Origin of the sequence: Streptomyces sp. NPDC001744 (assembly GCF_042892575.1) — a bacterium.
In the GTDB taxonomy this organism is placed as follows: domain Bacteria; phylum Actinomycetota; class Actinomycetes; order Streptomycetales; family Streptomycetaceae; genus Streptomyces.
This window is the reverse complement of record NZ_JBIAUG010000022.1, coordinates 1-54,778: the sequence shown is the minus strand read 5'-3', so window position 1 is coordinate 54,778 and position 54,778 is coordinate 1. Positions and strand designations below refer to the sequence as shown.

Here is a 54,778-nt window from a genome sequence, read left to right as displayed (position 1 = left end):
AAGGCGCTCGTGGTGGCCGGGCTCATGGGGGCGGTCGGCTTCGAACTGCTCAAGCTGCTGCTCGGCGGGTACATGAGGGGGGTCGCGGCGAAGTCGATGTACGGGGCCTTCGGCGTCCCGGTCGCCCTGATGGTGTGGATCAACCTGACGGCGAAGCTGCTGCTGTTCTGCGCCGCCTGGACGGCCACGGGAACGCCCCGGAAGGACGGGGAGCCCGACCGGACCGACGACCCGGACCGAGCCGACCGACCCGACCGTTCCGGCCGACCCGGCCCTCCGGACCCGGACTCCCCGGACGGCGGGGGAGGCGTCCCGCTCGCGAAGTCCCCGGACGGGGAAGGGGACGCGCGCCCGCCGGGGCCTCCGGGACGGACGGGCGGCTCCCACCTGGCGCGGGCGCCGGGCCGGAGGCCCTCAGGCCCGGGGGGCGCCTTCCTCGCGACGCTCCTGGGCCGTTCGGGGCCCTCCGGCCCCCTGTGGTTCTGACCGGCCAGGGGACCTTCCGCCCCCCGCGGTCCCGGTCGGCCCGGGAGCCCTCCCGGCGTGGACCCGGCCGTTCCGGCGGTCCTCCGCCTACGAGGTCTTCCGGTCGTCCGGGGAGTCCCCGTCCGCCGGAACGCCCGCGTCCCCGGCGCGGCGGCGGAGCGCCCCCGACGCGGCCGACGGCCAGCGGCGGTTGACCAGGAAGACGCCGCTCGCCAGGAGGACGACGGCCCCGCCCGTCACGGCCAGCGCGATCCCGATCCCGCCGGATCCGCCGGCGATGGTCGCGTGGGCGGCCTCCGGCGCGGTGCCCTTGCCGGAGGCCGGATCCGACGCGGCGGAGGGACCGGTCGTCGCCGTGCGGACCGAGCGCGGCGGCACCAGCTCGCCCACCGGCTCCACCTTCCCAATCGCCGCGAAGCCCCAGTCGAACAGCCGGGCGGTCTCCCGGTAGACGGCGTGCTGCTCCTTCGAGGAGGGGTTCATCACGGTGACGAGCAGGACCTTGCCGTTCCGCTCCGCGACCCCGGTGAAGGTGGCGCCCGCGTGCGTGGTGTTGCCGTTCTTCACCCCCGCGACCCCCTGGTACGGGGGGACGCCGAAGTCGCCCGTGAGCAGCCGGTTGGTGTTCTGGATCTCGAAGGTCTCGCGCTTCTTCTCGCCCGGCTTCTGTATGCCGGGGAAGGCGGCGCGGGGCGTGGCGGCGTACTCGCGGAAGTCCGGCTTCGTCATGCCGTTGCGGGCGATGAGCGTGAGGTCGTACGCGGAGGAGACCTGGCCCGGGGCGTCGTAGCCGTCCGGGGTGACCACGTGGGTGTCGAGCGCCTGGAGCTCGACCGCGTGGTCGTTCATCTCCTTCACGGTCTGGGCGAGGCCCTTGTTCATGTTCGTCAGGACGTGCACGGCGTCGTTGCCGGAACGGAGGAAGACGCCGAGCCACAGGTCGTGGACGCTGTAGGTCTGCTTCTCCTTGACGCCGACCAGACTGGAACCCTCCCCGAGTCCCGTCAGGTCCTGGACGGTGACCAGGTGCTTCTCCTTCTTGTCGAACTTCGGGAGGAGGGTGTCGGCGAAGAGCATCTTGAGGGTGGACGCCGGGGCGAGCGGCCAGTGCGCGTTGTGTGCGGCCAGGACCTTCCCGCTCTCCGCGTCCGCGACGATCCAGGAGCGGGCCGACAGCTCCTTCGGCAGCACGGGGACGCCGGGTGCGAGCCGCACCTGCGTGCCCGGCATGCCGAGCAGGGCGCCGCCGACCCTGGACATGGAGGCGGGGGGCCTGGGCTGCTTGTCCTGGGAGTCCTTGCCGTCGGCGTGGGCCGCGGGCGCGGCGAGGACGAGCGGGAGGAACACGGCGGCGGCGGCGACCGCCCGGGCGGTCATCTTGGAAGCGGACACACTCGTGAAATTACAGGCACGGAACAGATATCCGAACCCGGGTGGTCCGTTCGATCCGCTCCGTCCACCCGGACGCGGGGCGCGCGGGGCCGGTGGTGATACTGGGGGTATGAAGCTCAGCCGTCGCGTCTCCTGGTTCCTGCTCGCGTTCGGGGTGTGGAGCTGGCTCATCTGGGTCACTTTCGTCAAGAACCTGTGGAAGGACGGGAGCGGTCTCGCCTTCGACGACGCGGGCGACCCGACGGCCTACTTCTGGGTGCATCTGATGCTCGCCGTCACGTCCTTTGTTCTGGGGACGGTCATCGGCGTCCTCGGGTTGCGCGGGGTGCGCGCCGCGCGCCGCGCGGACGTCTAGAAGAGACGTCGGGAAGAAGGGGTACCGGGACGTGATCGTCCTCCTGCTGGTCGTGGTCCTCGCGCTGCTCGGCGCCGTCCACGGATACGTGTGGCGGCGCCTGGTGCGCGACGTGACGTCCCCCGGCGGCCTGCCGCGCCGCCTGGGCACCGCCGCCGCCGTGGTCCTGCCGCTGCTCTCGCTCGCGGCCCTGGTCTCCTCCCGGGCGGGCGTGCCCTTCCGGCTCCAGCAGGTGTTCGCCTGGCCCGGCTTCCTGTGGCTCGCCGTGCTGCTGTACCTGGTCCTGGCCCTGGTGGCGGGCGAGGCCGTCCGCCCCGTCCTGCGCGCCTGGCTCGCCCGCCGCGCGAGCGCGACGGCCCCGGCCGCCCCCGTCCCCGTGCCGGCGCCGGTCGCCGCGGAACCGGCGGGAGTCCCCGCCGGGCCCGCCGCCGGAGCCCCCGCCGGGCCCGCGGCCCCCGCCGACGCCCCTCCGGAGCCCTCCGCCGGGCCTCCCGCCACCGCCCCGGCCACCGCGTCCGCCGACGTCTCCCGCCGTCTCTTCGTCTCGCGCGCCGTCGGCGGCGCGGCCGCCGCCGTCGCCCTCGGGACCGTGGGGTACGGCACGTACGGCGTCCTGCGCGGCCCCCGGGTCAAGCGGGTCACCGTGCCGCTCGCCAAGGTGCCGCGCGCCGCGCACGGCTACCGGATCGCCGTCGTCTCCGACGTCCACCTGGGGCCGATCCTGGGCCGCGCCCACACCCGGCGCATCGTGGACGCGGTCAACGCCACGCAGCCCGATCTGATCGCGGTCGTCGGCGACCTCGTGGACGGCACCGTGGCGGACCTCGGCTCCGCCGCCGAACCGCTCGCCCGGCTCCGCGCCCGCCACGGCTCCTTCTTCGTCACCGGCAACCACGAGTACTTCTCGGGCGCCGACGCCTGGGTCGACCACGTACGGGAACTCGGTCTGCGTCCGCTGCGCAACGAGCGCGTGGAGATCGCGGCCGGCTTCGACCTCGCGGGCGTGGACGACGTGGCGGGCGAGAAGGAGGGCGGGGGTCCCGACTTCGGGCGCGCCCTGGGCGACCGCGACCGGAACCGCGCCGCCGTCCTCCTCGCGCACCAGCCGATCGTGATCCACGACGCCGTGCGCCACGGCGTGGACCTCCAGCTCTCCGGCCACACCCACGGCGGCCAGCTCTGGCCCGGCGGCATGATCGCCGAACTCGCCAACCCGACCGTCGCGGGGCTCGAACGGTACGGCGACACCCAGCTGTACGTGTCGCGGGGCGCGGGCGCCTGGGGACCCCCCGTCCGGGTCGGCGCGCCCTCCGACATCACCCTCGTCGAAATCGCCTCGAAACAGGCATGATCCGGCATTGTCACTCACCGCACCGAGAGCGATACGTGCTGCTCATCGACTTAAAGTCTCATATCCCGGACATATACCTGTGATATGAAATTTTTCTCTTCCGCTTGCGAAAACGGTGTGATGGGATGACGCCATCGCGACGGTTTTCGGGGGATGTCGTCGCAACTGGGGTGGTACCAAAAAAAGGAAGCACGGCAATGCGGTCGACGGTCCGTCTGCGGATCCTCATCACTTGTGGAGTACTGGTGGCGGCCGGAGTGGGGGGCTGGCAACTCCTGCCCTCCAACGGCGTCAAGGCGGATCCGATCACCGTCGGCACCACCGACGAGGTCACTTCACTCGACCCGGCCGGCGCGTACGACGCCGGTTCCTGGGCCATGTACAGCAACATCTACCAGTCGTTGCTGACGTTCAAGCCGGGCTTCACCACGCCGGTTCCGGACGCCGCCGAGAGCTGCAGGTTCGTGGGCACCGCGCTCACCACGTACGAGTGCACGCTCCGCGACGACCTGACGTTCTCCAGCGGGCGCAAGATCACCGCCGAGGACGTCAAGTACTCCTTCGACCGGATGATGCGGATCAAGACGGACGTCGGTCCGCAGCCGCTGTTCCCGATGCTGAAGAGCGTCGACGCCGCGGGCCGCGTCGTCACCTTCCACCTGAGCGGCAAGGACGTCACCTTCCCGCTGAAGCTGGCCACCGGCGCCGGCTCGATCGTGGACCGCGAGCAGTACCCGGACAAGAAGCTGCGCGAGGGCGGCACGGCCGAGGGATCGGGGCCGTACGTCCTCAAGGAGTACAAGCCGGGCGAGTCCGCCCTCCTGGAGCCCAACCCGAGGTACAAGGGCGCCGTCACCAAGACCGGCCGGCCGGTCCTCGTGAAGTACTACGCCAAGTCCGAGGACCTCGCCAACGCCTGGAAGGCGAAGCAGGTCGCGGTGACGCACCGCGAGCTGCCGCCGGCCTTCCTCTCCACCCTGGAGAGCACGGACAGCGTCCGGGTCACCGAGGCGGAGAGCGCCGAGATCCGCAACATCAACTTCAACGTCCGGCCCGGCTCGCCCATGGCGGACAAGGCCGTGCGGCAGGCCGTCGCGGCGGTCATCGACCGCCCGGCGATCACCACCGGGGCCTACAAGGGCACGGTCGAGCCGCTGTACTCCCTCATCCCGCAGGGCTTCGTCGGCCACAGCACCGCGTTCTACGACCTCTACCCGGAGCCGAGCGCGAAGAAGGCGAAGCAGATCCTGAAGGACGCCGGGGTCAAGACGCCGGTGAAGTTCACCTTCGGCTTCCGCAAGGGCGACACCTACGCCACCGAGACCACCGAGATCAAGCGGCAGCTGGAGGAGACCGGCCTCTTCCAGATCGAGACCGTCGAGGTCAAGTGGGAGGACTTCCAGAAGCAGTACGCGAAGGGCACCTTCGACGTCTACACCGTCGGCTGGCTCCCCGACTTCCCCGACTCCGACAGCTTCACCGCGCCGCTCGTCGGCACCGACAACACCCTGCACAACGGGTACTCGAACAAGAAGATCGACACGCTGATCACCTCCACGCAGCAGTTCAGCGACCGCTCCCGGGCCACCACCGACTTCAGGACGATCCAGAGCGAGGTCGCGGCCGAGGTCCCGCTCGTGCCGCTGTGGCAGAAGAAGGACTACGTCCTCGCCACGGACGCGGTCGCCGGCTCCCAGTACCTGACGGACGGCACCGGCATCTGGCGCCTGTGGGAACTCAGCTGGATCTGAGGCCCGGCGCGGAGGGCTTCGGCGCGGGGGCGGGACCCGGAGGAATCCGGGTCCCGCCCCCGTCCGCGTTCCCGTCCCCTTCCGCCCTCCCGTCCCCGCCCCCGTTCACGGCCGCTTCGCGGTGGCCCGGCCGGGCCTGCCCGAGGCCGCCATGCCCGCCGCCGTCGGCATGAAGTCGGCCAGCAGCTCGTGCGTCTCCTTGACCAGCGGGCGCAGGACGCGGAAGCGGGAGAGCGAGATCGCGCGGGCGGTGACCGGTGCCAGCCGCTCCACGAGCCGCCGGCTGTTGGCGGCCCCCTCCGAGCGGTCGTACACCCAGAACAGCACCAGGCCCATCTGCTGGAGCCACAGCAACCGGGGCAGGGCCTCGGACAGTTCGGGGTCGACCTTCACCGAGGCGCCGGAGATGACGCGCCGGTGCACCTCGATCACCGCCTCGCGCGGGCCCTCCGACTCGGGCGAGAACGGGCTGAGCGGACTGTCCGGGTCGGCGGCGTTCTTGAAGAACTGGGCCGCGAACTCGTGGTACGGCTCCGCGATGTCGAGCCAGCTGAGGAGGACGCCCCGGATGCGGGCCGCGAGGTCCTTCTCGTCGCCCGCCAGGACGGTTTCGACGGCGGCCCGGTGCTCCTCGGCGATCCGGTCGTAGAAGCCCTGGACCAGGTGCTCCTTGGACGAGAAGTAGTAGTAGGCGTTGCCGACGGAGACCCCGGCCTCCTGGGCGACGGCCCGCATCGTCGTCTTGTCGTAGCCGCGCTCCCTGAACAGCCGGAGCGCGGTTTCGAGGATGAGCGTGCGGGTCTGCTCGCTCTTGGGGGCCTTCTTCTCTTCTTTCGCGTCCTTCACGGCGCCGAGCCTAACCGGGCGGACCGGGACGTCGGCGCCGTCCGGCCCCGCCGTCCCTGTCACCGGGTGAACCTCCGCACCCCCGGCACCAGCGCCGTCCCCAGGCAGCAGCCGCCCACCGCCACCGCGGCGGCGGTCAGCGGCACCCCGGGGCCCCAGGCGGAGGCGGCGAGCGGGGCCAGGGCGTAGCCGAGGGGCATCGCGCCCAGCGAGAGCAGCCAGTCGTACGAGGTGACGCGGGCCAGCGCGTGGGCGGGCACCGCGCGCTGGACGGCGGTCTCCCAGACGGGGGAGAGGAAGCCGAGCCCCGCCTGCGCGAACCCGTACGCCGCGATCGTCACCGGCGCGGGCGCGTCGGCGGCCAGCAGGGCCAGCGGCAGCGCGTACGTGGCGAGCCCGAGGTTGGCCGCCAGGACCGGGCGCCGGGGTCGGGCCCGGTCCGCGAGCAGCGCGCCGAGGAGGAAGCCGACGGCACCGGTCTGGAGGAGGGCGACCCAGGCGGCCGCCCCGCCGAGGCGCTGCACGGCCAGGGCGGGTCCGAGGGTCATCAGGACGGCGGCGGCGCCGTTCCAGGCGCTGTGGCCGATCAGGCTGGTCCAGTACCAGTCCCGGGAGCGGACCTCGCGCCACCCCTCCACGAGGTCGGCGCGCAGCGAGCGGCGGGGGAGCGGCACCCGCTTCGTCCGTACGGCGGTCAGGAGCAGGGCGGCGGCGCCGAAGGTGGCCGCGTCCAGGACGAACACCCAGCCCGCGCCCGCGGTCAGCACCAGCGTGCCCGCGAGCGCCGGACCCGCGAGGCGGGTGGCGCTCTGGGCGACGCCCATGGCCGCGTTGGCCCGGTGCAGCGCCTCCGCCGGCACGGTGCCCTTCACCAGGGGCGCCCCGGTCGGCACGGCGAAGGCGCCGGCGGCCCCGCCGAGGGCCTCCGCGACCGCCAGCACGGCCAGGCTCGGGGCGCCGCCGAGGAGCTGGACGCCGACGAGGAGCTGGGTGGCGCAGCGCACGAGGTCGGTGGTGAGCGCGACCGTCCGCGCGTCGAAGCGGTCGCCGACGACTCCGCCCACCGGCAGCAGGAGCAGTTTGGGGACCATGGCGCAGCCGAGCACCAGGGCGAGTGCCGAGGTGGAGCCGGTGGCCTCCAGGACGGCGAGGGCGAGGGCGGCGGGTATGGCGGCGTCGCCCAGGAGCGAGAGGGCCCGGCCGGTGAACAGGAGCCGGAAGGAGCGGGTGCGCAGGGGGTGGGGGACGGGGGCCGGGACGGCGGGCGCGGCGGACATGGCCCGAAGGGTATTTCCGTACCGAATGATTCGTCAACGAAATATTTGACGCCGAAGTACCTTGGGGGAGTGGCGCGCACCGCCCCGACGTACGATCTGACCATGGACCCGACCGAAGAGGCCGGCCCCGCGGACGCGGCCCCCGCCCCCTCCGGGCGGAGCGACTGGACCGACGCGCACGTGGCCCGCTGGCAGCCCGTCCTGCCTGGCCTCGACCCCGTGGTCGAGGGCGCCGTCACCCGGATGAAGAAGCTCTCCGTCCACCTGCGCCGGGTCAGGGAGCAGTCGCTCGTCGACTTCGACCTGGAGCGCCACGAGTTCGACACGCTCCACAAGCTGGCCGGCCGCGGCGGCAGCGCCGCCCCCTCCGAACTGGCGCAGGACCTCGACCTGGCCCCCGCCTCCGTCTCCGGGCGCCTCGACGCCCTGGAGCGGCGCGGCTTCGTCCGCCGCGTCCGGTCGACCGCCGACCGGCGCCGGGTCGTCGTCGAGCTCACCGGCCCCGGCCGCGAGACCTGGCTCGGCGCCATGGACGTCCTCGGCCACGAGGAGGAGCGGCTCCTCGGCGTCCTCGGCCCCGCCGAACGCGTCCTGCTCAACGACATGCTGCGGCGGATCATGGTCGCCGCGGAGGCGGGGGAGAACCCGGAGCCCCCGCCGGAGAACCCGGCGCCCCGGCACGGCTGACCCGCGCCGCCCGGGGTCGGGCCCAGGGCCGTCACCGGCCCCGGGGCGTCACACGCTCAGCGTGCGCGCGTAGTTGATCTGGCCCATCACCTGGTGGAAGGTGTCCGGGGTCGTCGCCGGGACCATCGTCACGTGGTGGCGTCCCCCGCTGGTCACCATGATCTGGACGAAGCCCGTCGTCTGCTTCTCCTTCATCAGGAGGAACAGCAGACCCACCAGGCAGAACAGCGCGAAGACGATCGCGAGCACGACAGCGACCGTCGGGATCTTCTCCTCGACCCGCGACATGTCCGTCGCGTTCCACACCGCGCCCTTCAGGGGCATCGTGCCGGCCGGCGTGATGATGTGGTCCCCCACGACGGTGATGTCACCGAGCGCGAGCAGCGGCACGGCCCCGGCCGCACCCGGCGGGAACGGCGCGAAGTGCGGCGGCACGGGCACGCCCCCGGCCAGGGTCGGCTGGTAGGACGGCCCGGTCTGCGGGTAGGACGGCCCGGTCTGCGGGTAGCCGTACCCCGGAACCGCGCCCTGCGGGTAGCCGTACCCCGGAGCCCCGGGCGCGCCCCCCTGCCCCGGCCCCCACGTGTACTCACCGTCCGCATAAGGGTTCGGCTCGCTCATCAGTCCCCGCTCTCCACGACGTCACCTGCGAAAGGAAAAGCCCGCTCCCGCACGCCGCAGCGTACAGAAGCGGGCATCCCACCGCGTCCGGGCTCAGAAACGACGCGTGATCAGCGCGCGCTTCACTTCCTGGATCGCCTTCGTGACCTCGATGCCGCGCGGGCAGGCGTCCGTGCAGTTGAACGTCGTGCGGCAGCGCCACACGCCGTCCTTGTCGTTCAGGATCTCCAGGCGCTGCTCGCCCGCCTCGTCGCGCGAGTCGAAGATGAAGCGGTGCGCGTTGACGATCGCGGCCGGACCGAAGTACTGGCCGTCGTTCCAGAAGACCGGGCAGGACGACGTGCACGCGGCGCACAGGATGCACTTGGTGGTGTCGTCGAAGCGCTCGCGGTCCTCGGCGGACTGCAGGCGCTCACGGGTCGGCTCGTTCCCCTTGGTGACCAGGAACGGCATGACGTCCCGGTACGCCTGGAAGAACGGCTCCATGTCCACGACCAGGTCCTTCAGGACCGTCAGGCCCTTGATGGCCTCGACCGTGATCGGCTTCTCGGGGTTGATGTCCTTGATCAGCGTCTTGCAGGCGAGCCTGTTCTTGCCGTTGATCCGCATCGCGTCCGAGCCGCAGATGCCGTGGGCGCACGAGCGGCGGAAGGTCAGGGTGCCGTCGATGTCCCACTTGATCTTGTGGAGGGCGTCGAGCACGCGCTCCTTGGGATCGATCTCGATCCGGAAGTCCTCCCAGACCGCCGCGTCCGAGATCTCGGGGTTGAAGCGGCGGATCCGCATCGTGACCGTGATGTACGGCGAGGCGGCGGAGTCCTTCTCCACCTTGTCCAGTACGGGGGTAGCCATCAGTACTTACGCTCCATCGGCTGGTAGCGGGTCTGGACGACCGGCTTGTAGTCGAGACGCACGGTCTCGGTGCCGTCCTCGCCGACCTCGCGGTACGCCATCGTGTGGCGCATGAAGTTGACGTCGTCGCGGTTGGGGTAGTCCTCGCGGTAGTGACCGCCGCGGGACTCCTTGCGCGCCAGGGCCGAGACGGCCATGACCTCGGCCAGGTCGAGCAGGTTGCCCAGCTCGATGGCCTCCAGGAGGTCGGTGTTGAAGCGCTTGCCCTTGTCCTGGACGGACACGTTCCGGTAGCGCTCGCGCAGCTCGGCGATCTTCTCGACGGCCGTCTTGATGGTCTGCTCCGTGCGGAACACCATCACGTTGGCGTCCATCGTCTCCTGGAGCTCGCGGCGCAGGTCGGCGACCCGCTCGTCGCCCGTGGAGTTGCGCAGCTTCTCGATCTGCCCGACGACGAACGCCTCGGGGTTCTCGGGGAGTTCGACGAAGTCGGCCGTGGCGGAGTACTCGGCCGCGGCGATGCCGGACCGCTTGCCGAAGACGTTGATGTCGAGCAGCGAGTTGGTGCCGAGGCGGTTGGCGCCGTGCACCGACACGCAGGCGACCTCGCCGGCCGCGTACAGGCCCGGGACGACGGTGGTGTTGTCCGACAGGACCTCGCCCTGGACGTTGGTCGGGATGCCGCCCATGGCGTAGTGCGCGGTGGGCTGGATCGGGATCGGGTCCGTGTACGGCTCGATGCCGAGGTACGTACGGGCGAACTCGGTGATGTCCGGCAGCTTGGCGTCGAGCTGCTCCGGCGGGAGGTGCGTCAGGTCCAGGTAGACGTGGTCGCCCTCGGGACCGCAGCCGCGGCCCTCGCGGATCTCCGTGTAGATGGAGCGGGAGACGACGTCACGGGACGCGAGGTCCTTCATGACCGGCGCGTACTTCTCCATGAAGCGCTCGCCGTCCTTGTTGCGCAGGATGCCGCCCTCGCCGCGGGCGCCCTCCGTGAGCAGGATGCCCATGCGCCAGATGCCCGTCGGGTGGAACTGGAAGAACTCCATGTCCTCCAGCGGGATGCCGCGGCGGTAGCAGGCGGCCTGGCCGTCACCGGTCAGGGTGTGCGCGTTGGAGGTCACCTTGAAGAACTTGCCGGTGCCGCCGGACGCGTAGATCACGGCCTTGGCCTGGAAGACGTGGATCTCGCCGGTGGCCAGCTCGTAGGCGACGACGCCCGCGGAGTGCTTGACCCCGTCGACCTCGGTGATCAGCTGGTCCAGGACGTAGAACTCGTTGAAGAACTCCACGCCCTCCTTGACGCAGTTCTGGTACAGCGTCTGGAGGATCATGTGGCCGGTGCGGTCCGCGGCGTAGCAGGACCGGCGGACCGGGGCCTCGCCGTGGTTGCGGGAGTGGCCGCCGAAGCGGCGCTGGTCGATGGTGCCGTCCGGGGTCCGGTTGAACGGCAGGCCCATCTTCTCCAGGTCGAGGACGGCGTCGATGGCCTCCTTCGCCAGGATCTCGGCGGCGTCCTGGTCGACCAGGTAGTCACCGCCCTTGACCGTGTCGAAGGTGTGCCACTCCCAGTTGTCCTCCTCCACGTTGGCCAGCGCGGCGGCCATGCCGCCCTGCGCGGCGCCCGTGTGGGAGCGGGTGGGGTAGAGCTTCGTGAGCACGGCGGTGCGGCTGCGCTTCGTCGCCTCGATGGCGGCGCGCATGCCGGCGCCGCCGGCGCCGACGATGACGGTGTCGTACTTGTGGATCTTCATGACGTGGTTTACCTCAGCCCCGTGCCTAGCGGATGTTCGGGTCGAAGGTGAAGATCACCAGCGTGCCCAGAAGGATGGTGAACACCGTGGCGGTGTACAGCAGGCCCTTGAGCCACAGGCGCGTGCCGGCCCGCTCCGCGTAGTCGTTGATGACCGTGCGGAGGCCGTTGGCGCCGTGCAGCATGGCGAGCCAGAGCATCAGCAGGTCCCAGACCTGCCAGAACGGGGACGCCCAGCGGCCGGCCACGAAGGCGAAGCCGATCTTGGAGACGCCGCCGTCCAGGAAGAGCTGGATCAGCAGGTGGCCGAGGACCAGGACGACGAGGACCACGCCGGAGAGGCGCATGAAGAGCCACGCGGCCATCTCGAAGTTGCCGCGGGTCGCGCGCGGGGTCCTGCCCGTGCGCTTGCGGGGGGCCTCGATGTACGGCGCGGGGTTGTCCACGTCGTAGGGGGCGCCGTCCTCGACGGGGCCGATCGCGGAAGTGGTGTCAGTCGACATGTCTGGCGTCAGCTCCCGAACAGTTCACGTGCGGCGTGCCCGAGCACGGGGTAGAGCGAGCCCGCCATCAGCACGACCCAGATGCCCACGACGGTCCAGAGCATCTGCTTCTGGTAGCGCGGGCCCTTGGACCAGAAGTCCACGGCGATGACCCGGAGGCCGTTCAGCGCGTGGAAGAGGATGGCGGCCACGAGGCCGTACTCCAGCAGAGCGACGATCGGCGTCTTGTAGGTCGCGACGACCTCGTCGTACGCCTCGGGGGAGACGCGGACGAGAGCGGTGTCAAGGACGTGTACGAACAGGAAGAAGAAGATGAGGACGCCGGTGACTCGGTGAGCCACCCAGCTCCACATTCCTTCCCGGCCGCGGTACAGCGTTCCAGCCGGCACGGAAAAACCCTCCGGGAGCGGGGATCAGGGTCGGCCGGCTTCTCTGTCGGTCTGACCCGGCCGGGTACGGTCCACCGGCCCCGGTCATCGTAGCGACGAGTCGTCGGTTCGCTCGCGCGGGGTCCATAGGTGTGATCAAACAGGCACGGACGGGCTATCGCGGGGCCCGAATCGTCGCGTTCCGGGCGTCCTCACGGCTCGGAGCGGCCGGAGGCGGTCCTTTCGGCCATCCGGAAGGCCAGCCGGGCGCGGGCGAGCCGGCGCAGTTCCTCGGCCGCGATCACCCGTTCCTCCTCCGGTTCGTTGCCGAGACGTGACCGGATGCCCGTCAGGACCCGGTCCAGCCGTTCCCCGGGACGCACTCCGTCGAGGCTGATCACGAACGCGTGTCCGAAACTGCTCTCGTACGCGGCGTGCGCGGCCCGCAGCGCGGTCCGGGCCGCGGGCGGGGCGCCGGGATGCGGCGGCGCCGGGCACTCGGCGGCCAGGGCCCCGTCGAGATCGGTGCGGGACAGGTCGTACCCGGCCTCGTCGGCGGCGGCGAGCAGCGCGTCCACGGTGGGGTACGGGCGGTGCGCCACCACCCGTTCGGCCCAGCGGAGGCTGCGGCAGCAGGAGAGCAGCAGCTCCATGGCCTCGGCGGGGGAGGCCGCGTTGAAACCGGCGAGGCCGTCCGGGCGGGACGGAAGGGTCCCCCGGGCGGATATGGCGGGCGTGTCCCCGGGCCCCGGTGTCCGGCAGGGGGCGTGGGTGTCGCTGGTCAGCGTGGGCTCCGGTGCTCCGGGATGAATGGGGTGGGCGTGACGCAACGTTACCGACGGGCGGGGGAAAGTGTCCGACGGATGCGCGATTTTCACCCGGAAGGGAGAGTTTCGGAACAGGCGATGGACGCCCGGGTCCCGAGGGTCCCGTCCTGGGCGGACGACGGACCACCGGCCCGGCCGCCTCCCCCTCGGGCGGCGCGCTCCCGGTCGTTCGCGCCATCCTCGGAGGGCGGGCTTCCGGTCGCTCCCCTCCCCGGCGGAGGATGGGCTTCCGGCAGCTTCTCCGTTCCGTCCCCCGAGGGGCCGGACCGCTCGCCCTACGGAAGGATTCCGATGACGCGGTACTCCATACGGGGGCCCCGGCGGGGCCCCGCCCTCCTGGCGGCCTCGGTGGCGCTGGTGGCCACCGCGGCCTGTTCCGGCGGCGGCCCGTCGGGCCCGTCCGGCTCCCCCTCGGCCGCCCCGCCCCCGGGCGCGGGCACCGGCGCCGCCCCCACGGGCGCGTCCCCCTCCCCGACGCCGACGCCCACCCCGACGCCCACCCCGACCCGTGCGTACCCCCTCTCCGCGGCGCCCCGCACGGTTCCGGCCGTCCGCGCCCACGAGGCCGCCCGGGGCCCCGGCTGGAAGCCCGCGGGCGCCGGCGGGGTCGTCGTCGCCGCGAACGGCGCGGGCCTCGCCGACGAGGGGAAGCTGCTGGCCGGGGAGCTGGGCATCCCCTACCGGGGCGCCGTCGCCGCCGGACCCGGGGACGTCGAGCTGGCCCTGGGCGGGAAGGGCGCCCCCGAGTCGTACACCCTGACCGTCCGGGACGGCCGGGTGCGGATCAGCGGCCCGGACGAGGCCGGGGTCTTCTACGGCACCCGCACCCTCAAGCAGTCGGTGAGGGCGACCGGCGCGATGCCCGAGGGGACCGTCACCGACCGGCCCGCCAAGCCGCAGCGCGGCCTCAACCTGGACATCGCCCGCAAGCACTTCACGGCCGCCTGGATCGAGGACCGGATCCGGGAGATGGGCGACCTCAAGCTCAACCAGCTCGGACTGCACTTCTCCGACGACCAGGGCTTCCGGATCGAGTCCGAGAGCCACCCCGAGGTGGTCTCCGCGCAGCACCTCACCAAGGCCGAGGTCCGCCGCATCCTGGCCCTCGCCGCCGAACGGCACGTCACCGTCGTCCCCGAGATCGACTCGCCGGGACACCTCGGCGCCGTCATCGACGCCCACCCCGGCCTCCAGCTCCGCAGCGCGGGCGGCCGGGCGCCGCGCGGCGCCGTGGACATCGCGGACCCGGAGTCGGCGAGGATCGTCGACGACCTGCTGCGCGAGTACTCCCGGCTCTTCCCCGGCGCGTACTGGCACCTCGGCGCCGACGAGTACGTGGCCCTCATGGCGAAGGACCCCGAGGCCACCTATCCGGAGCTGGCGCGGGCCGCGAAGGCGAGGTACGGGCCCTCCGCCCGCGTCCAGGACCTGGCCACCGGCTGGCTCAACGACCGCGCCGCCGTCGTCCGCCCCACCGGCAAGACCCTCAAGGCGTGGAACGACGGCTTCTTCACGGGCGGGGTCGTGGACGCGGCCCCGGACCTGGAGGTCGAGTACTGGACCGGCAAGGAGATCGGCGCCCGGCAGCCCGTCTCGTACCTGAGCCGGGGCCGGAAGATGGTCAACCTCAACGACGAGTACCTGTACTACGTCCTCGGCCAGCCGAACGACTTCACGTACCCCACCGGCCGCCGGATCTACGAGCAGTGGACCCCGCTCGTCGTGCGCGGCACGAGCCCCGTCCCGGCGAAGTACGACGCCCAGATCCTCGGCGCCCGGTTCGCCGTCTGGTGCGACCTGTCGAAGTCCCAGACCCCGGCGCAGGTGGCGAACGGCATCCGGCTGCCCCTGGCGGCGCTGTCCCAGAAGCTGTGGAACCCGTCCAAACCGACGATGAGCTGGGCCCGGTTCCAGGACCTGGCGACGAAGGTACGGGGCTGAGCTGGGCTTTTGGCATGGACGTACCGACTTCGCGTCGCGTACGTTCCCCCGGCGGCGGCCGTTCGGCCGCCCGGCGCCCCGGGGAGGGGCGCCGTCTCGTTCCTGCAGCACGCCAAGGCCACGGGCCTGGTTCCGGCCGCGCGGTAGGGGGCGCCCGGGGCGGGACCGCCGCCGGGGCCCGGGCCCGGACCAGGGTCCGGACCCGGGCCTCCGGCTAGGCTCCCGCCCCGGTCTCCGTCTCCGTCTCCGGCGCCTGGATCGCGAGCGACGCGACCGTCTCCGAGATCTCCCGCTCCGCCCTCTCCTTGTCGAGGCCGAGCCCGCTCAGGACGCCCTGGCCGTCCTCGTGCTCCAGGAGCGCGAGCAGGATGTGCTCGGTGCCGACGTAGGGGTGCCCGAGGCGCAGGGCCTCGCGGAACGCCAGCTCCAGGACCTTCTTCGCCGCCGCGTCGTACGGGACGAGGGCGGGCGGCTCCTCCACGGCCGGCGGCAGGGTCGCCGCGACGGCCTCGCGGACCCGCTCGGGGGACACCCCCCGCGAGGCGATCCAGTGCGCCGCGAGCCCCTCGGGCTCGGCGAGCAGGCCGAGCGCCAGGTGGGCGGGGGTGATCTCGGCGTTGCGGGCGGCCGTGGCCTCGTTCTGGGAGGCCATGACCACGTTCCGCGCCCGGGGGGTGAAGCGGCTGAACCCGGCGTTCGGGTCCGCCTTCTCCGCGTCGGGCTCCTTGGGCACGAACCGCTTCTGGGCCGCCTGGCGGGTCACGCCCATGCTGCGGCCGATGTCGGTCCAGGAGGCGCCGGAGCGCCGGGCCTGGTCCACGAAGTGGCCGATGAGGTGGTCGGCGATGTCTCCGAGGTGGTCCGCCGCGATGACGGCGTCGGAGAGCTGGTCCAGCGCGTCGGGGTGGACCTTCTTGATGGCCTCGATGAGTTCGTCGAGGCGGACGGGAATCTTCGGACGGACTGGATTCGTCATGACGCAACCGTAGGTTGACAGTAGAAGGGTGTCAACCGTTGGTTGTCAGTTGGTGGGGTGCGCGCCCCCCGGGGCCGACGAAACGGCCGGGAAGGGGGCGGAAAAGGGGGGAAAGGGGACGGGGAAGGGGCAGGGAAGGGCGAGGAAAGCAGGCGAAAGGGGCGAAAGAGAAGACGACCGGGGCCGCCACCCCCCACAGGAGAGGCCCCGGTCGTCGTCGACGGAGCCGCAGCACGGTTCCGTACTCCTTTCAGCGCCGGGGGAGGACTTTCTGTCACACCCGGTCCGGTCACCGGATGGTTGCGAGTCGCGCCTGGTTCCGGGGGCGCGTGGACGCGGCGCCGGGACACGACGTAGCGTGCGGGTGCGCCGGGGTCCGCGCGCCCGCGATCCGCGGGGCGGCCCCTGGGCGGCGTGACGGCGACGACCGGCCGTGACGACGCGACCGACGGACAGGGTTTGGGGAGTGCTGGGGGACGACGCGGAGCTGACGGCCGCGGTGCTCGCCGCACAGCAGGGGGACGAGGACGCCTTCCGCGCTGTGTACCGCGCCGTGCACCCCCGGCTGCTCGGCTACATACGCACACTGGTCGGCGACGGCGACGCCGAGGACGTGGCCTCCGAGGCGTGGCTCCAGATCACCCGCGACCTCGACCGCTTCGACGGCGACGCGGACCGCTTCCGGGGCTGGGCGGCCCGGATCGCCCGCAACCGCGCCCTCGACCACATCCGGACGCGCGGCCGGCGCCCCGTCGTCGGCGCCGACGAGACCGAACTCACCGACAGGCCGGCCGAGTCCGACACCGCGGACGAGGCGATCGAGGCCCTGGCCACCGGACACGCCATGGACCTGATCGCCAGGCTCCCGCAGGACCAGGCCGAGGCCGTCGTGCTGCGCGTGGTCGTCGGGCTGGACGCCAAGAGCGCCGCCGACACCCTGGGCAAGCGCCCCGGCGCCGTGCGCACCGCCGCGCACCGGGGCCTCAAGAAGCTCGCCGAACTCCTCGGGACCGACGGCGGGGGCGTGGCCCCGCTGGACGGCGTGCCTCCGCAGCGCGGCCGGAGGCCGGGGCCGATCGCCCCCGACGGTGTGACGCGAACACGGCCGCGTACGCAGAAGGACATGTGATGGCCGACGACCGGTACCAGTGGCTCGATCAGGAGGCCGCCGAGCGACTGCTCCGCGGCGACCCGGTCGAACCCGCCGCATCCGCCGGCGACTCCGGGCGGGCCCGGGCGGCCCGCCTCGCCGAAGCGCTCGACGCCGTCCGGACCCCCGCCGCCGGGACCGACCTGCCGGGAGAGGCGGCGGCGCTCGCCGCCTTCCGGGAGGCGTCGGCGGCCCGCGCCGCCGCCTCCGCCGGCCCGGGACGGGTACGGCTCGCCCGCCGCGTCTCCCCGCCCCGCCGCTGGGGCCGCTCCACCCGGTACGGCCTGGCCGCCGCGGTCGCCGCCGTCGCGGTCGGCGGGGTCGCCGTCGCGGCCGGCACCGGCGTCCTCCCCCTGACCGGCCCCTCGCCCGCCACCTCCGTCACGGCGCGGGACACCGCCGGGCCGCCCGCCTCCCCGGGACCCGGGACGCTCCGGGACCCCGGAACGTCCGAGGGCCGGCCGAGCGACGGCGACCGCACACCCGGCGCGTCCCCCTCCGCCGGTACGGACGCCGGTGCGGGCGCGGGCACGGGCGGCGACGGCACCGCGTCGTCCCGCCCCCCGGCACCGGACGGAACCGGCCCCGGCGACCCGAAGCGGAACGGCACCCGGGGGCCGGACGGCGGCGCGGCGGATCCGGACGGGGAGGACGGCCCCGGCCGTACGGGCGGCCAGGACGGCACCGGTGGCGCGGACGCCCGGGAGAAGGCCCTCAAGGCGTGCCGGGCCTACCGTTCGGGGAACCTCGACGGCAACGGCCGGCGGCAGCTCGCGGGCGCCCTGCGCAACGGCGAGACCCTGCGCCGCTACTGCGACCGGATTCTCGCCGGCCCCGTCGGGAACACCCCTCCGGACACGTCCCGGGGCGACACGGAGGACGACGCGCGGGACCGTCCCGAGGACGGTGCGGAGGACGGCGGCGGGCGCGGCGGCGACCAGGAGCCCCCGGCCTCCGGGAACGACGGCGGACGCGGGAACGGGAACGGGAGCAGTCGCGCCGACGCCCGGAACCCGGCGGGACCCTCCACCGGCCGGCCCGGAGCCTCCCCGGCCCCCGCGAGGGCCGGAGGGACGGGAACGCCGGTGGGGGCGGGAAAGCCCGGTGGGGCGGGAACGCCCACGGGAGCGGGAAAGCCCGCCGCACCGGGAACGCCCGCAGGGACCGGGAAGCCCGGGAAGCCCGGGAAGGCCGCCGCCCCGGCCCACGCGCCGGGGCCGGTGTAACACTTCCCGGCCCGGCGGCGCAGTAAGGGATGCCGACTGGTCATCGGCCGTGCGGCGAGCCGGGTTCCCCCCGTACCCGCGGCTCGTCGCACCCGGCGCGGGTGGGACACGTTCCCCCGGTCCCACCCGCGCCCCTTCCCCTCCGGCGCCGCTACCAGTGGACGACCACCTTGTCCCCGACCCTCACCTGGTCGAAGAGGGCCGCCAGCTTGGCCCGGTCCCGGACGTTGACGCAGCCGTGCGAGGCGCCGGCGTAGCCGCGGGCCGCGAAGTCCGCCGAGTAGTGCACGGCCTGGCCGCCGCTGAAGAACATCGCGTACGGCATGGGCGTGTGGTAGAGCGTCGACGTCCACTCGCGGGCCTTCCAGCCCACGCGGAACGTGCCCTCCCTGGTCGGGGTGTTCTCCGAGCCGAAGCGGACGTCCATGGACGAGACGACCTTGCCGTCGATCATCCAGGCGAGGGTCCGGCTCTCCTTGCTGACGCACAGCACCCGGCCGGTCAGACACGCCGGGGCCGGGGCGTCCAGGACGTTGGTGGTCGACGGCTTCAGCTCGTCGGCGGTGGGCTTCCGGCTCGCCGCGAGCAGCCGCTCCCAGGTCGTCCCGTCCACCGTGCCGGTGCGGGGCAGCCCCTGCTTCTTCTGGAAGCCCTTGACCGAGGCGGCCGTCATGGTCCCGTAGAAACCGGTGGGGGCGCGGTCGAAGACGCCGAGCTGCCGCAGCCGCGCCTGGAGTTCGCGCACCTTCTCGTTCTCGTCCCCGTCGTCCATCAGGACCCGGGCCCCCGGCTTGCCGTCGGCCGCCGGGGAGGAACCGGACGGGGCGGGAGACGGGGCGCGGGAGGAGGCGGCGCCGGGAGCGGCGGGCGCCGACGCCTTCGCCGGGGGACGCGCGGAGCCGCCTCCCGCGCCCCCGGCGCCCCCCGTACCGGCCGCCTGGGCCGTACAGCCCGCGGCGAGCGCCACCGAGACCCCTGCCAGTACCACTCTGCGCACGACACCCCTGCGCACGACGCCTCTGCGTATGACGGCCACGGACCGCTTCATCTCTGCCCCCCGGAAAATCCTTCTGTACGGAAGGGGATGCTTCCCGCACGCGTGCGGTTGCGCCCCGGGGCCGCGAACCGTCCGCCGCGCGGGAGGGGCGGCCGTGCCCCGGCGCCCGCTCCTCCACCCCGTGGAACACGGCGGCGGAGTGTCGCACCCGCGTGCGAGACTCCGCGCATGCTGGGTGTCACCGATCTGCCGACCTATCTCGCCGGCCTCGTCCTCATCATCCTCCTGCCGGGGCCGAACTCCCTGTACGTCCTGTCCGTCGCCGCCCGCAGGGGCGCCCGGACCGGGTACCGGGCCGCCGCCGGCGTCTTCACCGGCGACGCGGTCCTCATGACCCTGGCCGCCCTCGGCGCGGCCTCCCTGCTCCGGACCACCCCGGCGCTCTTCATGATCGTGAAGTACGCGGGCGCCGCGTACCTGGCCTGGATGGCGTACGGGATGCTGCGGGCGGCCCCGGCGATGTGGCGCTCGCGCGCGGAGGCGGTCCCGGAGGAGCCCGCGGGCGCCCCGGCGGCCCCCGCCGAGCGCCCGTACCGGCGCGCGCTGGTCATCAGCCTGCTCAACCCGAAGGCGATCCTCTTCCTGCTCTCCTTCTTCGTGCAGTTCGTGGACCCCTCCTACGCCCACCCGGCGCTCTCCTTCCTGCTCCTCGGCACCCTGCTCCAGCTCGGCAGCTTCCTCTACCTCACGGCCCTGATCCTCGGCGGCACCCGCCTCGCCGCCGCCTTCCGCCGCCGTCGCCGGCTCTCCGCCGGGGCGACCTCGGCGGCCGGCCTCCTCTTCCTCGGCTTCGCCGCGAAGCTCTCGCTCGCCGGCGCCGCTTGACCCTCACACCGTGTGAGGCCGTTCCGTAGGGGTCGTCATGTTCACCATCGGAGACTTCGCCCGGCACGGGCGGGTGTCGGTCCGGATGCTGCGTCACTACGACGCCGTCGGACTGCTGCGCCCGGCCCGGGTCGACCCGCACACGGGCTACCGCTTCTACGCGGCGGACCAGCTCGCCCGGCTCAACCGCGTCATCGCGCTCAAGGACCTCGGCTTCACCCTCGAACAGGTGGGGGCCGTCCTCGACGAGCGGATCGACGCGCACGAGCTGCGGGGCATGCTGCGCCTGCGCCGGACCGAGCTGGAAACGGCTCTGGCGGAGGCGCGGGCCCGGCTCGACCGGGTCGACGCGAGGCTCCGGGCCATCGAGAGCGAGGGACGCATGGCCACCCAGGAAGTCGTCGTCAAGAAGATCCCCGCCGTGCGGATCGCCGAACTGAGCGCGGTCGCCGCGAGCTTCGGCCCGCAGGACATCTCCCCCGTCATCGGGCCGCTGTACGAGGAGCTGTGCGGCCGGCTCGAGGGCGCGGGCCTCACCGGCTTCGGTCCGGGCATCGCGTACTACGAGGACGCGGGCCGGGGCGACGGGTCGGTCGTCGTCCACGCCGGCACGACCGTCCCCGGGGGCACGGCCGTGGAGGGCGTCCTCGTGCACGTGCTGCCCGGCGTCGAGGAGGCCGCGACCGTCGTCCACCACGGCGCGATGGACGACCTGCTGCCGACCGCGCAGACCCTGGCGACCTGGATCGACACCCACGGGTACGCCTCCGCCGGGTACGCCCGCGAGCTGTACCTGGAGTGCCCGGACGACCGGACGCGGTGGGTGACCGAACTCCAGGAGCCGGTCGTCCGCGCCTGACCGGCCGCGCCCGTCCCCCCCCGGCGGCCCCGGGACCCCCGCACGGGTCCCGGGGCCGCCGCCCCGCCCCTCCCGGCTACCGCTTCAGCGTCCTGCGCAGCCGCAGCGCGCGCCGGGCCAGGCGGCGGACCTTCGGGTGCCGGGGGAGGGGCAGGCCGCCCGGGAGGTTCAGGACGGTGAGGCGGCGCAGGCCGAAGTGGTGCCGGGTGCGCCCGGCGAGCGGCCCCGACAGGTGCCGCACCGCCGCCTCCCGCAGCTCCGGCCGGATCTTCGGCTGCATCGCGTACCCGACCGCCGCGACCAGGTCGTTCAGCTCCTCCGTGCCGATCCCGCCGCCTCCCTCCGGGCCGTCGTCGAACAGCGGCGGGACCACCGCGTCCACGACCGTCAGCGGGACGCGGTTGCTGTTCTGGAACGGGGCGAGCCGTTCCAGCAGGGCGCGCGTGCCGACCCGGGCGACCGGCAGCCCGTAGAACGTCCGGGCCGTGAGCAGCGCCGTCGAGAAGCAGCCGACGACGAGGGCGGGCCGCAGCTCGCGGTAGAGCACCTCCGCGAGGACGGGCCGGTCCTCCACCGTCAGCTCCGCGCCCAGTTCCTCCGCCGCCCGCACGAGCGCGCGCGACCAGGAGTCCGGGGCCGTCGGGTGCGGTTTGAAGACGAGCCGCCGGTGGCCCCGGGCGACCGCGCCCCGGACCATCCGCAGGTGCAGCTCCTCCTCCTCGGCGGCCGTCAGCAGGTTCAGCGCCGCCAGGTACTGGCCGAGGAGCAGCGCCGGGCCCCCGCCCTCCTCCGGGACCGTCCCGGGGGCGGGGGGCCCCGCCAGCTCCTCGACGCACCGGGTGAACGCCTCCGTCGGCACGGTCTCCGGCACCGCCCCGAACTCCCCGAGCAGCAGCGGCGCGAGTCCGGGGACGAGGTCCAGGTGGAGCAGCCGGGACACGCGCCCGCCGATGAGCGGGTCGATCCTGTTGCGGGTCGGCCCGTAGCTCATCAGGCCGTCCGCGTACACGGTGATCGACGCCTCGGGCAGCAGCTGCGCGACGGCGAGCGCGGGCGTCACCTGGATCGACTCCAGGGCCAGTTCGACCCGGTCGTCCCCGAGGTCCCAGAGCGTGCGCAGATGGCGCTGGAGGAGCGGCAGGTCGCTCGCGCGGGGGGTCCAGCCGCCCGGGTGGAGCGGGGAGATCACCTCGTTCCAGGAGAGGACGGAGTCGAAGCGGTCGCGCAGCCGCGCGAAGCCCTCGGCCTCGTCCGGGGCGGGCGTCGTCTCCGGCACGGGCGCGTTGTTGGTGACCAGGAGGAGGCGCCGGTCGGCGGAGCCGAAGCGGCCGCTGTCGATCGCGGCGGCGAGCGTCACCACCCCGTAGAGGGTGGAGGCGCAGAAGATCTGGGTGGTGCGGCGGGGGCTCACGCGGCCACCTCCGCCGAGGCGGGGGCCGCCGGTCCGGCCGGTCCCGACCCCGGTCCGGCCCCCGGTCCCGGTCCCGCCCCCGGTCCGGCCGGTCCGGCCGTTCCCGGTTCCGCCGGCGGTGGCGCCGGCCTGCGGCGGCGCAGCCGGCGCAGCATCGCCGCGCGGTCGCCGCCCATCGCCGTCAGGGCCTCGTCGAGGACGTCCTGCGGCATCCGCCGCAGCGCCCCCGCGCTCATCGCCCTCAGCCGGCGCGCCACCTCCGGCTCGAACCGCTCGACCGAGCCGTTGTGGTGGGCGATCACCGCGCAGTAGGTGCGCACGGCCTTCGGCAGGAGCCGGTCCGCCTCCGGGTCCCGCGCCGTCTCCTCGATCACCCGGTCGAAGGCGCGGACGAAGTCCAGCTGCCGGACGTCGCCGATCTGGGTGAGGGAGGTCGCCACCCCGCGCCGGTAGAAGACGCCGAGTTCGCCGACGGCCGCGAAGGACTCCGCCTCGCGGTGCAGCCTCCAGATCCACGGCCGGTCCTCGGCCGTCCGCAGACCGTGCGGGAAGTGCAGCAGCCCCCGTTCGAGGAGCCGCCGGTGGTAGATCCCGGCCCAGGCGTACGGGTAGTCGACCGAGGTCGTCCGGTGCGACGGCAGGATCGCGTCCCGGGGACGCAGCACCTCGCCGCGCCGGGGGACCGGCACCCGGCGGACCGTCCGGTCGCGGCCGGTGACGGAGACGTGGTCGGTGCGCAGGAAGTCGCAGCCCAGCCCCTCGGCCGCCGCCACGAGCCGACCGTAGTACCCCGGGGCGAGCCAGTCGTCCCCGTCGAGGAAGGCGACGTACTCGCCGCGGGCCGCGTCGAGGCCGGTGTTCCGGGCCGTGGCGAGGCCCTCGTTGCGCGCGTGCCGGATCAGGACGGCACCCGGGACCTCGCGCGCGGCCCGTTCGAGGAGCTCCGGGGTCCCGTCCGACGAGCAGTCGTCGACCAGCAGGAACTCGAAGTCCTCGCGGGCGTTGGCACGCAGGCTCGTGAGGGTGTCGGGAGCGTATGTCTGCACGTTGAAGAACGGCACGACGACGGAGAGCTTGACCACGCGGCCGACGCTAGGGGCCGCCCCGGCACGCCCCCCGACCGGCGGAGGGATGTCCGGTGAACACCGGACGTCGGACTGGTGAAACGCCTTGCCCGTACGGCCTGAACAAGCCCTGTACAAGCGGAAGTTGGCCCGCTTCAGCTCGCGGCGGCGCCCTGTTCACCGGCTGTTGCGGCCCAGTTGGGCCGCGCAGCGGAATGCCCTTCTAGCGTCCTCGGCGTGCCAGCAAGTACCAGAGAAGCGGTGCGGGTCGCCGTGCTCGCCGACTCCGACACCCGGTGGAAATGGGGCGCCCTCACCGCGCGCCGCATCACGACGGCGACCGCCGCGCCGACCGGTTTCGTCCTGCGCGGACGGGCCACTCCCACGGCCCGCCAGCTCGCCGAGACCGGGGCGTCCACGACCGCCCCGCGCGAGGTGACGGGCGTGGAGTTCCTGCGCGCGGTACGGGACGCGGAGGCGCGCGGCGAGGGGTACGACGTCCTCGTCCTCGCCCTCGTCGGCGGCACCGTCCGGGCGGTCCTCCAGGGCCTGGCCGACCTGCGCCCGAAACGGCGCCCGGTGATCGTCACCGGCTACGTCGGCGTGGTCTACGAGAAGCTGACCGACGGCCTCCTGCTGCGCCACGGCGCCGACGTCGTCCTGGCCAACTCCCGGCACGACGCCGACCGCTTCCGCGCCGTGTACGAGGGCGTGGGCGCCGGGGCCGACGCGGTGGTGGAGGCCGCGCTGCCCTTCCTCGGCGGCGCCCCGTACGCCCCCCTGGCCGGCCGCGACACCCTGGTCTTCGCCGCCCAGCCCTCCGTCCCCGCCACCCGCGCCGAACGCGCCTACGTCCTGCGGCGGCTGGTCGGCCACGCCCGCCTCCACCCGGACCGCGAGGTCCTCCTCAAGCTCCGCTCCAAGCCGGGCGAACACACCACGCACCTGGAGGAGTTCCCCTTCCAGAAGCTGGTCCGCGACGTCGCGCCTCCCCCCAACTTCCGCCTGCTGTACGGGCACATGGGCGAGGTCCTCGACCGCACCGACCTGCTGGTCACCGTCTCCTCGACGGCCGCCCTCGAAGCCCTCCACCGGCGCGTCCCCACCGCGGTCCTCACCGACCTGGGGGTCCGCGAGGCGCTCGGCAACCACCACTTCGTCGGCTCCGGCCTGCTCACCTCCTTCGACCGGCTCGACCGGGGGGCCGTCCCGGAGCCCGACGAGACCTGGCTCGCCCGCCAGGGCGTCGCGTCCGACAGTCCGTACGAGAAGGCGTTCGACGCGGCCCGCGACCGGGTCGCGGAACTCCTGGCGCTTCCCGCGCTGCCCCCGATCACCCCCTACTACACCGCGGAGACGGCCCCCGGCTACCTGCCCGGGATCCTCGCCCGCCACCGCCTGGACGTCACCGCGCCCGCGCCCCGCGAGAGCGGGCTGCGCCGGATCGTCCGGGAGGCCGCGCGGGGCGCGTACCGCCACGGCGTGCAGCGCGTCGCCCCCGTCGTCCGCCGCCTGGGAGAACTCTGATGACCTCGACCGCGCAGCCGCCCAACGCACCGGCCGCGGAGCCCGTCGCGGTCCCGGCGGCGGGCGCCGCCGGGACCGCCCCCACGGTGCTCGCCGTCGTCCCCGCCCGGGGCGGCTCCAAGGGCGTGCCCGCCAAGAACCTCGCCCCGGTGGCCGGGGTCCCCCTGGTCGGCCGCGCCGTCCGCGCCTGCCTCGGCGCCCGCTCCGTCACCCACGTCCTGGTCTCCACAGACGACGACGCCATCGCGGCGGCGGCCCGCGCCGCCGGTGCCGGGACCGTACGGCGCCCCGCCGGGATCGCGGGCGACACCGCCACCAGCGAGGCCGCCGTCCTGCACGCCCTGGACGCCTTCGAGGCCGCCCACGGCCGCCCGGCCGACGTGGTCCTCCTCGTCCAGTGCACGAGCCCCTTCCTCACCTCGGCCGAGATCGACGGGACCGCCGGCCGGGTCGTGTCGGGCGCCGCCGACACGGCCTTCACCGCCGCCCCGTCGCACGGCTTCCTCTGGCGCGAGACCGAGGGGGGCGCCGAGGGCGTCAACCACGACAAGGCGCACCGCCCCCGCCGCCAGGACCGGGAGCCCGAGTACCTGGAGACCGGCGCCGTCTACGCCATGGCCGTGCCCGGCTTCCGCACCCACCGGCACCGCTTCTTCGGCCGCACCGCGCTCGTCGCCACCGACCCCGCCCGGGTCCTGGAGATCGACGACCCCCACGACCTGGCCCGCGCCCGCGCCCTCGCGCCGCTCCTCGACCCGCCCGTCACCCCCGGCCTCGCCGACGTGGACGCGGTGGTCCTGGACTTCGACGGCACCCAGACCGACGACCGGGTGCACCTCGACGCCGAGGGCCGCGAGTTCGTCTCCGCGCACCGCGGCGACGGCCTCGGCATCGCCGCCCTGCGCCGCGCCGGCCTCCCCGTCCTCATCCTCTCCACCGAACAGAACGCCGTCGTCGCCGCCCGCGCCCGCAAGCTGAGGATCCCCGTCCTGCACGGCGTCGACCGCAAGGACCGCGCCCTCAAGGAGTGGTGCGAGACCGAGGGCATCGACCCGCAGCGCGTCCTCTACGCCGGCAACGACGTCAACGACCTGCCCTGCTTCCACCTCGTCGGCTGGCCCGTCGCGGTGAGCAGCGCCCACGACTCCGTACGGTCCGCCGCCCGCGCGGTCACCGTCACCCCGGGCGGCGCCGGAGCGATCCGCGAGATCGCCGCCTGGCTCCTCGGACCCGAGCTCGACACCCCCAACCCGCCCCACCCGTAAGGAACGATCATGAACACCCGTCTGCGCACCCTCGGCACCAAGACCGCCGGCCCGGGCCGCCCCGTCTACGTCTGCGGCGAGATCGGCATCAACCACAACGGCGACCTCGACAACGCCTTCAGGCTGATCGACGTGGCCGCCGAGGCCGGCTGCGACGCCGTCAAGTTCCAGAAGCGCACCCCGGAGATCTGCACCCCGCGCGACCAGTGGGACATCGAGCGGGACACCCCCTGGGGCCGCATGACCTACATCGACTACCGCCACCGCGTGGAGTTCGGCGAGGACGAGTACCGCGCCATCGACGCGCACTGCAGGGAGCGCGGCATCGACTGGTTCGCCTCCCCCTGGGACACCGAGGCCGTCGCCTTCCTGGAGAAGTTCGACGTCCCCGCCCACAAGGTCGCCTCCGCCTCCCTCACCGACGACGAGCTGCTGCGCGAGCTGCGCGCCACCGGCCGCACGGTCATCCTCTCCACCGGCATGTCCACCCCGAAGCAGATCCGGCACGCCGTCGAGGTCCTCGGCAGCGACAACATCCTGCTCTGCCACGCCACCTCGACCTACCCGGCCAGGGCCGAGGAACTGAACCTGCGCGTCATCCAGACGCTCCGGGAGGAGTACCCGAACGTCCCGATCGGCTACTCCGGCCACGAGACCGGCCTCCAGACCACGCTGGCCGCCGTCGCCCTCGGCGCCGCCTTCGTCGAGCGCCACATCACCCTCGACCGCGCCATGTGGGGCTCCGACCAGGCCGCCTCCGTCGAGCCCCAGGGCCTGACGCGCCTGGTCCGCGACATCCGCACCATCGAGACGGCCCTCGGAGACGGCGTCAAGAAGGTCTACGAGTCCGAGCTCGGCCCGATGAAGAAGCTCCGCCGGGTCCAGGACACCGTCGCCGCATGACCGGGCAGCTGGCGTTCGTCGAGAGCCCGGTCCAGCTTCTGAACGTCCTGGAGTGGGCGCACACGCGGAGCCCCGGGGGCTGCGCGGCCCCCCCGACCGGGGGACCGGCGGACGCCGCTTCCCCCCTCACGGTCGTCGTCCTCTCGCCGACCGACCCCATGTCGCGGGGCCAGTTGCGCCGGATGGCCCAGCTGGCCCGCGACGAGGGCCTCGCCGTCCACTGGCAGGAGGCCCGCGGCGGCCGGGGCGCCCTCGTCCGCACCCTGCGGCGGCTGGCCGGGCCGCTGCGCTCGGCGGAGCGGGTGATCATCGGGGACCCGTTCTCCCGGTACGTCCAGCTCCTCCTGACGCTCTTCGCCCCCCGGCACCTGACCGTGGTCGACGACGGCACCGCGACCATGGAGTTCGCCGCCCGGCTCGGCAGCGGCGAGCGCCTGGTCCGCTGGCACCGCGCCGGCGGCCTCGGCCCGCGCGAGCTGGTGCTCGCCCCCGTGACGGCGCTCGCCCGGCGGCGGCTCGCCCCGGCCGGGAGCCGTACCGTCGAGGTCTTCACCTCGCTGCCCGTGGAGGCCCCGGAGGGCGTCGCGGTCACCGGGAACGGTTACGCCTGGACCCGGTCCCGCTTCGGCCCGCCGCTGCTGACCGGCGGCGCGGACCTGGTGGGCACCTCGCTGGTGGAGACGGGCGTGGTCGACGCCGACCACTACGTCCGCGTGGTCGGCGGGCTCGCCCGCGCCCACGGCGCCACCCGCTACTTCGCCCACCGCAGGGAGGGTGCCGGGAAACTGCACCGGATCGCGGTGGAGACGGGGCTCCAGGTGGTCCGGCCCGAACTCCCCCTCGAACTGGTCGCCCGGCGGGGCCCGGTCGGGCGGACGATCGTCAGCTTCCCCTCCACCGTCGTGCACACCCTGCCCCTCGCCCTGGCCGGGACGGGCGTGCGGGTCGCCGTCTGCGAGGTCGCGCCCGCGTGGCTGCGGGCGACCGCGTCACCGCGCGCCCAGGGCTTCCTCTCCGGCGTGACGGGCACGGCGGCCCGCGAGGTGGACCGGCTGGAATACGGATGAGCGGCCGGCCCGGACCGGGGCGGGCGGCGGGAGGCACCCGAGGACCGGCGGTGACCGGCGCACCCCCGCGAGGACCGACGCGCACCGGCGCACGCCGGCGAGTACCGGCGCGCACCGCTCCGAAAGCGGGTGAGCTTACCCACAAGGAGGACCCCTCAAGCCCCGAAAACAAGGGATCTTTCCCCTAACGGGTTGAACTTTTCGTGATCAACGGGCAGTTGACCACCCCGAAGGCATACCCTTCAAAAGGTGAACCAGCCCAAGTCCCGTGAGCCAGGCTCCGCCACCCTGCCCGGAAAGCTGTCCGACTCCCTGCGCGCCGAACTGATCGCGTTCCGCAGAGACCTGCACATGCACCCCGAGCTGGGAAAGCAGGAGTTCCGTACGACCGCCGCGCTCAAGGCCCGCCTGGAGGCGGCCGGACTCGCGCCGCAGGTCCTCCCGGCCGGGACCGGACTCGTCTGCGACATCGGCACCCCGGACCCCGCCCGTCCCGTGCTGGCCCTCCGTGCCGACCTGGACGCGCTCCCCATCCCCGACGTCAAGACCGTCGCCTACCGCTCCACCGTGGCCAACCGCGCCCACGCCTGCGGACACGACGTCCACACCACCGCCGTCCTCGGTGCCGGTCTCGTCCTCGCCGACCTCGACCGGCAGGGGCTCCTCCCGAACGCCGTGCGGCTGATCTTCCAGCCCGCCGAGGAGGTCCTCCCCGGCGGCGCCGCCGACGCGGTCGAGGCGGGCGTCCTGAACGGCGTCGGCCGGATCATCGCCGTCCACTGCGACCCCAAGGTCGACGCGGGGAAGATCGGCCTCCGCGCCGGTCCCATCACCTCCGCCTGCGACCGGCTCGAAGTGACCCTCGACGGCCCCGGCGGCCACACCGCGCGGCCGCACCTCACCACCGACCTGGTCACCGCCGCCGCCCGCGTCGCCACCGACGTCCCCGCCGTCCTGGCCCGCCGCGTCGACGCCCGTTCGGGCCTCTCGGTCACCTGGGGCCGCATCGAGTCCGGCCACGCCCCCAACGTCATCCCGCAGCACGCCGAACTCTCCGGCACCGTCCGCTGCCTCGACCTGCCGGCCTGGCGCGACGCGCCCGACCTGGTGCACGCGGCCATCGACGAGATCGCCTCCCTGCACCGCGCCAAGTCGACCGTCACCTACGTCCGGGGCGTCCCCCCGGTGGTCAACGACGCGGACGTCGCCGAACTGCTCCGCGACGCCATGACCGCCCGGCGCGGCCTGCACGCGATCGAGGACACCGAGCAGAGCCTCGGCGGCGAGGACTTCTCCTGGTACCTGGAGCACGTCCCCGGCGCCATGGCGCGCCTCGGCGTCCGCACCCCCGGCGACACCCGGGTCCGCGACCTCCACGCCGGCGACTTCGACGTGGACGAGAGCTGCATCGAGACCGCCGTGGAGCTCTTCACGGCGGCGGCCCTGATCGACGGCCTGCCGCAGCCCTGACCCCGGAGGGGCGGCCGGACGGTCGAACAGCCGGCCGGACGGGCGGGCGGCCCGGACCCACGGGCCGCCGCCCGGCTCCGGCGGGACGGCCCCCGGCCCCGGGCCGCCCCGGTTCCGGCATCGTCCGGACGGTTCCCACCCGGACGCCTCCCGCCGGGTCCGCCCGGTTCACCCGTCCGGCCCGGCGCCCGCGTGTCGTGCGTACGCCCCCGTCCCGGCACCGCCGCCCGCCGGTATAACCGGCGGTACCGGCCCGAACGCCCTCGGTGGCCCGGCGCCGACCGGTTCGCGACGATCCGATAACGACTCATGAACGGGTCTTTAACTGACATCTACGCGCGTTACGATCGCCGCGAAACCAGCGCCGGAAGAGGCGCTTTCGGTCAGTCTTGAAGGGACCCTCCTCTTGCGCCGGATCACCAGGATCACGACCGTGGGCATCGCCTCCGCGGCGCTCGCTCTCTCCGCCACCGCGTGTGGCAAGTCCTCGTCGGGCTCCGGCTCCAGCTCCAGCTCGGACTCGAAGTCGGTCACCGCCGCCATCGCGTACGACATCGGCGGCCGCGGCGACCAGTCCTTCAACGACGCCGCCTACGCGGGCCTCCAGAAGGCCGAGAAGGAGCTGGGCGTCAAGGGCAAGGAGGCCGAGCCCTCGGCCGGTGAGGGCGACGCCGACAAGGTGCAGCGCCTCACCGCCCTCGCCCGCGGCGGCAACAACCCGGTCATCGGCGTCGGCTTCGCCTACGCCCCGGCCATCGAGAAGGTGGCCAAGGCGTACCCGAAGACCACCTTCGGCATCATCGACGACACCTCGGTGACCGGCCCGAACATCGCCAACCTCGTCTTCAACGAGGAGCAGGGCTCCTACCTGGCCGGCGTCGCCGCCGCCAAGGCGTCCAAGTCCGGCACGGTCGGCTTCATCGGCGGTGTCGAGGTCCCGCTGATCAAGAAGTTCGAGGCGGGCTTCGCGCAGGGCGTCAAGGACGCCAACCCCAAGGCGAAGGTGCTCGTCCAGTACCTGACCCAGCCGCCGAACTTCGACGGCTTCTCCAAGCCCGACCTCGGCAAGGCCGCCGCGCAGGGCCAGCTCGACAAGGGCGCCGACGTGATCTACGCCGCCGCCGGTCTCGCCGGTTCCGGCTCGATCGAGGCCGCCGCGACCGCGGGCAAGTGGGCCATCGGCGTCGACTCCGACCAGTACAGCCAGGCGGGTCTGGCCAAGTACAAGGACCACATCCTGACCTCGGTCACCAAGGACGTCTCGGACTCCGTCTTCAACCTGATCAAGTCGGTCAAGGACGGCAAGCCGCAGACCGGCGAGGTCCGCTACGGCCTCGCCCAGGACGGTGTCGGCCTGGCCGACTCCAACCCGGCGTACAAGCAGATGACCGACGTCACCGCCGCCGTGGCGAAGGCGAAGAAGGACATCGTCGACGGCAAGATCACGGTCAAGACCGCTCCGTAAGGAACCGCAGGTCAGCGACCGCAGGGCCCGGTCACGGTGGGACCTCCACCGGGGCCGGGCCCCGTTCCCGTACGGATTTTCATTCTCCGGCAGTGCTACGCGTGTAGATGTCTCCTCGGCACGATAGCTTCGCCCCGCCCTGCCCTCCCGCTCCCGCTCCTTCCGGCCAAGGAGAGTGCGTCATCAACGCGTCCAGCCCCCCCGCCGTAGAACTGCACGGCATCACCAAGCGATTCCCCGGCGTCGTCGCCAACAAGGACATCGCCATCACGGTCCGCAAGGGCACCGTGCACGCCCTCATCGGCGAGAACGGTGCCGGCAAGTCGACCCTCATGAAGATCCTCTACGGCATGCAGAAGCCGGACGAGGGCACCATCGCCGTCGACGGCGAGCAGGTCACCTTCTCCAGCCCCGGTGACGCCATCGCGCGCGGCATCGGCATGGTGCACCAGCACTTCATGCTCGCCGACAACCTCACCGTCCTGGAGAACGTCGTCCTCGGCGGCGAGAAGCTCCACGGCATCGGCGCCGGGGCCCGGAAGAAGATCCGGGAGATCTCCGACCAGTACGGCCTCGGGGTCCGCCCGGACGCCCTCGTCGAGGACCTCGGCGTCGCCGACCGGCAGCGCGTGGAGATCCTCAAGGTCCTCTACCGCGGCGCCCGCATCCTCATCCTCGACGAGCCGACCGCCGTGCTCGTCCCGCAGGAGGTCGACGCGCTCTTCGACAACCTGCGGGAGCTCAAGTCCGAGGGCCTGACCGTCATCTTCATCTCGCACAAGCTGGGCGAGGTCCTGAAGGTCGCCGATGACATCACCGTCATCCGCCGGGGCACCACGGTCGGCACCGCCGACCCGCGGACCGCCACCACCAAGCAGCTCGCCGAGCTGATGGTCGGCAGCGAGCTGCCCTCGCCGGAGACCCGCGAGTCGACCGTCACCGACGTGCCGATGCTCCGGGTGGAGGGCCTGACCCTGTCCGAGGCCGGCGCCACCGCCGCCGCGCCGCTCACCAGCGCCGCCCCGCCGGACCCCGCCGGTTCCGCCGCCGTGCACGAGGAGGCCGCCGGGGGCCGCAAGCTCCTCGACGACGTCTCCCTCACCATCCACAAGGGCGAGATCCTCGGCATCGCGGGCGTCGAGGGCAACGGGCAGACCGAGCTGATCGAGGCCCTGATGGGCATGTCCGTCCCCGACGCGGGTGTCATCACCCTCGACGGCGAGGACATCACCAAGGTCTCGGTGCGCAAGCGCCGCGAGGGCGGCATCGGCTACATCCCCGAGGACCGGCACCGCCACGGCCTGCTCCTGGAGTCCCCCCTCTGGGAGAACCGCATCCTCGGCCACGTCACCGAGGCCCCCAACTCCAAGCGCGGCGTCCTCGACCCCAAGGCCGCCCGCAAGGACACCGAGCGGATCGTCCGCGAGTACGACGTGCGCACCCCCGGCATCGACGTCACCGCGGCCTCCCTCTCCGGCGGCAACCAGCAGAAGCTGATCGTCGGCCGCGAGATGAGCCACCACCCCAAGTTCCTGATCGCCGCCCACCCCACCCGCGGCGTGGACGTCGGCGCGCAGGCGCAGATCTGGGACGCGATCCGGGACGCCCGCCGCGAGGGCCTGGCGGTGCTGCTGATCTCCGCCGACCTCGACGAGCTGATCGGCCTCTCCGACACCCTCAAGGTCATGTACCGCGGCAGGCTCGTCGCCGACGCGGACCCCGCCACCATCACGCCCGAGGAGCTGGGCTCCGCCATGACCGGCGCGGCCACCGGACGCCTCGAAGGCACTGAAGAGCACTCCGGAGACGGTGACGCCCGATGATGAAATTCGACAAGGACAAGCTGATCATCGGGGCCGCCGGCCCGGTGCTCGCGCTCGTCTCCGCGTTCGTGCTCACCGTCCTGGTGCTGCTCGCGACGGGCCTGGACCCGATCGAGCCGATCACGCTGATGATCGACAACGCCGCGTACTCCGACATCCAGGTGCTGATCGTCAACCAGGCCGGGATCTACTACCTGGCGGCCCTGGCCGTGGCCATCGGGTTCCGGATGAACCTGTTCAACATCGGCGTCGACGGCCAGTACCGGCTCGCCGCGATGGTGTCGGCCCTGGTCGGCGCCTCGATCGAGCTGCCCGGCCCGCTGCACATCCTGCTGATCGTGCTCGTCGCCATGCTCACCGGCGCCTTCTGGTCCGGCATCGCCGGCATCCTGAAGACCACCCGGGGCGTCTCCGAGGTCGTCTCGACGATCATGCTGAACGCCATCGCGACCTCCCTGGTCGCCTGGCTGATCCTGCCGAAGAACTTCGGCGTGCAGCCCGCGGGCTCCAACAACCTCACCACCGGCAGGATCGCGGAGTCCGGCTGGTTCCCCGGCATCGACATGGGCGAGGGCAACGGCGTCGTCTACGGCTTCACCTTCGTCGCCCTCGCCCTCGGCGTCGTCTACTGGTTCGTCCTCAACCGCACCCGGTTCGGCTTCGACCTGCGCGCCACCGGCGCCAGCGAGTCCGCCGCCCAGGCCAGCGGCGTCGACGCCAAGAAGATGGTCCTCACCTCGATGCTGCTCTCGGGCGCGCTGGCCGGCCTCTCCGGCATGCCGACGCTGCTCGGCGAGTCCCACACGTACAGCCTCGACTTCCCCACCGGTGTCGGCTTCACCGCCATCACCATCGCCCTGCTCGGCCGCAACCACCCGGTCGGCATCCTCTTCGCGGCCCTGCTCTTCGCGTTCCTCGACAAGGCGTCCTCGACGCTGGACACCGAGGGTTACCCGAAGGAGATCACCCAGATCATGCAGGGCATCATCGTGATCGCCGTGGTCGTCTCCTACGAGCTCGTCCGCCGTTACGGCCTCCGCCGCCAGCAGCAGAAGGTCGGCGAGGAACTCGCCGCCGGCGGCGCCCTCAAGACCGACAAGGAGGTCTCGGCATGAGCACCGCCACCGCCACCAAGCCGAGCGCCGCGCCCAAGGGCGGCGGGCGCCGCAAGCTCACCCTGCCGTGGATCCTGCTGATCGTCGCGGCCGGACTCGTCCTCTTCTCCCTGGTCCGGGTCGTCTCCGGGGCCGACGACCTCACCTCCGTGGGCCAGGTCTCCGGCGCGCTCCAGCTCGCCGTCCCGATCGGCCTCGCCGGTCTCGGCGGCCTGTGGGCCGAGCGCGCGGGCGTCGTCAACATCGGCCTCGAAGGCATGATGGTGCTCGGCACCTGGTTCGGTGCCTGGGCCGGCTACCAGTGGGGCCCCTGGACGGGCGTCCTGCTCGGGCTCGTCGGCGGCGCGCTGGGCGGTCTGCTCCACGCGGTCATCACCGTCACGTTCAACGTGAACCACATCGTCTCCGGTGTGGCGATCAACATCCTCGCGGTCGGTTTCACCCAGTACCTGTCGAACTTCACGTTCGCCGAGGCCGAGGGCGGCTCCTCCAAGCAGTCGCCGCGCGTCGAGGAGATCACCAAGATCACCGTCCCGGGGCTCTCCGACTGGCTCCAGGACCTCCAGGCCAAGCACTGGTTCCTGGTCTCCGACCTCGCCGGCATCCTCGGCGGCCTGGTCACCAACCTGTCGCTGCTCACCGTCGTCGCGATCCTGCTGATCCCGGCCACCTGGTGGGTGCTGTGGCGCACGGCCTTCGGCCTGCGGCTGCGCTCCTGCGGCGAGAACCCGGTCGCCGCCGAGTCCCTGGGCGTCAACGTCTACAAGTACAAGTACATCGCCGTCACCGTCTCCGGCGCCCTCGCCGGTCTCGGCGGCGCCTTCCTCGCGATCGTCGCCACCGGCATCTACCAGGAGGGCCAGACCGGCGGCCGCGGCTACATCGGTCTCGCCGCGATGATCTTCGGCAACTGGATGCCCGGCGGCATGGCGCTCGGCGCGGGCCTCTTCGGCTTCACCGACAGCCTCAAGCTGCGCGGCGGTGCCGAGAACGTCCACGCGCTGCTGCTCCTGGTCGCGGTCCTCCTGGTGATCGCCGCCCTCTGGCAGCTGTACAAGAAGAAGTACGTGGCCGCGGTGGTCGCCGCCGTCTTCTCCGCCGGGTTCTTCCTCTGGTACGGGCTGACCGACGAGGTCCCGAGCCAGTTCGTCGACGCCGCCCCGTACATCACCACCCTGCTCGTGCTCGCCCTGTCGGCGCAGCGCCTGCGGATGCCGAAGGCGGACGGCCTTCCGTACCGGAAGGGGCAGGGCAAGTGAGCGCGGACCCCTCCGGCACCGGTCTTCCCGAGTCCGGCTGGGAGGCCCTGCGGGTCGCGGCGCGCGAGGCGATGTCCCACGCGTACGCCCCCTACTCGGACTACCCGGTCGGCGCGGCGGCCCTCGTGGACGACGGGCGGACGGTCTCCGGCTGCAACGTGGAGAACGCCTCCTTCGGCATCGGCCTGTGCGCCGAGTGCGGGCTCGTCTCGCAGCTCCGGGCGACCGGCGGCGGCCGGCTGACCCACTTCGTCTGCGTGGACGGCCGGGGCGAGTCCCTGGTCCCGTGCGGCCGCTGCCGGCAGCTCCTGTACGAGTTCGGCGGACCCGAGCTGATCCTGGAGACCCCGGCCGGGTTCCTGACCCTGGCCGAGATGCTCCCGCAGGCGTTCGGCCCGGACCACCTCGGCACGTAGCACTTCGGAGCGGCCCTTCCGGCACGATGGGGAGGGCCGCTCCTCCTTTCCCCTTCTATGCGCGTAGAAAGAGGCACCACCCCATGGACGTCATCTCCGTCATCCGCACCAAGCGGGACAAGGGCGAGCTGAGCCCGGAACAGATCGACTGGGTCATCGACGCCTACACCCGCGGCGCGGTCGCCGACGAGCAGATGTCCGCCCTGGCCATGGCGATCCTGCTGAACGGCATGAACCGCGACGAGATCGCCCGCTGGACCGCGGCCATGATCGCCTCCGGCGAGCGCATGGACTTCTCCTCGCTCTCCCGCCCCACCGCCGACAAGCACTCCACCGGCGGCGTCGGCGACAAGATCACCCTCCCGCTCGCCCCGCTCGTCGCCGCCTGCGGCGCGGCCGTGCCGCAGCTCTCCGGCCGGGGCCTCGGCCACACCGGCGGCACCCTCGACAAGCTGGAGTCGATCCCCGGCTGGCGCGCGCTGCTCTCCAACGAGGAGATGCTGCACGTCCTCGACACCACCGGCGCGGTCATCTGCGCGGCGGGCGACGGCCTCGCCCCGGCGGACAAGAAGCTGTACGCGCTCCGCGACGTCACCGGCACGGTCGAGGCGATCCCGCTGATCGCCTCCTCGATCATGTCCAAGAAGATCGCCGAGGGCACCGGCTCGCTCGTCCTGGACGTCAAGGTCGGCACCGGCGCCTTCATGAAGACCATCGAGGACGCCCGCGAGCTGGCCTCCACCATGGTGCGGCTCGGCACCGACAGCGGTGTGAAGACGGTCGCGCTCCTCACCGACATGTCCACCCCGCTCGGCCTGACCGCCGGCAACGCCCTGGAGATCCGCGAGTCGGTCGAGGTCCTCGCGGGCGGCGGCCCGGCGGACGTCGTCGAGCTGACGCTCGCGCTCGCCCGCGAGATGCTCGACGCGGCCGGGATCAAGGACGCCGACCCGGCGAAGGCCCTCGCGGACGGCTCCGCGATGGACGTCTGGCGCCGGATGATCGCGGCCCAGGGCGGCGACCCGGACGCGGCCCTCCCGGTCGCCCGCGAGCAGCACGTCGTGACGGCCCCGTCGTCCGGCGTCCTGACCCGCCTCGACGCGTACGACATCGGCGTCGCCGCCTGGCGCCTGGGCGCGGGCCGCGCCCGCAAGGAGGACCCGGTGCAGGCGGGCGCGGGCGTCGAGCTGCACGCCAAGCCGGGCGACACGGTCACGGCGGGCCAGCCCCTGCTGACCCTGCACACGGACACCCCGGAGAAGTTCGACTACGCCCTGGGCTCCCTGGAGGGCGCCTGGGACATCGCCCCGGCGGGCACGGGCTTCACGGCCTCCCCGATCGTCCTGGACCGCATCGCGTAACGGCCTCGGCACGTGCCGATGGCCCTTTCGGGCGAACGGGACCGGTGGACCCCCACCGGTCCCGTTCGGCATGCTGGGATCGGTGACGACCGACCGAGGAGCACACCATGAGCGCACTCGCTGCCGAGCCCGGGCAGGGCTGGGACGACGTCGTCCGCATCTGGCACGAGATGGACGGGCCCGAGGGCTGCAAGGTGGAGATCATCGAGGGGATCATCACCGTGGCACCGTCACCCGCCAACCAGCACAACAGCATCGCGGAAGAGATCCAGCGCGGGCTGTACCGGGTGATCCCGGACGACCTGGGCGTCTATCAGACGCAGGCCGTCGCGATCCCCGCACGGGCGGGCATGTACATCCCCGACCTGTTGATCGCGCCCAAGGCGGCACTGCGGGAGTCCGACGGCCACTCCATCCCGGCCGCGGAGGCGGAACTCGTCGTGGAGATCACCTCGAAGTCGAACGCGAACCACGACCGGATCGCGAAGGCGGCCGGCTACGCGGCAGCCGGCGTGCCGCTCTACCTCCTGGTCGACCGCTGGGCGCCGGGCGGGCCGACGGTCACGCTCTACGGGCAGCCCGCGTCCGACGTCTACCGCGTCCTCCGTGCCGTCCCCTTCGGTGAGAAGATCCACCTCCCCGCCCCCTTCGACCTCACCCTCGACACGGGCGAGTTCCCTGCCGGCTGACCCCCAGCAGCCCCGGCAGCGCCCGCATGTCCTCGAAGACCACCGTCCCCGGCCCCGCCAGCCGGTCCACGCGGGTCAGGCCGCCGCAGTAGCCGAAGGCGCGCATGCCGGCCGCGCGGGCCGCCTCCACTCCGTACGGGCTGTCCTCCACGACGGCGCACCGTTCCGGCCGGACCCCCATGACGGCGGCGGCGTGCAGGAAGAGGTCCGGGGCGGGCTTGCCCCGGGCGACGTCGCGGGCGCTGAAGATCCGGCCCTCGAAGCGCTCCAGGAGCCCGGTGCGGCCGAGGTTGCGCCGAATGGCGGAGTGGCTGCCGTTGGAGGCCAGGCAGTACGGGACGGACAACGTGTCCAGCACGTCGGCGACGCCCTCGACGGCGGTCAGCTCCGCGTCCAGGGCGTCCTCGTACCGCTGCCGGAAGGGCTCGTGCCAGCCGGGCTCCAGGGGGCGACCGATCCGCTCCTCCAGGATCGCCGTCAGCACCTCGTGGGAGGAGCCCACGAACTGCTCCACGATCTCCGCCTCGGTGAACTCCGCCCCGAGACCGGAGAACACCTCCCGGTCCACTCGGCAGTAGATCCGCTCGCTGTCCACCAGGACGCCGTCACAGTCGAAGATCACCACTTCGACAGGGTCGAGATTCATGATCGACAGCGTACGCAGGGGCCCTCCGGTGCTTCTCCGCCCCTCCTTGCCCGGTCTCACCGGCCGGTCGGACACCGGGCGGCTCCTCGCCGTGCCTCCGATCGCCTCTGCGCGCGGCTCACCGCCGCACCGCCCGCCGCCGATCGCTCTCCGGACGGCACGTGGGTCACGGGGAGGGCCCGGGCCCGGACTCCGTCGGGTTCGGCCCGTACGGCGGTCCGTTACCGCTGTTCCGCCGGCTGCGCGCGTTGGCCTCGGCGACGAGGGCGCTCAGCAGCTCCGCACCGGTGAGGGGGTGCAGGTCGGTCGGCGCGACCTCCCACGCGAGGCCGCCGCAGAGGGGGCGGAGCCGGAGGTGCGCGCCCCCGGCCCCCGTGACGCGGCCCACGACGTTGCGGGTGGTGTCGAGGACGACCGCGCCGACCCGGGGGAGGCCGTCGCCTTCGTCCGTCACCGCGTGAGCCCGTTCGTGATCACGGCGGCGAGCGCGTGGGCGACGGGCGCGGAGCAGACGCCGAGGTGGACGAGGGCGTAGCGGGCGTCCTCCTCGCGCTCGTCCGGCCACGGGGTGCGGACGTCCAGGGCGGGGAGCTGGACGCCGGCCCGGGAGAGGGCGGCGGCGAGGGCGTCCCGCGCGTCCAGGGCTTCCTGGATCTTGGGCGTGATGGTGACCGGCTCGTGCGGGGCGGATGTCATGGGGCTCACTCCTCGTGGGTCGGTTCGTCCGTTTCCCGGACCCGGTGACATGCGGTGGATTACGCTGCGTAGTCCGGATGTGACGAGGATGTGCCCGGTCGCGGGCGGCCCGGGTGTGGACGGGGGAGTGCTTCCCCGCCGTACGGCGCCGGTTCCACACCTTCCACAACCCGTCGTACGGTCCGCCCGCGCGAGCGACTCGGAGAGGAGCGCCATGCCGCAGCGACGAGTGGTCAGCGGCCGCAGCCAGGAGCCGCGCCAGCGGTTCGCCGAGGAGCTGCGGATGCTCCGGACCGGTCGCAGGCTGAGCCTGCGGCAGCTCGGGGAACGGGTGGGCTGGGACTGGTCCCTGTTCGGGAAGATGGAGAAGGGCGAGACGCTGGGCAGTCCGGACGTCGTCCGGGCCCTGGACACGTTCTACGGGACGCCGGAGCTGCTGCTCGCCCTGTGGGAACTGGCGGCCGGGGACAAGTCCCAGTTCAAGGAACGGTACCGGCGGTACATGACGCTGGAGGCCGAGGCGGTGAGCCTGTGGCACTTCGCGGTGAGCGTGCTGCCGGGGTTGTTGCAGACGCCGGAGTACGCGCGGGAACTGCTGGCGGCGGGCGGATACAAAGGAAAGGAGTTGGACCAGCAGGTCGAAGCCCGGATGGACCGGAAGGCGCTGCTGGAGGGGGAGGACGCACCGCCGTTCAGAACGATCCTGGCAGAGGCGGTTCTCCGGACACCGCTGCGAGACGCGGGAGAGTGGCGCACACAGCTCGAACACCTGCTGGAGGTGGCGGAGCGCCCGGACGTGACGTTGCAGATCCTCCCTCTGCGCACCGGTGTGCACGGTCTGAACAGCACCGCCGTGATGTTCCTGCGACTGCACAGCGGGCGTACCGTTGCGTACACGGAGAACGCCCACCACGGCGAGCTGATCGAGGAGAGCACTTCGGTCGAGCCCTTGCAGCGTGCGTACGATGCGATGCGTGACCTGGCGCTTTCTCCGGCCGAGTCGCAGAAGTTCGTTCTGGCCTTGTTGGAGGAAGTACCGTGCGACGCATCGACCTGAGTGCTGCTTCTTGGCGCAAGAGTTCCTACAGCAACTCCGACGGTGGCGAATGCGTCGAGGTCTCCGACGACTTCGCCCCCCTCGTCGTCCCCGTACGCGACAGCAAGACTCCGCGCGGCCCGGTCCTCGTGTTCCCGGCGGGTGGCTGGTCCTCCTTCGTCACGGCGGTCAAGGACGGCCGGCTGAACCGCTGAGCGCGTGACGACGGCCCCGCGGACCTTCCGGTCCGCGGGGCCGTCGGCGTACCCGGGCCTGCTTCCCGGACGTACGCCCCGCAGGGCACCCCGCGCGGGCCGCCGTCCGTCGGGCCGTGCCGCCCCGCTCCACCCGCCGGTCGCCCCCGACCGGAGGCGTCTCCGATGAGTTTCCGTCCCCGGGCCGGTCACATCGGGCGTGGACACCAGCCAGCCGGGCGCCGGCGAACCGGACACCGGCCGCCCCCTCGTCGTGACCCTGACCGCCCGGCCCGGACGGGAGGAGGTCGCCCGCCTCTGCGCGCGGCTCGCCGCCGCCCCGCCCGCCGGGGTGGTCTGCGAGGCCGGCGCGCTCGTACGGGCCGACCTCGCCGCCGTCGACGCCCTCGCCCGGCTCGGGCTCGCGGCGGCCCGGCACGGCCACCGCATCCGCTTTCGCGGAGTGGGGCCCGACCTGCGGGTCCTGCTCCGGCTCGCCGGGCTGGAGGAGACGTTAGGCCTCTAGCCGTTCCGGCAGCCCGAAGAGCGGGAACCAGCGCGGGGTGTCCAGGAAGAAGTCCATCCCGGCCACCTTGCCGTCCCGCAGCTCCAGGACGATCAGCGCCCAGGGGCTGTAACCGCCCTCCGGGTCCGGGTGGTAGTGCGCGAAGGCCGGGGAGCCGTTGGCCACCGTCGGGACCAGCTTCGAACCGCGGCACACGTCGCCGACGCCCAGCATCCAGCCCACGATGTCGTCGTGGCCCCGGAGCCACAGGTCGTACGGCGGCATGGTCATCGTCGCGTCCTCGTGGAGGAGCGCGGTCAGCGCCTTCATGTCGTAGCCCTCGAAGGCGGCCACGTACCGCTCCAGGAGCGCCTTCTGCTCCTCGTCCAGCGGGTCCGCCGCGTCCGAGGCGGCCGGCGCCCGCTCGGCCAGGGTCGCGCGGGCCCGCTGGAGCGCGCTGTTGACCGAGGCGACGGAGGTGTCGAGCAGCTCCGCGACCTCGCTCGCCCGCCAGGCCAGCACCTCGCGCAGGATGAGGACCGCCCGCTGTTTGGGCGGCAGGTGCTGGAGCGCGGCCACGAACGCGAGCCGCACGGTCTCCCGGGCGACGGCCGCCTCCGCCGGGTCCGCCACCGAGGGCAGTACCCGCCCGTCCGGCACCGGCTCCAGCCAGGTGATCTCGGGCTGCTTCACGAGCTGCGCCCGCGCCACCGGCGTCGGGCCGGTCAGGTCCATCGGCCGCGCCCGCCGGTTGCCCGCGTTCAGCGCGTCCAGGCAGACGTTGGTGGCGATCCGGTACAGCCAGGACCGCAGCGAGGAGCGGCCCTCGAAGGAGTCGACGGCCTTCCATGCGCGGACCATGGTGTCCTGCACCGCGTCCTCCGCCTCGAAGGACGAGCCGAGCATCCGGTAGCAGTAACCGGTCAGTTCACGGCGGTACTTGTCGAGTTCCTCGGTCGTCACGACCGCGGCGTCGTTCATCGGGTCACACCCCACTCACCCCTCACCGGCACCCGTCCGGTGCCGGTGAGAGGGAAGTTACCGGGTCCGGCGCTCCGGCCGCACGGGTTCACCGGACAGGCCCTGGTTCAGCCCTGGACGGTGACGACCATCCGCGGCAGCACTCTGCCGGTGAGGGAGCCCGACGGGACGTCCCCTGTGCGGACGGCGCCCATCGCCCGGTAGAAGGGCTCGGCATTCGGGTCCGCGTCGATCATGAGCCGGGTGAACCCCAGGTCCCGCCCGGCGGCGACGGTGTGCTCGAACAGCAGGCGGCCGATCCCCCGGCCGATGGCCCGCGGATCGACGAACATCATGCCCAGGACACCGGTGGGCGGCTCTCCCTCAAGGGTCGTGAAGCCCAGGACGCGACCCTCCCGTTCGGCCACCACGGCCCGCCGACGCGTGACCTCGTTCGCGGCGACGGTGAGCTCCTCCCGACACGCTTCCAGGAACTCGGCGCCATATCCCCAATGCGCCTTGGACCGCAGCGCCAAGTCGGTGAGCACCCCGGCTTCCGTCGCCCGTGCGGGCCTGATCAACACGTCCATCTACGCCCCCCGATCAGGTGTGGGTCTTTCGGTCTTCGCACCCCGCGGTCGTGCGGAGTCCGCTCCGGCCGCACGGGTTCACCGGGGTGATCCGGTCGGAACGGGCCCGGGATCCCGGGTAGCCTCGCCCCGTGACGGATCAGGAGCAGTACGTCCGGTACCGGGAGGACTCCAGGGTGCTGGCGGCCATCGGGAAACATGTCGACGCCCAGGTCGGCCGCGTCACGGTGCGCCTGCCCAGGGCCGTGGCCGAGGCCGCGGTGGCCGCCTGGGAGCGTGACGAGTCGGGCGACGTCGGCGAGGAGACCCATGAGCAGTACGAGCTGCGGAGCCGGGCCGGTGACCTGGCGCTGATCGGCCTGGAGATCTCGGAGCGCGGGCGCCCGGAGGGCGAGGAGGTCGTCGTCGACCTGCACGTCCACTCCGCGGGGGCGGCCTGGCTGGCGGCGCAGTAGTCGGGCCGCGGCGGCCACCGGCCCGCCGCCCCGGCGGTGCCGGCCCGGGGCGGGTACGCGTACCCGCCCCGGGCCGGTGGAGCGGGAACCGGCCGGGATCAGGTTCCCGGCTTGCGTCCGTAGACGAAGACGTCGTCGCCGTTCCGCAGCAGGTTCCAGTACGCCTTCGCGTCGGCCGGCCGCATGTTCACGCAGCCGCCCGAACCCGGCGGGTTCCACATGGACTTGGTGGTCGAGTGGAACGCCTGGCCGCCGTCGAAGAACTGCGAGTACGGCATGGAGACGTGGTAGATCGTGGACCAGTGGTTGATGTTCCGCCAGTAGATCTTCTTCAGGCCGGTACGGGTCTCGGTCCCGTCCTTGCCCGTGCGCACCGGCACCGGACCGTACTTCAGCTTGGCGCCGTCCTGGATCCACGTGAGCTGCCGCGTCAGGTCCACGCAGGCGATCCGGCCCTTGTTGGTCGGGCACTTGCGGTCCTTGTTGGGGTTCTTCCCGGCCGCCCTCTGCTGCAGCATCGTGTTCATGGTGCGCCAGGTGACCGTCCCCGCGTACCCGGCGGCCGGCGTGATGCCGTGCGTCCTCTGGAAGGACTGGATGGCCTTGCAGTCGGCGGCCGACTGGCGTCCGTCGGCCGTCCGGCCCAGGAACTTCTCCACCTGCTTCTGGTACGGCCCGGTCGTCACGTTGCAGGACGCGGCCTCCGCCGTCCCCGCGCCGAGCGCCACCGTCAGCGGCACCACGAGCGCCGTCAGGCCGGCCGTGACGGCGGCTCTGCGGCCCGTCCGCCGTATGTATTCCCTCATGATCGTCAACACCCCCTGGAGTTCTGCACCTCAAGACGCACGGAGGAGTCTGCCGGTTGCGGCCCGCCCGCCGGAAGACCGCGCCGGTTGCGTCAGGCCGTCGCCGGACCGAGCCGCCGCGCCTCCACGCGCGCGCTGTGCGTGCCGTACAGGGTGATCGAGACGACGCCGAGGACCGCGACCAGGCCCAGCAGGACCGTGCCCGCCCAGCCGCCCGCGTGGAAGGCGACCGCGCCGAGCGTGCCGCCCGCGCTGGAGCCCAGGTAGTACGCGGACTGGTAGAGCGCCGACGCCTGCGCCCGGCCCGTCCGCGCCGTGCGGCTCACCGAGGAGGAGGCGACCGCGTGGCCCGCGAAGAAGCCGGCCGTGATCAGGACCAGGCCCGCCAGGACCGCCGGCAGCGCGTCGGAGAGCGACAGGAGCAGACCGGCGGCGGTGGTGGAGACCGCCAGGTAGAGCGCGCCGCGCCGGCCGAGTCGCCCGACGAGCCGTCCGGCCGCCGCGGAGGAGACCGTGCCCACCAGGTAGACCAGGAAGATCGAGCCGATGACGCCCTGCGGCAGCGAGAACGGGGCCTCCGCCAGGCGGTAGCCGATCACCGTGTAGACCGCGCCGAACACCGTCATGAACAGGGCGCCGATCGCGTACAGCCGCGCCAGGAGCGGGTTCGCGAGGTGGGTGCGCACGGTCCGGGCGAGCGTCTTCGGGCTCAGGGTGCCGGGGGTGAAGTGCCGGGCCTTCGGCAGCAGCGCCCGGAAGGCCAGCGCGCACACCAGGGAGACCAGGCCGACGGCGGCCAGTCCGGCCCGCCAGCCCCACAGCTGGGCCACCCAGCCGGTCAGCAGCCGGCCGCTCATCCCGCCGATCGAGTTGCCCGCCACGAAGAGGCCGATCGCGCCGGCCAGGGCGCGGGGCCGCACCTCCTCGGCGAGGTAGGCCATCGCGGAGGCCGGGAGTCCGGCGAGCGCCGCGCCCTGGAGGGCGCGCAGCGCGATCAGCGACTCCAGGTTCGGGGCGAGCGGCACGAGGAGCGCGAGGGCGACCGCGGCCGTCAGGGAGGCGGTCATCATCGCGCGGCGGCCGAAGCGCTCCGAGAGGGCGCTGAGCGGCAGGACGCAGAGGGCGAGGGCGCCGGTGGCGGCGGAGACCGTCCAGGAGGCGGCGGAGGCCGTGGCGCCGAACGCGGCGGAGACGGCCGGGAGGAGCGCCTGCGTGGAGTAGAGGAGCGTGAAGGTGGCGAGGCCCGCGGCGAAGAGCGCGAGGCTCGTCCGGCGGTAGGCGGGCGTGCCCGGGGCGAGGCGGGTGTCGGGGGTGGGGAGGCCGGCGGTCGCGGTGGCGGCGACCGCCCTGGTACTGGCGGAAGGCATGCCACGAACGTAGGCCGACGGGTTTCATGCGTCCAATGCACGGAACTGCTGTAATCGTTCCCATGGAGCATGAGCACAGGTCACGCCCCCGCCTGTCACCGAACAGTAACGAAGAAGACATGGGGTCGGTGCTGGCGCCCCGGCTCGCGTACTTCGCCGCCGTCGCCCGCCACGAGCACGTGACCCGGGCGGCGGCCGAGACGGGCGTCCCGCAGTCCACGCTCTCCCGGGCGATCGTCCGGCTCGAACAGGACCTCGGCGTCACCCTCTTCGCCCGCCGGGGCCGCACGGTCGCCCTCACCCCGGCGGGCCGCCGCTTCCTCACCGCCGCCGAACGGGCCCTCGCGGAGGTGGAGCGGGCCGCCGACACCGTACGGGCCGACGCGGACCCCGCCTCCGGACGGGTCGCCTTCGGCTTCCTGCACACCATGGGCTCCGAGACCGTCCCCGGGCTGATCCGCGCCTTCCGCGTCGACCACCCCCGGGTCCGCTTCACCCTGGTCCAGAACTACGGCGAGGCCATGATCGAACGGCTCCGGGCCGGGGACCTCGACCTCTGCCTGACCTCGCCGGTGCCCGACGCCCCCGACCTGGTGGCCCGGCGCCTCGACGAGCAGCGGCTGCGGCTCGTCGTGCCGGACGAGCACCGGCTCGCCGGACGCCGGCGGGTGCGGCTCGCGGAGGCCGCCGACGAGACCTTCGTGACCCTGGAGCCGGGCTACGGGCTGCGCCGCATCACCGACGACCTGTGCGCGGAGGCCGGGTTCAGGCCCCGGGTGGCCTTCGAGGGCGAGGAGGCCGAGACCCTGCGCGGCCTGGTGGCCGCCGGCCTCGGCGTCGCGCTGCTGCCCCCGCCGGCCGTCCCCCGCCCCGGCGTCGTCGAGCTGACCGTCACCGCCCCGCGCGCGGTCCGCGAGATCGGCGTCGCCTGGCTCGACGGCCACCCGGACACCGCCCCGGTGGCCGCCTTCAAGAAGTTCCTGCTCGGCCGGCGCGGCCACCTGCTGCCGAAGGAGCCCCCGCGCTCCCCGTGAGCGGGACGCCCGGCTCACCGCCGTCGCGCGCTCCCGAACCCCACCGCCAGCGGCATCCGCAGACCCAGCGGCGGGGGCGCCGCCATCGCGTCGGTCAGCGGCCGGGCGACCGGCCGGGCGAAGAGGGAGCCGAGGACGAAGTCCGCCGCGAGGGCCCGCACCTCGGCCGCGTACTGGCGCAGCGCGTGGCCGTCCGAGTGCACCTCGAAGCGGCAGGTGTCCCGGTTCGCCTTCTTCGCCCGCTCGGCGAACCGGAACGACAGCTCCGGGTCCGTCCGCGCGTCGTTCGTGCCGTGCACCAGGAGCACCCGGCGCCCCACCAACTGCCGCACCGGCTCCGGTTCCGCCGCCACGTCGTCCTCCGGCAGCCACGGCGCCAGCGCCAGGACCGCGCCGACCGCCTCCTGTCCGGCCGCCCGCAGCGCGGCCCGGCCGCCGAGCCCGTGCCCGGCGAGGCAGACGGGGACGTCGCCGTAGCGCCGTACCGCCTCCGTGACCGCCCAGGAGGCGTCCGCCGCGAGGTCCGCGTCCGTACCGTTCCAGCCCCGCGCCCGGTAGCGCACCACGTGCGCGGCCAGCCCCTCGGACCGGCCCGCGCGCTCCAGGGCGCGCCCGAGCGGGAGCATCGCCGCGTGGGCCCGCAGGGAGGCCCGCCGCCCCGACATCGGCTCGCCGTCCGGCAGGAGCAGCACCACGCCGCCCACCGCCGACGTGCGGGAACCTCCAACGGGCCGTCCGAGCCGGGGTCTCCGTGCGTCGGGCGGTCCCACGAGTGCGAAGTGCGCCATGACAGAACAGTCTCAGAATCGGAGGTGTACGCCAGTGGTACGCGCGATCTCTGTTACGTATCGTCCCGGGAGGCGAACGCCCGTGCCGTTCCGTCCCGTTCGAAACAGGAGACGGCACCGATCGTCTCGAACCCCCTCCGGGCGTACCAGCGGTGCGGCCAGTCGTCCGGGTCCGCGGTCAGGAAGCGGGTGGCGCAGCCCGCCCCGGCGGCCAGGTGCAGCGCCGTGTCCAGGACGGCCCCGGCGTGCCCCCGCCCGAGGTGGTCCCCGTCCGTGACCAGGTCCTCGATCTGGGCCACCCCGCCCGCCGGGTCCAGGTACAGGTCGGCCCACCCGGCCACCGCGCCGTCCGCGTCGCGGGAGGCGAGGAACCGGACGTCCTCCGCGCCCCGCCGCCGGGCCGTCCGCCGCTCCACCAGATCGCGGACGTGCGCCGCCGAGGCGTGCGGCGCGATGCGGCGCCAGGACGCGGTGACCGGTCCGCGGAGCGCGTCCAGGTCCGTCTCCCGGGCCCCGCCGTGCGCCGGGACCGGCCCCTTGTGCCGCATGAGCAGCGTGACCGAGTGCCGGTACCCCGCCCGGGCCATCGGCTCCCGGCAGGCGGCGGCGACCTCCTCGCGCAGGACGTACGCGTGGCGGTACGGGAGGTGGCCCATCAGCGCCTCGATCCGGGCGGGCAGCGCCTCGGGACCTGTCTCCCCGTCGACCAGCACGTGGTTGTTGCCCCGGGACAGCGCGTACGCGTCGTCGAACACGGCGAAGCCGCCGGGGAAGCCGACGGTGCGGGCCGCCTGGCGGCGGTGGAAGGCGGACAGGAAACCGTGGACGCGGCGCAGCTCGGCGCGGTGGGCCCCGGAGGCCGGTGTCGGGGTGGTCATGGTCGCAGGCTAGGGCGTACCGCGGCGGCGTCGGCGCGGGGGCCGGGGCGCGGGCCGGGGGCCGCGGCGGGGAAACCGTCGTGGGCCGGGCGCCGCGAGGCGCTCTCTACGCGCGTAGGGGCTAGAGTGCCGCAATGACGAGCCAGAACCCCAACGTCCCCACCGCGGACCAGATCCGCCGTGCCCCGAAGGTGCTGCTCCACGACCACCTCGACGGCGGACTGCGCCCCGGCACGATCATCGAACTCGCCCGGGAGCAGGGCTACGAGCAGCTTCCGGAGACGGAACCGGACAAGCTCGGCGCCTGGTTCCGGGAAGCCGCCGACTCCGGCTCCCTGGAGCGGTACCTGGAGACCTTCGCGCACACCTGCGCCGTCATGCAGACCCGGGAGGCCCTCTTCCGCGTCGCCGCCGAGTGCGCCGTCGACCTCGCCGAGGACGGCGTGGTCTACGCGGAGGTGCGGTACGCCCCCGAGCAGCACCTGGAGGGCGGCCTCACCCTCGAAGAGGTCGTGGAGGCCGTCAACGACGGGTTCCGCGAGGGCGAGCGGCGGGCCAGGGCCGACGGGCACCGCATCCGGGTCGGCGCCCTGCTCACCGCCATGCGGCACGCCGCCCGCTCCCTGGAGATCGCCGAACTCGCCAACGCCCACCGGGACTCCGGCGTCGTCGGCTTCGACATCGCGGGCGCCGAGGCCGGCTACCCGCCCACCCGCCACCTCGACGCCTTCGAGTACCTCAAGCGGGAGAACAACCACTTCACGATCCACGCCGGGGAGGCGTTCGGGCTCCCCTCCATCTGGCAGGCGCTCCAGTGGTGCGGGGCCGACCGCCTCGGCCACGGCGTCCGGATCATCGACGACATCGAGGTCGCCGACGACGGCTCGGTGCGCCTCGGCCGCCTCGCCGCCTACGTCCGCGACAAGCGCGTCCCCCTGGAGATGTGCCCCTCCTCCAACCTCCAGACCGGTGCCGCCGCCTCGATCGCGGAGCACCCCATCGGCCTGCTCCGCACCCTGCACTTCCGCGCCACGGTCAACACCGACAACCGCCTCATGAGCGGGACCAGCATGAGCCGCGAATTCGAGCTGCTGACCGAGGCGTTCGATTACACGCTCGACGACATGCAATGGTTTTCCGTCAATGCGATGAAGTCGGCGTTCATTCCTTTCGATGAAAGACTCGCCATGATCAACGAGGTCATCAAGCCCGGCTACGCCGAGCTGAAGTCCGAATGGCTGTTCCAGGGCTCCGCTCCGACCAGCGGTTCTTCCCGTACGGGAGGCTGAACGGGGCTCCGTGGAGGGGGCGGGAGCGGCCGGGTCGGCACGACACCCGGCCGCTTTCCGGTGTTTGCGGGGGTGTCGCGCGGTGGTTAGGTTGCTAAGCCGCTCTGCATTCCCGATTCCCCGGATTTCCCCTCCCGGCTTTTCCGGCCCGCCCGGAAGCCCCCGGATTCCCCAAGGAAGTTTTACAGATGAAGCAGTCCGCCAAGAAGCTCGGTGTCGTCGCCCTCGGTGCCGCTTTCGCCGCTGCCGCCGCCGGCACGGCCTCCGCCGCCCCGGTCGCGCCCGCCGTTCCCGACGCGCTCGGCCTGGTCACCCAGTCCGTTCCGCTGGGAGACGGCCTCACCGAGCTCCCCGACGGTGCCGCCGAGTCCCTCGGTGCCGGGCAGGGCGCCCTCGGCCAGGGTCTGGACCAGGGTGTGAAGACCCTCCCGGCCGCCGCCGGCCAGGCCACCGGGAACCTCCCGCTCGACACCGCCGCCGGCGGCCTCGGCGCCACCCCCCTCGGGGGGCTCCTCGGCGGCCTCCCGCTCGCCGGTCTCCCGCTGAACGGCCTGCCCCTCGGCTGACCCGGCCCGTAGGGGCCGGTACGAGCCCGTACGGGACCCCTGCGGCACGGAAGAGGGGCGCGCACCCGGGTTCCACCCCGGGTGCGCGCCCCTTCGCGCGTGCGCGCCGCCTACCAGGCGGTGCTCGGCGTCTTCTCCCCCGGCAGCAGCACCCACAGCGCCAGGTACAGCAGGAACTGCGGGCCCGGCAGCAGGCACGAGACCAGGAAGATCACGCGCATCGTTGTCGCGGAGGTGCCGAAGCGCCGTGCCAGCGCCGCGCACACACCGCCGATCACGCGTCCGTCACGGGGGCGGATCAGTGCGGCCATGGTGGGCTCCTTCGAAGTCGGTCCGGGAACCGCTCCTGCGGCTCCCGACCCCTCCATACTGCCGCCGGAAAAGGGGACGAAGCGTCCGTCTACCGGGCGATCGGGACCCTGGTAATCGTCGGGGTCGCACCCTGAGAACCCTCGTCCCGGAGCAGGGCGGAACCCCGGCCCCGCACGGTCCCTCCGGAGGAGCCCGTACGGCCCGCCTCCGCCCTGCGGCGCAGCCGGGACCGTCCGGCCGGGACCAGCAGGAGGTGCGCGAGCGCCACCCCGGCCGTGTTCAGGAGCACCGAGTCCACGTCCACGACCTGGCCCGGCACCGCCGTCTGCAACAGCTCCACCGCGAGCGACACCAGCGCCCCGGCGGCGGTCGTCCGCGCCAGCGAGGCCCAGCCGGAGACGCGGAGCCGTCCGTCGGCCATCGGGAGCAGCACCCCGAGCGGGGCGAGGAGCACCAGGCCCTCCCCGATCAGCCGGGCCGCCTCGGCACCGCCGAGCGCGAGATCGGCCCGCAGACCGTCCAGCGGGACCGTGTTCGGCGGGGTCACCCAGGCCACGTCGCGCGGCCGCAGGGCGACCCAGGCGACGAGGAGCAGATGCGCGAGGAGGAGGACGGACCCCACCACGCGGACGACCACGGCGGCACTGCCGCCCGAACCTTGACGCTGCACGCACCCCAAGACGTGTCCGCGAGCGGAATCGGTTCCGCCGGACGGCGCCCCGGCTCCCGGCTCAGCCCGTCCCGGGCGCCGTCCCCGTGGCCGCGGTGGGCTCCGTGGCCGCCGGGGCCGGGACCGGAGCCGTCGGCGGGGCGGACTCGGGGCGCTCGCGCAGCCCCGTCGTACAGCGGTAGCGCTTCGGGGCGTACGGGCCCGGACCGCCGAGCAGGACCGTGTGGCCGCCCGCGCCCGCCGAACTCTCCCCGAAGGAGCAGACGAGCTGCGACAGCGCGGTCGGCGCCAGGTCCTCGGGCTGCCGGCTCAGCCGCAGCGTGCCCGCCGGGTCGCCCCGCCGTCCGCCGCCCACCGTCAGCGGGCCGCGCACCGCGGTCGTGAAGCCGGCCCGCCGCTCGTCCTCCGAGGGCTCCGCGAGCGACTGCGCCAGCAGCTCGCGGGCCGTCCGCACCGGATCGGCGTCCGTCTTCTCCTCGGGCAGCGACGACCGGCGCTCCACCGCCTCCAGCTGCGAGCCGCACACCAGGAACACCCGGACCGGCACGCCCCGCGCCGGGACGTCCGCGGCCGGACTGCACGGCACCCGGGACGGGGCCGGGCCCGCGTCCACCGGGACCGACGTCGTCCTGATCCCGCAGCCGGCGGCGAGCACGGCGAGCACGGCCGCCAGGACCCCCGCACCGGCCGTACGCCCCAAGGCACGGCGCCTCACGCTTCCTCCTCGCCCTGACCACTGCGGGTCCGTACCTCGCGGGTGATCCCCGAGGCGTCCAGCGGCAGCCGCAGCTCGAACACCGCGCCGTCGACCGTCCCGTCCTCCCCGGCCGAGTTCGAGGCCGTGATCGAGCCGCCGTGGATCAGCGCGTTCTCCATGGCGATCGACAGGCCGAGCCCGCTGCCGTCGGACCGGGGCCGGGACGCGCTCGCCTTGTAGAAGCGGTCGAAGACGTGCGGCAGCACCTCCTCGGGGATGCCGGGACCGTGGTCGCGCACCGCGATGACCAGCTCCTCGTCCTCCGTGCGCACCGAGACCCGCACCGGCGAACCGCCGTGCTTCAGCGCGTTCCCGATCAGGTTCGCCAGGATCACGTCGAGCCGGCGCGGATCGAGCGGCACCACGATCCCGCGCTCGGCGTCCAGGTCCACCGCGTCCAGCCACGCCCGCGCGTCGATGCACGCGGTGATCTGGTCCGCGATGTCCACGTCGTCCAGGACGAGCCGGGCGGTGCCCGCGTCGAAGCGGGTCACCTCCATCAGGTTCTCCACCAGGTCGTTGAGGCGCCGGGTCTCGCTGACGACCAGCGCCACCGCCGGGGCGATCATCGGGTCCAGGGAGTCCTGCTCGTCCTCCAGGACCTCCGTGACGGCCGTCAGCGCGGTCAGCGGGGTGCGCAGCTCGTGCGACATGTCGGCCACGAAGCGCCGGCTGGACTCCTCCCGCGCGCTCATGTCCGCGACCTTCTTCTGGAGGGACTCGGCCGCGCTGTTGAACGTACGCGACAGGTCGGCCAGCTCGTCCGTCCCCGAGACCTGCAGCCGGGTGTCCAGCTTGCCCTCCCCGAGCTGCCGGGCCGCCACGCCGAGCCGGTGCACCGGCCGCAGCACGGTCGTCGCCGCGACCTGCGCGAGCAGCACCGAACCGACCACCGCGAGCGCGGTGGCGATCCCCAGCGACCAGGCCAGCGAGTTCAGGTCGGCCTTCTCCGCCGCCAGCGACTTGAACACGTAGCCGGTGGGCCCGCCGCCGTCGATCCGGGCCCCACCGACGAGGTACGGCGTCCCGTCCCGCTCCGTGCGCTGCCAGAACAGGTGGTACGGGTACCGGTTGGCGTCCGTCACCGGCCGCCGGGTGTCCACGGCCTCCCGCAGCGGACGCGGCACGTCGGCCAGGGTGAAGTCGTCCGGGTCCGAGGCGCCCACGATCGGCTTGCCCTCGTCCCGCTCGCCGAGCAGCAGCACCTGGTAGCCGGCGCTGCCGCCCGCCATCTGCTCCGCGGCCCGCCGCAGTTCGTCCGGCGAGGGCCGCAGGGGCATCGCCGCCACCCGGTTCTGCATCTCCTGCCGGAAGTCGTTGAGCGCCCCGTCCTGGGTGCGGGTGAGCACCGCCTCGCGGTTGAGCCAGTACGCGATCCCGGAGGCGGCGACGGCCGCGGTGAGCGCGACGAGGGCGAAGACGACGACGAGCCGCAGCCGCAGGCTGGAGAGGCGCAGCCGCGCGAGCACCCCCCTGCTCACGCAGGGACGTCCAGCCGGTAGCCGACACCGCGCACGGTACGGATCAGGGTCGGCGAGGACGGCACGTCCTCCACCTTGGCGCGCAGCCGCTGCACACAGGCGTCGACGAGCCGCGAGTCGCCCAGGTAGTCGTGCTCCCACACGAGCCGCAGCAACTGCTGCCGGGAGAGCGCCTGTCCGGGCCGGCGGCTCAGCTCCAGGAGCAGCCGCAGCTCGGTCGGGGTGAGCTGGAGGTCCTCGCCGTTCTTGGTGACCGTCATCGCGGACCGGTCGATGACGAGCGAGCCGTACGTCGCGGAGTCCGTCGACTCCCGCTCGCCGCGCCGCAGCACGGCCCGGATGCGGGCGTCCAGGACCCGGCCCTGCACGGGCTTCACCACGTAGTCGTCGGCCCCCGACTCCAGGCCCACGACCACGTCGATGTCGTCGCTGCGCGCGGTCAGCAGGATGATCGGCAGCTGGTCGGTCCTGCGGATGCGCCGGCACACCTCGAAGCCGTCGATGCCGGGCAGCATGACGTCGAGCACGACCAGGTCCGGCCGCTGCTCGCGCAGCAGCTGGAGGCCGTCCTCGCCCGTGGCGGCGGTGGCCACCCGGTGTCCCTGCCGGGACAGGGACAGTTCGAGGGCCGTGCGGATGGCGTCGTCGTCCTCGATCAGCAACAGAAAAGGCACGGGCAGCATTCTGTCTCATTCGGCCGTCCGAGTTCGACCGGCCGGAGGCGCGCCCCCGCCGCGGGGGCCTGTGACACGGCTGTGACAGTCGGCGGACAGCGCCATGAAGTCCCGGCGGCAAGCTTCTTGGCACACGGACCGAAACACACTCCAGCCGACGGGGGGCGCGAGATGAACGCACTGCACAGCACCACCTCCAGCGCAGTTGTCACGCGTCTCCACGACGTCGTACGGAGTACGGAGAAGTCCGGCGCGAACACCGGGGGCACCTCCCCGCTCGGGGGAGGACGGGGGTGCGTCCGCGGCGTCGGACGTCAGCGCAAGGCGCCGTACATGGTGGCCGTCGCTGACGGGGGAGCGGTGTACGGGGAGGCCGCGGGGGAGCGCTCCGGGTGCGCGGAGGCCGAGTTCACGGCCTACGTCCAGGAGCGCCGGGCCTCCCTGTACGCCACCGCCTACCACCTCACCGGTGACCGTTTCGAGGCCGAGGACCTGCTCCAGAGCGCGCTGTTCTCCACGTACCGCGCCTGGGACCGGATCAGTGACAAGGCCGCGGTCGGCGGGTACCTCCGCCGCACCATGACCAATCTGCACATCAGCGCCTGGCGCCGGCGCAAGCTCAGCGAGTACCCCACCGAGGAGCTGCCGGAGACGGCCGGCGAGACGGACGCGATGCGGGGCACGGAGCTGCGCGCGGTCCTGTGGCAGGCACTGGTCCGGCTGCCGGAGCTCCAGCGCACGATGCTGGTGCTGCGGTACTACGAGGGCCGGACCGATCCGGAGATCGCGGAGATCCTGGACATCAGTGTCGGCACGGTGAAGTCGAGCATCTGGCGCTCGCTGCGGCGACTGCGCGAGGACGAGGTGCTGAGCTTCGGCCGTGACGAGGAGGAGTCCTTCGGCGAGCTGGTGGCCTGAAGGCGGGGGGAAACGGGGGAAGGACCCGCGGGGGCCCACGGGGGAAACGGGGCTCACGGGGGAGCAGGGGGGGACCGTACGGGGGTACGGGGGAAAGGGAGCGGGGGGGGGGGGGGGGGGGGGGCCGGGCCCCCCCCGGGCGCGGGGGCGGGGGGGGGGGCCCCCCGGGGGGGGGGGCCGGGGGGGGGGGGGGGGCCCCCCCCCCCCGGGCCCCCCCC

Annotated in this window: 57 protein-coding genes (1 of these 57 cut by a window edge); 30 read left to right on the top strand and 27 right to left on the bottom strand. The window is 73.3% G+C overall.

Going from position 1 to position 54,778, the window contains the following annotated elements:
* On the top strand, positions 1–486 hold the 3' end of the coding sequence (locus ACFYZY_RS24180) for a YihY/virulence factor BrkB family protein (RefSeq protein WP_388697702.1). The gene continues 648 nt to the left of window position 1, outside the view; only the last 486 of its 1,134 coding nucleotides appear in the window; its start codon lies off the left edge, out of view; the stop codon is at positions 484–486.
* An 87-nt stretch (positions 487–573) separates the two neighbouring features.
* Here ACFYZY_RS24180 and ACFYZY_RS24175 read toward each other — a convergent pair whose 3' ends face one another.
* The gene (locus tag ACFYZY_RS24175; protein WP_388697700.1) at positions 574–1,878 is read right to left on the bottom strand and encodes a D-alanyl-D-alanine carboxypeptidase family protein; all 1,305 of its coding nucleotides are present in this window, start codon (positions 1,876–1,878) and stop codon (positions 574–576) included.
* 109 nt (positions 1,879–1,987) lie between these two features.
* On the opposite strand from ACFYZY_RS24175, the gene ACFYZY_RS24170 reads away from it, so the two are divergent.
* The 3 genes from ACFYZY_RS24170 to ACFYZY_RS24160 all read left to right on the top strand — a co-directional run bounded on the left by ACFYZY_RS24170 (position 1,988) and on the right by ACFYZY_RS24160 (position 5,335).
* Complete coding sequence (locus ACFYZY_RS24170; protein WP_388697698.1) at positions 1,988–2,233, top strand: SCO4848 family membrane protein; 246 nt, start codon at positions 1,988–1,990, stop codon at positions 2,231–2,233.
* 31 nt (positions 2,234–2,264) lie between these two features.
* Entirely contained in the window at positions 2,265–3,584 is a 1,320-nt protein-coding gene (locus ACFYZY_RS24165) for a metallophosphoesterase (protein ID WP_388697695.1), read from the top strand.
* Between the two features lie 197 nt (positions 3,585–3,781).
* A complete protein-coding gene (locus ACFYZY_RS24160; RefSeq protein WP_388697693.1) occupies positions 3,782–5,335 on the top strand; it encodes an ABC transporter substrate-binding protein in 1,554 nt (517 codons plus the stop codon).
* Between the two features lie 105 nt (positions 5,336–5,440).
* On the opposite strand, the gene ACFYZY_RS24155 is transcribed toward ACFYZY_RS24160, so the two are convergent.
* Both ACFYZY_RS24155 and ACFYZY_RS24150 read right to left on the bottom strand, forming a co-directional pair.
* A complete protein-coding gene (locus tag ACFYZY_RS24155) occupies positions 5,441–6,181 on the bottom strand; it encodes a TetR/AcrR family transcriptional regulator (RefSeq protein ID WP_388697691.1) in 741 nt (246 codons plus the stop codon).
* A gap of 59 nt (positions 6,182–6,240) precedes the next feature.
* Entirely contained in the window at positions 6,241–7,458 is a 1,218-nt protein-coding gene (locus ACFYZY_RS24150) for an MFS transporter (RefSeq protein ID WP_388697688.1), read from the bottom strand.
* 102 nt (positions 7,459–7,560) lie between these two features.
* Here ACFYZY_RS24150 and ACFYZY_RS24145 point away from each other — a divergent pair, with 102 nt between their 5' ends.
* Positions 7,561–8,145, top strand: a complete 585-nt coding sequence (locus ACFYZY_RS24145; protein WP_388697685.1) for a MarR family winged helix-turn-helix transcriptional regulator — start codon at positions 7,561–7,563, stop codon at positions 8,143–8,145.
* Between the two features lie 48 nt (positions 8,146–8,193).
* Here ACFYZY_RS24145 and ACFYZY_RS24140 read toward each other — a convergent pair whose 3' ends face one another.
* From ACFYZY_RS24140 to ACFYZY_RS24115, 6 genes are all read right to left on the bottom strand, one after another.
* On the bottom strand, positions 8,194–8,766 hold the full coding sequence (locus tag ACFYZY_RS24140) for a hypothetical protein (RefSeq protein WP_388697683.1): 573 nt from the start codon (positions 8,764–8,766) through the stop codon (positions 8,194–8,196).
* A gap of 93 nt (positions 8,767–8,859) precedes the next feature.
* Positions 8,860–9,618: a succinate dehydrogenase iron-sulfur subunit gene (locus ACFYZY_RS24135; protein WP_388697682.1), complete on the bottom strand. Its 759-nt coding sequence runs from the start codon at positions 9,616–9,618 to the stop codon at positions 8,860–8,862.
* Positions 9,618–11,372: a succinate dehydrogenase flavoprotein subunit gene (gene sdhA / locus ACFYZY_RS24130; RefSeq protein ID WP_388697679.1), complete on the bottom strand. Its 1,755-nt coding sequence runs from the start codon at positions 11,370–11,372 to the stop codon at positions 9,618–9,620. Before sdhA ends, ACFYZY_RS24135 begins: the two co-directional genes overlap by 1 nt.
* Positions 11,373–11,397: 25 nt before the next feature.
* Positions 11,398–11,874: a succinate dehydrogenase hydrophobic membrane anchor subunit gene (locus ACFYZY_RS24125; protein ID WP_388697678.1), complete on the bottom strand. Its 477-nt coding sequence runs from the start codon at positions 11,872–11,874 to the stop codon at positions 11,398–11,400.
* A gap of 8 nt (positions 11,875–11,882) precedes the next feature.
* Complete coding sequence (gene sdhC / locus ACFYZY_RS24120) at positions 11,883–12,263, bottom strand: succinate dehydrogenase, cytochrome b556 subunit (protein WP_015035721.1); 381 nt, start codon at positions 12,261–12,263, stop codon at positions 11,883–11,885.
* A 191-nt stretch (positions 12,264–12,454) separates the two neighbouring features.
* Entirely contained in the window at positions 12,455–13,072 is a 618-nt protein-coding gene (locus tag ACFYZY_RS24115) for a 2-oxo-4-hydroxy-4-carboxy-5-ureidoimidazoline decarboxylase (RefSeq protein ID WP_388697674.1), read from the bottom strand.
* A 288-nt stretch (positions 13,073–13,360) separates the two neighbouring features.
* On the opposite strand from ACFYZY_RS24115, the gene ACFYZY_RS24110 reads away from it, so the two are divergent.
* The gene (locus ACFYZY_RS24110) at positions 13,361–15,010 is read left to right on the top strand and encodes a glycoside hydrolase family 20 protein (protein ID WP_388697672.1); all 1,650 of its coding nucleotides are present in this window, start codon (positions 13,361–13,363) and stop codon (positions 15,008–15,010) included.
* 214 nt (positions 15,011–15,224) lie between these two features.
* Here ACFYZY_RS24110 and ACFYZY_RS24105 read toward each other — a convergent pair whose 3' ends face one another.
* Positions 15,225–15,986, bottom strand: a complete 762-nt coding sequence (locus ACFYZY_RS24105; RefSeq protein ID WP_388697670.1) for a Clp protease N-terminal domain-containing protein — start codon at positions 15,984–15,986, stop codon at positions 15,225–15,227.
* Between the two features lie 466 nt (positions 15,987–16,452).
* Here ACFYZY_RS24105 and ACFYZY_RS24100 point away from each other — a divergent pair, with 466 nt between their 5' ends.
* Complete coding sequence (locus tag ACFYZY_RS24100) at positions 16,453–17,115, top strand: RNA polymerase sigma factor (RefSeq protein WP_388697668.1); 663 nt, start codon at positions 16,453–16,455, stop codon at positions 17,113–17,115.
* Positions 17,115–18,362 carry a hypothetical protein gene (locus ACFYZY_RS24095; protein ID WP_388697665.1) on the top strand — a complete coding sequence of 416 codons (1,248 nt, stop codon included), beginning with the start codon at positions 17,115–17,117 and terminating at the stop codon, positions 18,360–18,362. The genes ACFYZY_RS24100 and ACFYZY_RS24095 overlap by 1 nt, the downstream gene beginning before the upstream one ends.
* 151 nt (positions 18,363–18,513) lie before the next feature.
* Here the strand turns inward: ACFYZY_RS24095 and ACFYZY_RS24090 are convergent, their stop codons facing one another.
* Positions 18,514–19,410, bottom strand: coding sequence for a L,D-transpeptidase family protein (locus ACFYZY_RS24090; RefSeq protein ID WP_388697663.1), 897 nt, complete (start codon positions 19,408–19,410; stop codon positions 18,514–18,516).
* Positions 19,411–19,587: 177 nt separating this feature from the next.
* Here ACFYZY_RS24090 and leuE point away from each other — a divergent pair, with 177 nt between their 5' ends.
* Both leuE and ACFYZY_RS24080 read left to right on the top strand, forming a co-directional pair.
* A complete protein-coding gene (gene leuE, locus ACFYZY_RS24085; protein WP_388697660.1) occupies positions 19,588–20,244 on the top strand; it encodes a leucine efflux protein LeuE in 657 nt (218 codons plus the stop codon).
* 37 nt (positions 20,245–20,281) lie between these two features.
* A complete protein-coding gene (locus ACFYZY_RS24080; RefSeq protein ID WP_388697658.1) occupies positions 20,282–21,103 on the top strand; it encodes a MerR family transcriptional regulator in 822 nt (273 codons plus the stop codon).
* Between the two features lie 76 nt (positions 21,104–21,179).
* Here ACFYZY_RS24080 and ACFYZY_RS24075 read toward each other — a convergent pair whose 3' ends face one another.
* The gene (locus tag ACFYZY_RS24075) at positions 21,180–22,514 is read right to left on the bottom strand and encodes a polysialyltransferase family glycosyltransferase (RefSeq protein WP_388697655.1); all 1,335 of its coding nucleotides are present in this window, start codon (positions 22,512–22,514) and stop codon (positions 21,180–21,182) included.
* On the bottom strand, positions 22,511–23,596 hold the full coding sequence (locus ACFYZY_RS24070; RefSeq protein ID WP_388697652.1) for a glycosyltransferase family 2 protein: 1,086 nt from the start codon (positions 23,594–23,596) through the stop codon (positions 22,511–22,513). The genes ACFYZY_RS24075 and ACFYZY_RS24070 overlap by 4 nt, the downstream gene beginning before the upstream one ends.
* Before the next feature lie 219 nt (positions 23,597–23,815).
* Here ACFYZY_RS24070 and ACFYZY_RS24065 point away from each other — a divergent pair, with 219 nt between their 5' ends.
* The 12 genes from ACFYZY_RS24065 (at position 23,816) to ACFYZY_RS24010 (ending at position 37,938) form a co-directional block, all read left to right on the top strand.
* Positions 23,816–25,105 carry a DUF6716 putative glycosyltransferase gene (locus tag ACFYZY_RS24065; protein WP_388697650.1) on the top strand — a complete coding sequence of 430 codons (1,290 nt, stop codon included), beginning with the start codon at positions 23,816–23,818 and terminating at the stop codon, positions 25,103–25,105.
* Positions 25,105–26,370, top strand: coding sequence for a cytidylyltransferase domain-containing protein (locus tag ACFYZY_RS24060; protein ID WP_388697647.1), 1,266 nt, complete (start codon positions 25,105–25,107; stop codon positions 26,368–26,370). The genes ACFYZY_RS24065 and ACFYZY_RS24060 overlap by 1 nt, the downstream gene beginning before the upstream one ends.
* A gap of 9 nt (positions 26,371–26,379) precedes the next feature.
* The gene (locus ACFYZY_RS24055) at positions 26,380–27,273 is read left to right on the top strand and encodes an N-acetylneuraminate synthase family protein (RefSeq protein WP_388697644.1); all 894 of its coding nucleotides are present in this window, start codon (positions 26,380–26,382) and stop codon (positions 27,271–27,273) included.
* Complete coding sequence (locus ACFYZY_RS24050) at positions 27,270–28,340, top strand: hypothetical protein (protein WP_388697640.1); 1,071 nt, start codon at positions 27,270–27,272, stop codon at positions 28,338–28,340. Before ACFYZY_RS24055 ends, ACFYZY_RS24050 begins: the two co-directional genes overlap by 4 nt.
* A 249-nt stretch (positions 28,341–28,589) precedes the next feature.
* Complete coding sequence (locus ACFYZY_RS24045) at positions 28,590–29,810, top strand: amidohydrolase (RefSeq protein ID WP_388697638.1); 1,221 nt, start codon at positions 28,590–28,592, stop codon at positions 29,808–29,810.
* A gap of 406 nt (positions 29,811–30,216) precedes the next feature.
* Entirely contained in the window at positions 30,217–31,275 is a 1,059-nt protein-coding gene (locus ACFYZY_RS24040; RefSeq protein WP_388697635.1) for a BMP family protein, read from the top strand.
* 107 nt (positions 31,276–31,382) lie between these two features.
* Positions 31,383–33,098 carry an ABC transporter ATP-binding protein gene (locus ACFYZY_RS24035; RefSeq protein ID WP_388697632.1) on the top strand — a complete coding sequence of 572 codons (1,716 nt, stop codon included), beginning with the start codon at positions 31,383–31,385 and terminating at the stop codon, positions 33,096–33,098.
* Positions 33,095–34,213: an ABC transporter permease gene (locus ACFYZY_RS24030; RefSeq protein WP_388697629.1), complete on the top strand. Its 1,119-nt coding sequence runs from the start codon at positions 33,095–33,097 to the stop codon at positions 34,211–34,213. Before ACFYZY_RS24035 ends, ACFYZY_RS24030 begins: the two co-directional genes overlap by 4 nt.
* On the top strand, positions 34,210–35,472 hold the full coding sequence (locus ACFYZY_RS24025; RefSeq protein ID WP_388697626.1) for an ABC transporter permease: 1,263 nt from the start codon (positions 34,210–34,212) through the stop codon (positions 35,470–35,472). Before ACFYZY_RS24030 ends, ACFYZY_RS24025 begins: the two co-directional genes overlap by 4 nt.
* Positions 35,469–35,888 (top strand): cytidine deaminase, encoded by a 420-nt coding sequence (locus ACFYZY_RS24020; RefSeq protein ID WP_388697623.1) that lies wholly within the window; start codon positions 35,469–35,471, stop codon positions 35,886–35,888. The genes ACFYZY_RS24025 and ACFYZY_RS24020 overlap by 4 nt, the downstream gene beginning before the upstream one ends.
* 83 nt (positions 35,889–35,971) lie before the next feature.
* Entirely contained in the window at positions 35,972–37,249 is a 1,278-nt protein-coding gene (locus ACFYZY_RS24015; RefSeq protein WP_388697620.1) for a thymidine phosphorylase, read from the top strand.
* A gap of 107 nt (positions 37,250–37,356) precedes the next feature.
* The gene (locus ACFYZY_RS24010; protein ID WP_388697618.1) at positions 37,357–37,938 is read left to right on the top strand and encodes a Uma2 family endonuclease; all 582 of its coding nucleotides are present in this window, start codon (positions 37,357–37,359) and stop codon (positions 37,936–37,938) included.
* On the opposite strand, the gene ACFYZY_RS24005 is transcribed toward ACFYZY_RS24010, so the two are convergent.
* The 3 genes from ACFYZY_RS24005 to ACFYZY_RS23995 form a co-directional block, all read right to left on the bottom strand.
* Complete coding sequence (locus tag ACFYZY_RS24005) at positions 37,904–38,584, bottom strand: HAD family hydrolase (protein WP_388697616.1); 681 nt, start codon at positions 38,582–38,584, stop codon at positions 37,904–37,906. The two genes, ACFYZY_RS24010 and ACFYZY_RS24005, sit on opposite strands and share 35 nt — an antisense overlap.
* 166 nt (positions 38,585–38,750) lie before the next feature.
* Complete coding sequence (locus ACFYZY_RS24000; RefSeq protein WP_388697613.1) at positions 38,751–39,038, bottom strand: hypothetical protein; 288 nt, start codon at positions 39,036–39,038, stop codon at positions 38,751–38,753.
* A complete protein-coding gene (locus tag ACFYZY_RS23995; RefSeq protein ID WP_388697610.1) occupies positions 39,035–39,280 on the bottom strand; it encodes a hypothetical protein in 246 nt (81 codons plus the stop codon). Before ACFYZY_RS23995 ends, ACFYZY_RS24000 begins: the two co-directional genes overlap by 4 nt.
* A gap of 214 nt (positions 39,281–39,494) precedes the next feature.
* Between ACFYZY_RS23995 and ACFYZY_RS23990 the strand changes: the two genes are divergently transcribed.
* The 3 genes from ACFYZY_RS23990 (at position 39,495) to ACFYZY_RS23980 (ending at position 41,036) form a co-directional block, all read left to right on the top strand.
* Positions 39,495–40,337 (top strand): helix-turn-helix domain-containing protein, encoded by an 843-nt coding sequence (locus ACFYZY_RS23990; RefSeq protein ID WP_388697609.1) that lies wholly within the window; start codon positions 39,495–39,497, stop codon positions 40,335–40,337.
* Entirely contained in the window at positions 40,319–40,531 is a 213-nt protein-coding gene (locus ACFYZY_RS23985) for a DUF397 domain-containing protein (RefSeq protein WP_388697606.1), read from the top strand. Before ACFYZY_RS23990 ends, ACFYZY_RS23985 begins: the two co-directional genes overlap by 19 nt.
* Positions 40,532–40,730: 199 nt before the next feature.
* Entirely contained in the window at positions 40,731–41,036 is a 306-nt protein-coding gene (locus ACFYZY_RS23980; protein WP_388697604.1) for an STAS domain-containing protein, read from the top strand.
* Here ACFYZY_RS23980 and ACFYZY_RS23975 read toward each other — a convergent pair.
* A complete protein-coding gene (locus ACFYZY_RS23975) occupies positions 41,025–41,996 on the bottom strand; it encodes a sigma-70 family RNA polymerase sigma factor (RefSeq protein WP_388697602.1) in 972 nt (323 codons plus the stop codon). The two genes, ACFYZY_RS23980 and ACFYZY_RS23975, sit on opposite strands and share 12 nt — an antisense overlap.
* Positions 41,997–42,103: 107 nt before the next feature.
* Positions 42,104–42,565, bottom strand: coding sequence for a GNAT family N-acetyltransferase (locus ACFYZY_RS23970; RefSeq protein ID WP_388697599.1), 462 nt, complete (start codon positions 42,563–42,565; stop codon positions 42,104–42,106).
* A gap of 131 nt (positions 42,566–42,696) precedes the next feature.
* Between ACFYZY_RS23970 and ACFYZY_RS23965 the strand changes: the two genes are divergently transcribed.
* Positions 42,697–43,020, top strand: coding sequence for a hypothetical protein (locus tag ACFYZY_RS23965; protein WP_388697596.1), 324 nt, complete (start codon positions 42,697–42,699; stop codon positions 43,018–43,020).
* Positions 43,021–43,118: 98 nt separating this feature from the next.
* On the opposite strand, the gene ACFYZY_RS23960 is transcribed toward ACFYZY_RS23965, so the two are convergent.
* Positions 43,119–43,826 carry a L,D-transpeptidase gene (locus tag ACFYZY_RS23960; protein ID WP_388697593.1) on the bottom strand — a complete coding sequence of 236 codons (708 nt, stop codon included), beginning with the start codon at positions 43,824–43,826 and terminating at the stop codon, positions 43,119–43,121.
* 92 nt (positions 43,827–43,918) lie between these two features.
* Entirely contained in the window at positions 43,919–45,193 is a 1,275-nt protein-coding gene (locus ACFYZY_RS23955) for an MFS transporter (RefSeq protein WP_388697590.1), read from the bottom strand.
* A gap of 62 nt (positions 45,194–45,255) precedes the next feature.
* Between ACFYZY_RS23955 and ACFYZY_RS23950 the strand changes: the two genes are divergently transcribed.
* Positions 45,256–46,227 carry a LysR family transcriptional regulator gene (locus ACFYZY_RS23950; protein WP_388697588.1) on the top strand — a complete coding sequence of 324 codons (972 nt, stop codon included), beginning with the start codon at positions 45,256–45,258 and terminating at the stop codon, positions 46,225–46,227.
* 14 nt (positions 46,228–46,241) lie between these two features.
* On the opposite strand, the gene ACFYZY_RS23945 is transcribed toward ACFYZY_RS23950, so the two are convergent.
* Together ACFYZY_RS23945 and ACFYZY_RS23940 are read right to left on the bottom strand one after the other, a co-directional pair.
* A complete protein-coding gene (locus ACFYZY_RS23945) occupies positions 46,242–47,015 on the bottom strand; it encodes an alpha/beta hydrolase (RefSeq protein ID WP_388697585.1) in 774 nt (257 codons plus the stop codon).
* 53 nt (positions 47,016–47,068) lie between these two features.
* Positions 47,069–47,893, bottom strand: a complete 825-nt coding sequence (locus ACFYZY_RS23940) for a GNAT family N-acetyltransferase (RefSeq protein WP_388697583.1) — start codon at positions 47,891–47,893, stop codon at positions 47,069–47,071.
* Positions 47,894–48,027: 134 nt separating this feature from the next.
* On the opposite strand from ACFYZY_RS23940, the gene ACFYZY_RS23935 reads away from it, so the two are divergent.
* Complete coding sequence (locus tag ACFYZY_RS23935) at positions 48,028–49,182, top strand: adenosine deaminase (protein WP_388697581.1); 1,155 nt, start codon at positions 48,028–48,030, stop codon at positions 49,180–49,182.
* 188 nt (positions 49,183–49,370) lie between these two features.
* Positions 49,371–49,748 (top strand): hypothetical protein, encoded by a 378-nt coding sequence (locus tag ACFYZY_RS23930; protein WP_388697578.1) that lies wholly within the window; start codon positions 49,371–49,373, stop codon positions 49,746–49,748.
* Positions 49,749–49,858: 110 nt separating this feature from the next.
* Here ACFYZY_RS23930 and ACFYZY_RS23925 read toward each other — a convergent pair whose 3' ends face one another.
* The 5 genes from ACFYZY_RS23925 to afsQ1 all read right to left on the bottom strand — a co-directional run bounded on the left by ACFYZY_RS23925 (position 49,859) and on the right by afsQ1 (position 53,642).
* Positions 49,859–50,059, bottom strand: coding sequence for a PspC domain-containing protein (locus ACFYZY_RS23925; protein ID WP_388697577.1), 201 nt, complete (start codon positions 50,057–50,059; stop codon positions 49,859–49,861).
* A gap of 89 nt (positions 50,060–50,148) precedes the next feature.
* Positions 50,149–50,730 carry a VanZ family protein gene (locus ACFYZY_RS23920; RefSeq protein ID WP_388697574.1) on the bottom strand — a complete coding sequence of 194 codons (582 nt, stop codon included), beginning with the start codon at positions 50,728–50,730 and terminating at the stop codon, positions 50,149–50,151.
* Positions 50,731–50,791: 61 nt separating this feature from the next.
* A complete protein-coding gene (locus ACFYZY_RS23915) occupies positions 50,792–51,445 on the bottom strand; it encodes a hypothetical protein (RefSeq protein ID WP_388697572.1) in 654 nt (217 codons plus the stop codon).
* Entirely contained in the window at positions 51,442–52,968 is a 1,527-nt protein-coding gene (locus tag ACFYZY_RS23910; protein WP_388697570.1) for an ATP-binding protein, read from the bottom strand. Before ACFYZY_RS23910 ends, ACFYZY_RS23915 begins: the two co-directional genes overlap by 4 nt.
* A complete protein-coding gene (gene afsQ1, locus ACFYZY_RS23905) occupies positions 52,965–53,642 on the bottom strand; it encodes a two-component system response regulator AfsQ1 (protein ID WP_017239746.1) in 678 nt (225 codons plus the stop codon). The genes ACFYZY_RS23910 and afsQ1 overlap by 4 nt, the downstream gene beginning before the upstream one ends.
* A gap of 171 nt (positions 53,643–53,813) precedes the next feature.
* On the opposite strand from afsQ1, the gene ACFYZY_RS23900 reads away from it, so the two are divergent.
* A complete protein-coding gene (locus tag ACFYZY_RS23900) occupies positions 53,814–54,560 on the top strand; it encodes a SigE family RNA polymerase sigma factor (RefSeq protein ID WP_388697567.1) in 747 nt (248 codons plus the stop codon).
* The last annotated feature ends 218 nt before the right edge of the window (positions 54,561–54,778 follow it).

Bases quoted from the DNA above. Each gene is read 5' to 3' on its own strand.
- ACFYZY_RS23990 (WP_388697609.1), top strand. From the start codon at position 39,495: ATGCCGCAGCGACGAGTGGTCAGCGGCCGCAGCCAGGAGCCGCGCCAG.
- ACFYZY_RS24025 (WP_388697626.1), top strand. From the start codon at position 34,210: ATGAGCACCGCCACCGCCACCAAGCCGAGCGCCGCGCCCAAGGGCGGC.
- ACFYZY_RS23945 (WP_388697585.1), bottom strand. From the start codon at position 47,015: ATGGCGCACTTCGCACTCGTGGGACCGCCCGACGCACGGAGACCCCGG.
- ACFYZY_RS24010 (WP_388697618.1), top strand. From the start codon at position 37,357: ATGAGCGCACTCGCTGCCGAGCCCGGGCAGGGCTGGGACGACGTCGTC.
- leuE (WP_388697660.1), top strand. From the start codon at position 19,588: ATGCTGGGTGTCACCGATCTGCCGACCTATCTCGCCGGCCTCGTCCTC.
- ACFYZY_RS23995 (WP_388697610.1), bottom strand. From the start codon at position 39,280: ATGACATCCGCCCCGCACGAGCCGGTCACCATCACGCCCAAGATCCAG.
- sdhA (WP_388697679.1), bottom strand. From the start codon at position 11,372: ATGAAGATCCACAAGTACGACACCGTCATCGTCGGCGCCGGCGGCGCC.
- ACFYZY_RS23960 (WP_388697593.1), bottom strand. From the start codon at position 43,826: ATGAGGGAATACATACGGCGGACGGGCCGCAGAGCCGCCGTCACGGCC.
- ACFYZY_RS24160 (WP_388697693.1), top strand. From the start codon at position 3,782: ATGCGGTCGACGGTCCGTCTGCGGATCCTCATCACTTGTGGAGTACTG.
- ACFYZY_RS24030 (WP_388697629.1), top strand. From the start codon at position 33,095: ATGATGAAATTCGACAAGGACAAGCTGATCATCGGGGCCGCCGGCCCG.
- ACFYZY_RS24035 (WP_388697632.1), top strand. From the start codon at position 31,383: ATGTCTCCTCGGCACGATAGCTTCGCCCCGCCCTGCCCTCCCGCTCCC.
- ACFYZY_RS23970 (WP_388697599.1), bottom strand. From the start codon at position 42,565: ATGGACGTGTTGATCAGGCCCGCACGGGCGACGGAAGCCGGGGTGCTC.
- ACFYZY_RS24105 (WP_388697670.1), bottom strand. From the start codon at position 15,986: ATGACGAATCCAGTCCGTCCGAAGATTCCCGTCCGCCTCGACGAACTC.
- ACFYZY_RS23925 (WP_388697577.1), bottom strand. From the start codon at position 50,059: ATGGCCGCACTGATCCGCCCCCGTGACGGACGCGTGATCGGCGGTGTG.
- ACFYZY_RS24125 (WP_388697678.1), bottom strand. From the start codon at position 11,874: ATGTCGACTGACACCACTTCCGCGATCGGCCCCGTCGAGGACGGCGCC.
- ACFYZY_RS24090 (WP_388697663.1), bottom strand. From the start codon at position 19,410: ATGAAGCGGTCCGTGGCCGTCATACGCAGAGGCGTCGTGCGCAGGGGT.
- ACFYZY_RS23930 (WP_388697578.1), top strand. From the start codon at position 49,371: ATGAAGCAGTCCGCCAAGAAGCTCGGTGTCGTCGCCCTCGGTGCCGCT.
- ACFYZY_RS24095 (WP_388697665.1), top strand. From the start codon at position 17,115: ATGGCCGACGACCGGTACCAGTGGCTCGATCAGGAGGCCGCCGAGCGA.
- ACFYZY_RS23950 (WP_388697588.1), top strand. From the start codon at position 45,256: ATGGAGCATGAGCACAGGTCACGCCCCCGCCTGTCACCGAACAGTAAC.
- ACFYZY_RS24150 (WP_388697688.1), bottom strand. From the start codon at position 7,458: ATGTCCGCCGCGCCCGCCGTCCCGGCCCCCGTCCCCCACCCCCTGCGC.
- ACFYZY_RS23955 (WP_388697590.1), bottom strand. From the start codon at position 45,193: ATGCCTTCCGCCAGTACCAGGGCGGTCGCCGCCACCGCGACCGCCGGC.
- ACFYZY_RS23940 (WP_388697583.1), bottom strand. From the start codon at position 47,893: ATGACCACCCCGACACCGGCCTCCGGGGCCCACCGCGCCGAGCTGCGC.
- ACFYZY_RS24145 (WP_388697685.1), top strand. From the start codon at position 7,561: ATGGACCCGACCGAAGAGGCCGGCCCCGCGGACGCGGCCCCCGCCCCC.
- ACFYZY_RS24015 (WP_388697620.1), top strand. From the start codon at position 35,972: ATGGACGTCATCTCCGTCATCCGCACCAAGCGGGACAAGGGCGAGCTG.
- ACFYZY_RS24080 (WP_388697658.1), top strand. From the start codon at position 20,282: ATGTTCACCATCGGAGACTTCGCCCGGCACGGGCGGGTGTCGGTCCGG.
- ACFYZY_RS24170 (WP_388697698.1), top strand. From the start codon at position 1,988: ATGAAGCTCAGCCGTCGCGTCTCCTGGTTCCTGCTCGCGTTCGGGGTG.
- ACFYZY_RS24140 (WP_388697683.1), bottom strand. From the start codon at position 8,766: ATGAGCGAGCCGAACCCTTATGCGGACGGTGAGTACACGTGGGGGCCG.
- ACFYZY_RS23975 (WP_388697602.1), bottom strand. From the start codon at position 41,996: ATGAACGACGCCGCGGTCGTGACGACCGAGGAACTCGACAAGTACCGC.
- ACFYZY_RS24110 (WP_388697672.1), top strand. From the start codon at position 13,361: ATGACGCGGTACTCCATACGGGGGCCCCGGCGGGGCCCCGCCCTCCTG.
- ACFYZY_RS23935 (WP_388697581.1), top strand. From the start codon at position 48,028: ATGACGAGCCAGAACCCCAACGTCCCCACCGCGGACCAGATCCGCCGT.
- ACFYZY_RS24050 (WP_388697640.1), top strand. From the start codon at position 27,270: ATGACCGGGCAGCTGGCGTTCGTCGAGAGCCCGGTCCAGCTTCTGAAC.
- ACFYZY_RS24135 (WP_388697682.1), bottom strand. From the start codon at position 9,618: ATGGCTACCCCCGTACTGGACAAGGTGGAGAAGGACTCCGCCGCCTCG.
- ACFYZY_RS23900 (WP_388697567.1), top strand. From the start codon at position 53,814: ATGAACGCACTGCACAGCACCACCTCCAGCGCAGTTGTCACGCGTCTC.
- ACFYZY_RS24005 (WP_388697616.1), bottom strand. From the start codon at position 38,584: ATGAATCTCGACCCTGTCGAAGTGGTGATCTTCGACTGTGACGGCGTC.
- ACFYZY_RS24055 (WP_388697644.1), top strand. From the start codon at position 26,380: ATGAACACCCGTCTGCGCACCCTCGGCACCAAGACCGCCGGCCCGGGC.
- ACFYZY_RS24060 (WP_388697647.1), top strand. From the start codon at position 25,105: ATGACCTCGACCGCGCAGCCGCCCAACGCACCGGCCGCGGAGCCCGTC.